The sequence below is a fragment of the Polaromonas sp. AET17H-212 genome, from assembly GCF_002379085.1.
In the GTDB taxonomy this organism is placed as follows: Bacteria; Pseudomonadota; Gammaproteobacteria; order Burkholderiales; family Burkholderiaceae_C; genus Polaromonas.
In genome coordinates this window covers 55,393-100,685 of the sequence record NZ_NBZW01000016.1, presented here as the reverse complement: position 1 = coordinate 100,685, position 45,293 = coordinate 55,393, and the positions used below count along the sequence as shown (strand labels likewise).

The window sequence follows — 45,293 nt, the reverse complement described above, 5'->3', positions numbered from 1 at the left end:
GGGCGGGTTTGGGGAGAGGAGGGCGCTTCGCCCTTGAGGTTGTTGGTCATGGTGGTTTGTATATACAGTGCCAAGCTTGGGTGTCTGACACTTTCGATGCACCGGTTTTTGATTATTTGCAGGATGGGGAAATTGTCGCTGGCCGCCTAGGATCTTTCTGTCTTTTTCTCCGCATCGTGGATTTGACAATCACAACGTCTGTGGCATGACCAGAATCGAAACGGATGGATTTCTGTCCGATGAGGCATTCGGAGAGATGCTACGGACTTTACGCTCCTATCAGTGATGCACATGTGTTTAGTAAGGTAAGGCGCTGAGAGGATGCTCCACCACATTAATGTCCGGAACAATAGCTCGAAGCCCGCTGTTTCCGGCATCATCGTTGAACCTTGAACTTGCCGCCATGACCACACTAGAACTCAAAATTCCCCCGCCTGCGGTAGCGTTGATCATTGCGCTGCTCATGTGGTTCACATCCATCCTGTTTGGCTTTATCCCGATACCGCTGGACTACCGCCTGGGCGCGGCGCTGGCTTTGCTGGTCATCGGGCAAGGCATCAGCATTTCCGGCATTGTTCTATTTCGGCGGGCCAAAACGACTCTTAATCCGTTCAAACCGGGCGCCTCATCGGCGTTGGTGACCGGCGGCATTTTCCGTTTCACGCGCAACCCCATGTACCTTGGCCTGCTGCTCACGCTCCTGGGGTGGGCAGCTTTCCTCGCGAGTCCACCGGCGCTGGTTTTTCTGTTTCTTTATGTGGTGTACATCAACCGCTTCCAGATTGAACCGGAAGAGCGCATCCTGTCGTCGCTGTTTGGCGACAATTACGAGGCCTATAAAACGCATGTTCGCCGCTGGGTATGACGCTTTCCAAATGCCACGCTGATAGCCGCTTTCGCCTGCTGCGCCGGCGGAGTGCTGAAGCAGGCGTTGGCCAGTTCTGGCTAAAGGAAATTGACCTGCCTGCACCGGTCGGTCGAATCAGGCCAAGGTGTCGGTGATAATGCAACAAAATTGCGTTAAGGTGCGTGATCGTTCTGATTGCGTACAGACTTCCAAACTCAATGCCCTCCATCCCTTCAGACAACGCCACCGACCCGATTGACGCCTTGCTGTCCGCCCACGGCCTGCGCCGCACGGCTGCTGCGCGCCGGGTGCTGGGCTGGCTGCTGGCGCATCCGGACACGAGTTATACGCATGCGCAGTTGCAGGCGGCGCTGGCGGGTGAGGGAGACGCGGCCGACAGCGCAGCCCTGGACCGCGTCACGCTCTACCGCCTGATCGACCGCCTCACGCAGGTGGGACTGCTGCTGTGCCGCGTGGATGCGAGCCGGGTGCGGCGTTACCAGGCGATGCCGGCGGGTGTGCATGCGATGCCGCACTTTGAATGCCAGAGCTGCCACCGCGACAGCCCGCTGGAAAACGCTTTGCAGGCCAGTGCCGGCGACCTGGAGCGTGCCGCGCAGACGGCGCTGGCTGCGCTCAAGGCGCTGGGTTACCAGGGCATGAGCCTGGACTTTGCCGTGCGTGGTGTGTGTGCCGACTGCGCCACGGGCAGCACCGGCGGCTATCGCCAGCGGGGTGTCGCCGCGTGATCCGCACGTGGCAACTGGCCTACCAGTACCCCGGCGGGCCGGCGCTTCGCTTTGACGACATCGATGTTGTGCAGGGCGGGGTGCTGCTGCTGCGCGGCGCATCGGGTTCCGGCAAGTCCACCTGGCTGGCGCTGGCGGCGGGGCTGCTGGCGCCGACCGCGGGCGACATCACGGTGGCCGGTCAGCCGCTGAGCGCGCTGGGCAAGGTGGCGGGTGATGCCTGGCGCGCGAAGACGATTGGCTTTCTGCCGCAGAAACTGCATTTGAGCAGCGCGCTGACGGTGCACGCCAACCTGGCGATCGCGCAGTGGGCGGCCGGGCAGGCGCAGGACGATGGACGCATCCGCGAGGCGCTGACGGCGCTGGGTGTGCAGGAGCTCGCTGCGCGCAAGCCGGCGCAGCTCTCGGGCGGGCAGGCGCAGCGGGTGGCGCTGGCGCGGGCGGTGCTGCTGCAGCCCAAAGTCATCCTGGCGGACGAACCGACGGCCAGCCTGGACGACGAGGCGGCGCGGCAGGCCGTTGAACTGTTGCAGGCGACGGCGAAGCGCCAGGGTGCGACGCTGGTGATTGCCACGCACGATGCCCGGGTTGCGGCGAATCTTGATGACAAAATAGGCTTCCAGCCCTTATTTCTCGGGCGTGGGAAGCTATGAAAACCATAGCTTTCGCCTGGCATTTTCTCTGGTCCCGGCCGCTGGCGGCGGGGCTCAATGTGCTGCTGCTCAGCCTCGGGCTGGCGTCGCTGAGCTTTGTGCTGCTGGTCAGCCACCAGATCGACAAGGCCTTCGAGCGCGACCTGGCCGGCATCGACGTGGTGGTGGGCGCCAAGGGCAGCCCCATGCAGCTGATTCTCTCGGGTGTGTTCCACATCGACGCGCCAACCGGCAACGTGCCGCTGGCGGCGGTGAAAGAACTCGAACAACACCCGCAGGTGGCCAAGCTGATTCCGCTGAGCCTGGGCGACAGCTTGCAAGGTTTTCGCATCGTCGGCACCACGCCGGACTACCTCACCCATTACCAGGCGGCGTTCGCGCAGGGAGGCGTGTGGACAGTGCCCATGCAGGCGGTGCTGGGCGCGCAGGTGGCGAAGCAAACCGGCCTGAAAGTCGGCGACCGCTTCGCCGGCAGCCATGGCCTGGGCGGCGGCGGGGGCAGCCATGGGCAGACGCCTTATGTGGTCAGCGGCGTGCTGGCGCCCGGCGGCTCGGTGTTGGACCGGCTGGTGCTGACAGTGCTGGATTCCGTCTGGCAGGTCCATGAAGATCACACGGCACTCGACGCCGACGACCGCCAGCTGCTCGAAGAAGAGCGCGAAGTGACGCTGGCGCTGATCCAGTACCGCACGCCGCTGGCGGCGGTGACCTTTCCGCGCTTTGTGAACAGCAGCACCGAGATGCAGGCTGCCGCGCCGGCGCTGGAGATCACGCGCCTGCTGCGCATGATCGGCGTGGGCACCGACGTGCTGCGCGCGCTGGCCGGTGTGCTGCTGCTGACGGCGGGCCTGAGTGTGTTCATCGCGCTGTGGAGCGCCGTGCGCGAGCGCCGCGCCGACCTGGCGCTGCTGCGTTTGCTGGGCGCGCCACCGCGCAAGGTGGCGGCGCTGCTGCTGTGCGAGGCGCTGTGGCTGGCGCTGCTGGCGACCGTGATCGGCGTGCTGGCGGGGCAGGGGCTGATGGCGTTGCTCGCCTGGCTGCTGCAGCTGGACAAATCGGTGCTGGTCGGTGCACTGTCGTGGCCGGTCGGGTTGCTGAGTGTGCCGGTGCTGGCCGTCGGTGTGGCGCTGCTGTCGGCGCTGCTGCCCGCGTACGAGGCCTACCGGGTCCCCGTGTTTGAACTTTTACAGTCGAGATGAACCCCATGATCAGGAAATACATGAAAAATATGCTTCCAGCCCTTGCCGCGCTTGCGCTGGCAGCTACGTTTTCGATAGCGCATGCGCAACACAAGGACGCAGAAACCAAGGAAGACATCCAGCGCCACCGCGCCATGGCGGCCGCGCACGAAGCGGCGGCCAAATGCCTGGAGTCGGGCAAGAAGGAAGATGTCTGCATGAAAGACCTGCAGGCTTCCTGCAAGGGGCTGGCGGTGGGAAAATACTGCGGCATGAAACACGGGCATTGACGCGCCGCCACCGCAACGTTTCTGGAGAACCCATGACTATTTCTGCTTGCACAGTTTCCAAGGCCTCGCCGCTATTGCTGTCGCTGCTGCTGGCCGCCGGAAGTACAAATGCGCAGTTGAGCTCACCCCTGCCTGCCGGCAGCGGCAAGCCCGCGACGGGCAAGGCGGCGCCTGCGCCGCTTGGCAGCATTGATCTGCCGGCCGGGCAGGGCGCGGGTGTGCACGGGGCCAACAGCCCGTTTGCGCCGCTGGCCCCGCGCGGCGATGTGGTGCCCTGGTCGGTGCTGACCGACGTGAAAACCAAGAATGAGAAAAACCGCATCCTGCCGGTGTTCAATGAGGGCCAGCTCGGCATGAACGGGAAAATACAGCGCATCCAGGGCTTCATGATGCCGCTGGAGCCGGGCAAAAAGCAGCGCCACTTCCTGTTGTCGTCGGTGCCGCTGACCTGCTCCTTCTGCCTGCCGGGTGGGCCCGAGAGCATGGTCGAGGTCAAGACCAGGACGCCGGTTGACTACAGCATGGAGGCGGTGGTGGTGGAAGGCCGCCTGCAGGTGCTGCATGACGACTCGTACGGCCTGTATTACCGCATCAACGATGCGGTGACGGTGAAGTAAACCCCATGGTCTTGCGGCGCGTGGTTTGGCGGGCGGCCTGGGGCTATCTGGCCCTGGTGCTGCTGCTTGCGCCGGTGTTGGGCCTGATGCACGGCGTGGTCCACCGGGCGGGCGACCACCCGCAGGCTGCGCACAAGCAGACGCAGGCCCATGCGGTTGAAGCCGGCGGCCTGGCGCATGGCCACGGCTGGATGGACGAGCTGTTCTCGGCCCACGTCAATGATTCCGATTGCCGCGTCTTCGACCAGCTTTGCCACAGCCAGGCGCCTCCCGCGCTGCCCCTGCTGGTGCTGCCGATGGTGCTGTCGCCGTTAGTCTTTCACTTTCTGGAGGGCGAGGTACTCGCCCGTTGGGCCGCGCTTTTTGAAGCGCGCGGTCCGCCCCTGGCTCGCTGAATCCCTTCCCTGAAGTCCCGTGTGATGCCTGCCGGCATGGACACGGTGTTTCCGTCTTCCGATTCAACGAGTCCCCATGAAAAAACCATTCCCCCGCCCTGCCATCGGCACGGCCACGCTGTCCCTGCTCGCCCTGGCCAGCGTGCCGGCCCAGGCGCAGGCCCCCGCGCCCACGCTAAAGGAAATCACCGTCACCGGCAACCCGCTGGGCGCCACCGACCTGATGGCCCCCGCCACGCAGTATTCGGGCGCCGGTCTGCTGCTGCGCTCCAAAACCACGCTGGGTGAAACGCTGGACGGCACACTTGGCGTCAGCAGCACCTACTTCGGCCCCAACGCCAGCCGGCCCGTTATCCGCGGGCTGGACGGTGACCGCATCCGCATCCTGGCCAACGGTGGCGGCTCGCTCGATGCATCCGGCCTGAGCTATGACCACGCGGTCACGGCCGACCCGATCAGCATCGAACGCATCGAGGTGCTGCGCGGCCCCGGCGCCCTGCTGTACGGCGGCAGCGCCGTCGGCGGCGTGGTCAACGTGATCGACAACCGCATTCCGCGCGAGCCGCAGTTTGACGAGCAGGGCGGGATCAGCGGCAAGGCCGACCTGAGCCTGGTCAGCGGCAATTCGGAGCGCGGCAAGGGGGTGCTGCTGGAAGGCGGCAACCAGCGCTACAGCCTGCACGTGGACGCTTTCGACCGCCACACCAGCGACGCAAAAGTGCCGCGCGATCTCAATTGCACCAAGGCCGGCGTCACCACCCGCTCGCGGCGCATCTGCAACTCGGCCAGCGAGGTCAGCGGCGGCGCCGTCGGCGGCTCGGTGTTTTTCGACAACGGCTACCTCGGCGCATCGGCCAGCAATTACCGCAGCACCTACGGCACGGTGGCCGAAGACGAGGTGACCATAGCCATGAAGTCGAATCGCTATGCGATTGAAGGTGAAGTGCGCAACCTCGGCGGGCCCTTCCCGAGCATCAAGGGCCAGTACAGCCAGACCGACTACGGCCACACCGAGTTCGAGGGCGCGACCGCCGGCACGGTGTTCAAAAGCAAGGGCAGCGATTTCCGGCTGGAAGCGCGCCATGCGAAGCTCGGCAGGCTCGACGGCGTGCTGGGATTCCAGGCCGAGTCCAATCGTTTTTCCGCCGACGGCGCCGAGGCTTTTGCGCCCTACAGCAAGACGACGCAGTCGGCGGTGTTTGCCTATGAAGAGCTGGGCACGGACTGGGGCAAGCTGAGCCTGGGCGGTCGGCGGGAGTCGGTCCAGGTCGCATCCTTTGGCAACCCGCGGGTGGCGCGTTTCACGCCGGCGAGCAAAGACTTCACGTCCGGCAGCTACGCGCTGGGTGCCTTGTGGAACGCGGCACCGGGCTGGCAACTGACCAGCAACATCGCCTACACCGAACGTGCCCCCAGGGACTATGAACTGTTTGCCGATGGCCCGCACATTGCCACGGCCGCCTATGAGGTCGGCAACGCCAGCCTGACAAAAGAACAGTCGGGCAACCTCGATCTGGGTGCGGCCTGGAAGTCGGGCGGGCACAGCTTCAAGGTCAACAGCTATGTGAGCCGCTTCAAGAACTACATCGCGCTGAACCAGACGACGGGTGTCACGCGCAATGCGGAAGATGGCACGGTCAACCCGGTGGAAGACACTGGCAACCCCGGTTTCACCGCCGCGGGTGCCGAGTTCAAGCCGCTGGCCGAATTCCGTTACGAGCAGGTGCGGGCACGTTTCACCGGCATTGAGGCCAGCGGCAACATCCGCCTGCTGGAAGGCGCCTCGCAGGTGGACCTGGCGCTGCGCGCTGACGTGGTGCGCGCCACCAACCTCAGCAACGGCCAGCCGCTGCCGCGCATCGCACCCTGGCGCGTGGGCGCTTCGCTGCTGTGGGCCAGCGGCCCCTGGGGCACCAGCCTCGGCTTCGACCACAACGCCGCCCAGAAGCGCGTACCCGCACCGCCGGTGGGCGCCACGGGCGCCTACACGCTGTGGAACGCCGCCGCGTCGTATCGCGTCAAGGCCGGCGCCGCGACGCTGCTCTGGTTTGCACGCCTGGACAACCTCACCGACAGGCTGGCCTACAGTGCGAGTTCCGTGCTGACCAGCACGGCGTTTCCAAAGGCGCCGTTGCCTGGGCGTAGTTTGAAGGTGGGATTGCAGGCGAGTTTTTAGGATGCTTCGAGCGGTAGCGGTCGAGTCGGCTGAGTCGAATGCTTTGTTGCATCACGCTGCGTCCCCAGTTCGTTTTGGACAGTAGGCGTGACTCCCCACTCCCACCCCTAACCCCTCCCTCGCCCCGCTGGGCGATGGAGGGGGACTTCATTTGGCAACGTGTGCTGCGCTCGCGTGCAAACATGACGGCTGCTTGACTCCGCCATGACGCGCTGCGCGCGTCATGGCTCCCCGCATTCGGTGTTTGGTATTTGTCTTTGTTCCTCCACCCGTCGGGCTGGGCCGAGGAGCACAGCCGAAAGTGGATCAGGGCGAGCGATTGTCTGAGCCGAAGGCGAGTTCGAGCTCGACCCCACTTTAGGCGAGCACCGGAGGTTGCCCCGAAGCGTAGCGCAGGGGACCCAGACCATCGGGTCGCCTTTTCTTTTGCTTACTTTTCTTTTGGCCGTGGCGACGCAAAAGAAAAGTGAGTTGCCCGCCGGGGCGAGACCCGGCTTGCAGGAAGACTCACACAGGCTCAGGCTTGCACAGGCTCCAACAGGCTCAGCCCGAACGGCGCATCGCCCGGTTTGCGCTGAATCAGCACAGCAGCAAGTCCTTCCCGGATAATGATCCGCAGCCACAAGGAGACGCCCGTGACGGATGCAGAACAGCCTCTTTCCTCGCTCAACGCCGACTTGAGTCCGTCCAGCAGCCTGCTGGCCAATTTGCGCCAGGAACTGATGCGGCATCCGCCGTTTGCGCAGATGCAGGCCGGCGATGTGGATTTTTTCCTGAGGCATGCCCGGCAGAACTACTTCGCACCCGAAGAAATCCTGATTGAACCCGACAGCGGACCGGTCACGGACCTGTTCTTCATCCGCCAGGGCGCGGTGATCGGCGAGCGCGGCCTGGCCGAGCTGTCGGGCGGTGCTTTCCACTACGAACCGGGCGAGTTGTTTCCCGTTAGTGCGGCGCTGGCGCAGCGCGCGGTGACCGCGAGCTACCGCGCCGTGGCCGACACCTTTGTGCTGGCCCTGCCGCTGGCTTCCATGCATGCGCTGGCCGTGCGGAGCCCGCCGTTTGCCGACTTCCTGAACCGGCGCATCCTGAAGTTCCTCGATCTCTCGCGGCGTGCCCTGCAGGTGGCTTATGCCTCGCAGGCGCTGGCCGAACAGTCGCTGGAAACACCGCTCGGCGATGTTGCGCGCCAGGCGCCGGTGACCTGTCCGCCGGACACGCCGCTGCGCGAGGCGCTGGGCCGCATGCACCAGCAGCGCATCGGCTCCATGCTGGTGACCGACGAAGGCGGGCGGCCGCTGGGCATTCTCACGCGGTATGACATCCTGGGCCGGGTCGCACTGGCGGCGCTGCCGCTGGACACGCCGATCTCGCAGGCCATGGTGCAGCCGGTGCTCGCGCTGAGCCACGAACACACGGCGCTGGACGCGGCCCTGCTGATGAGCAAACACGGCATCCGCCATGTGCCGGTCACGCGCGACGGGGTCGCCGTGGGTGTGGTGTCGGAGCGTGACCTGTTTGCCATGCAGCGCCTGAGCCTCAAGCAGGTCAGCACCTCGATCCGTTCTGCCGCCGATGTGGAGATGCTCAAGATCGTGGCGCAGGACATCCGGCGGTTTGCGCACAGCCTGCTGGGCCAGGGGGTGCATGCGCGCCAGCTCACGGCGCTGATCAGCCACCTCAACGACGTGCTCACCTTGCGCCTGCTGGAGATTCAGGCCCAGGCGCACGGTATCGACCTGGGCCGCCTGTGCTGGCTGGCGCTGGGCTCCGAAGGGCGCAGCGAGCAGACCATTGCGACCGACCAGGACAACGCGCTGATCCTGCCCGACGACACGACGCCGGCCCAGCGTGAGGCCGCGCTGCGTTTTGCCCGTGACGTCAACGTCGCGCTCGACGCCTGCGGCTACCCGCTGTGCCGCGGCGGCATCATGGCCAGCGAGCCGGCCTGTTGCCTGACCCTGCGCCAGTGGCGCGAACGTTTTGCGCACTGGATAGAACACGGGGCGCCCGAGGATTTGCTCAATGCCAGCATTTACTTCGACTTCCGGCCGCTGGCCGGTGATGCACGCCTGGCCGACAGCCTGCGCCAGGAGGTCAGCGAGTCGGCGCGGCGCGCGCCGCGTTTCATCAAGCAGCTGGCGACCAATGCGCTGATCCACAGCCCGCCGCTGAACTGGACCGGCAGCATTGCGGTGGGCGACGGCGGCATGATCGACCTCAAACTGCAGGGCGCCGCGATTTTTGTCGATGTCGCCCGCATTTATTCGCTCAGCCGCGGCGTGACGGCCACCAACACCCGGGAGCGGCTGGACGCTGTCGGTACGCTGCTGGGGCTGGCCCCGTCCGAATACCAGGGCTGGGTCAGCGGCTTCGAGTTCCTGCAGACCCTGCGCCTGCGCGTGCAGCTCGAAGGCACGGCCTCGCCGCAGCAGCCGAACCACCTGAAAGTCGATCGTCTCAACGACATCGACAGGCGCATCCTGCGCGAGTCGTTTCGCGTGGCGCGTTCGCTGCAGCAGCGCCTGCAGCTGGACTATGAGCGATGAGCTGGGCGGACTGGCTGAAAAAGCCCTTCGCCGCGCTGGCCGGCGCGGATGAGGCGCGCTGGGTGGTGCTCGATGTGGAGACCAGTGGGCTGGATCCGCAGCGCGACCAGCTGCTGGCGATCGCCGCCATTGCCGTGCAGGTGGACTGGGCGGCCAAACGCCTGAGCATCCTGCCGGGCGACAGTTTTGAGGTGGTGCTGCGCCAGTCGTCGGTTGCATCAGCCAAGGACAACATCCTGCTGCATGGCATCGGGTTGCAGCGCCAGAGCGAAGGGGTGCCGCCCGACCAGGCCCTGCGCGCCTTTGCCGACTTCGTGGGCGACTCGCCGTTGCTGGCCTTTCACGCCCCGTTCGACCAGGCCATGATTGGCCGGCATGTCGTGCAGCACCTGGGCACGGGGTTGCCGAACCGCTGGGTGGACATTGAGCAGCTGTGCGCCGTGACCCATGAGAAGGTCAAGGCGCGCGCGCTGGACGAATGGCTGGCCCATTTCGGCATTGTCTGCGCGCCCCGGCACCAGGCGGCGGCCGACACGCTGGCCGAGTGTGAGCTGTTGCTGCGCATCTGGCCGCGCATGGCCGGGCAGTGCCGGTCCTGGCGCGATGTGGAAAAACTCGCTGCCCATCAGCGCTGGATTGCCCGGGCTTGAGTCCGCGCCGAGGCGGCGCGTGGCGGCTAAGATCGTTGGGTGAATTCGCTGGTTTGCTCCCCCGAGCACGGAGTTTTATGCAATTTCTACAATCCCTTCCGGTTTCGGCGCAAGCCATTGGACTGCTGCTGCTGTCCAACGTCTTCATGACGTTTGCCTGGTACGGTCACCTGAAGAACCTGGCGACCTCGCCCTGGTACATCGCGGCGCTGGCCAGCTGGAGCATTGCGCTGTTCGAGTACTTGCTGCAGGTGCCGGGCAACCGCATCGGCTTCACGATGTACAACATCGGGCAGCTCAAGATCATGCAGGAGGTCATCACGCTGACCGTGTTTGTGCCCTTCGCGGTGTTTTACCTCAACGAGCCGCTCAAGCTCGACTACCTGTGGGCGGCGCTGTGCATGGTGGGCGCGGTGTATTTCATCTTCCGTTCGGCCTGAGCCGGGCCTTGCGATTGACCATGAGTGGCTCTTGGCCAAGCAGGGGCCGCAGGCGCAGCGGCCCCCACGGGAGGCAGGGAGCGCACCCGGTGCGCAACCGTGGGGGCGTTAAACTCCCGGAAGTCATGAATTTGTCATATATCTGACATGTACCGCTTTAGGAGTTGAAGATGCTGTTTGGCAAACTGTTGCCGCGTGAAGGCAATTTTTTCGAGTTGTTCAACCAGCATGCTGACCGCATCGTGGAGGCCGCCCACGCGTTCTCCAACCTGGTGGCCAACTACAGCGATGTGCAGAAGCGCGAGGCCTTCAACCGGGAGGTCGACAACGCCGAGCGTGCAGCCGACCGGATCACGCAGGAGGTCAACCGCATGTTGCACAAGACCTTCATCACGCCCATCGACCGTGAGCAGATCCATTCGCTGATCAACACCATGGACGATGTCTGCGACCTGATCCAGGACTCCGCCGAAACCATGGCGCTGTACGACGTGCACCACATGACCGAGGAGATCGTGCGCCTGACGGACCTCAGCGTCAAATGCTGCGAACGCCTGAAAGACGCGGTCGCGCTGATCGGCAAGCTCAGCGACGCGGCCACGGCCGAAGCCGCCCTGAAGACCTGCGAGGAAATCGACAAGCTCGAGTCCGATGCCGACCGCGTCATGCGCTCGGCCATGAGCAAGCTGTTTCGCGAAGAGCCTGACGTGCGCGAAGTCATCAAGCTCAAGGCGATTTACGAGTTGCTGGAAACCATCACGGACAAATGCGAGGACGTGGCCAACCTGATCGAGGGCATCGTCCTCGAAAATTCCTGAACATGGAGACCGTACAGACGGCCCTGTGGGTGGTGGTCATGCTGGTCATTCTGGCCGTGGCCTTCGACTTCATGAATGGTTTTCATGATGCAGCCAACTCGATCGCCACCGTGGTGTCGACCGGCGTGCTCAAGCCCGGGCAAGCGGTGCTGTTTGCCGCGGTCTTCAATTTTGTCGCCATCTTTGTCTTTCACCTCAGCGTGGCCGCCACCGTGGGCAAGGGCATCGTGCAGCCGGGGATTGTCGACACCCATGTGGTGTTCGGCGCGCTGATAGGCGCCATCAGCTGGAACCTGGTGACCTGGTACTACGGCATCCCGAGCAGTTCCTCGCATGCGCTGATTGGCGGCATCGTCGGCGCGGTGATGGCCAAGTCGGGCGCCGGGGCGCTGATAGGCGGCGGCATCCTGAAAACCGTGGCCTTCATTTTTGTCTCGCCGCTGCTGGGCTTTCTGCTCGGTTCGCTGATGATGGTGCTGGTGGCCTGGGTCTGCCGGCGCGCCACACCATCGCGCGTGGACCGCTGGTTCCGGCGCCTGCAGCTGGTCTCGGCCGGCGCCTACAGCCTGGGCCATGGCGGCAACGATGCGCAGAAAACCATCGGCATCATCTGGATGCTGCTGATCGCCACCGGCTACACCTCGGCCAGCGACAGCGCCCCGCCCACCTGGGCGATTGTCAGCTGTTACGTCGCGATTGCCGCGGGCACCATGTTCGGCGGCTGGCGCATCGTGAAAACCATGGGCCAGAAAATCACCAAGCTCAAGCCTGTGGGCGGCTTCTGTGCGGAAACCGGCGGCGCCATCACGCTGTTCCTGGCCACCGGCCTGGGCATTCCGGTGTCGACCACGCACACCATCACCGGTGCCATCGTTGGCGTGGGCTCCACCCAGCGCGCCTCGGCCGTGCGTTGGGGCGTGGCCGGCAACATTGTCTGGGCCTGGGTTTTCACGATCCCGGCCTCGGCCTTTGTGGCCGCCATCGCCTACTGGGTCAGCCTGCAGCTGTTCTGACCGCCGGACTTCGGTAGGAGCACGCGGGGCTCTCTCCTTCAAGCAGGGGCCGCGGGACTGGCTTTGCCAGACCGCAGGCGCGGCGGCCCCCTCGGGGGGGCAGGGCGCTACACGCAGTGAGCAACCGTGGGGGCTCTATCTCTGTTGGCTGATCTTGCGCGCTTCTTCGACCTGGTATTCAAAGTAGCGCTGGAAGCTGAACACGATGCTGGACATCAGCGCAATCGTGCCGAACAGCAGGGCCAGGATCACGGCCGCCATGGTGATCCAGTTGGTTTTGCCGCAAGCACTGTCCGGCGCGGCCGCCGGGTTGTGTTTGGCATTCCATTTTTCGGGTGCCATCAGGCCGTAATAAATCGCCGTCAGCGCCGTGGCTGCCAGGGTGAAACCGAGCAGCGGCACCAGCACCCACGCCAGCTGGTCGTCCTGGCCGTAGAGCCGCACGCGCTGAATGCCCCACCAGCCCAGGGCAGCGGCCAGAGGGTGCAGCCAGGCCAGCAGGTCGCGCCAGCCGTGCAGGTAAAGGCGATGGATGCCCAGCTGGCCGCCGGCAAAAGCCAGCCAGGCGGCCAGGGTCTTGTTCTTGTTTGTCATGGAGGCAGTCAGGGGCTGGAGGGTGGGGAAGATGGGGGCGCGGCATCCAGGGGTGGCGTGGTGTCGCCGGCGCCCAGTGTTTTTTGCATGATGACAATATCACGCCAGGCGCCCATTTTCCAGCCGCAGGACTCGACGACGCCCACCAGCGTGAAGCCGAGCGCGCGGTGCAGGCCGACCGAACCGGCGTTGGCCGAGTCCCCGATGATGGCCATGATCTTGCGGATGCCGGCGGCCTCGCAACGTGCCAGCAGTTCGCTCAGCAGGGCGCGGCCCAGGCCTTTGCCTTGCTGGCCGGGAGCCAGGTAAATCGAATCCTCCACCGAGTAGCGGTAGGCCGGCCGTGGCTTGAACCAGTTGCCGTAGGCAAAACCGACGACCTCGCCGCCTTCTTCGGCGACCAGATAGGGCAGGCCCTTGGACAACACGTCGGCGCGGCGCGTGGCCATGTCGGTCACGCTGGGCGGTTCGGTTTCAAAGGTGCCGGTGCCGTTGAGCACATGGTGGGCGTAAATGGCGGTGATGGCCGGCAAATCGGTGTCAAGGCTGGCTCTCAGGAGGGTCATGGCGTGCCAAATAGGGGTTGAAAGAACATTGGAGGAGCGCAGCGGGTGGGACAGCGGCAAGCCGCGGGTTATAATCTGCGGCTTTGCAGCATTTCGCTGGCCGGGTGCCATGTCGTGTGTCTCAAGCGCTGCAGGAACATTTTGGGGTGTTTTTTTTCACCTCACCACCCGAAGGATAAATCATGGTCGTCATCCGACTCTCGCGCGGCGGTTCTAAGCACCGTCCATTTTTCAATATTGTTGTGGCTGACAAACGCGTCCGCCGCGATGGCCGTTTCATCGAACGCATCGGTTTTTACAACCCGATTGCCAAAGGTGGCGAAGAAGGCCTGCGCATCGAGCAGGACCGCCTGACCCACTGGCTCGGCGTGGGCGCACAAGCGTCCCCCACCGTGCTGCGCCTGGTCAAGCAGGGCGCTGCTGCAGCTCCCAAGGCTGCCTGATTGTCGGGTTCCTGAATGTTGCCCGGCCTTGAGTCGTCTGGCCTGCCAGACGATGCGGTTGAAGTCGGGCGCATTCTTGACGCCTGGGGCGTCAAGGGCTGGGTGAAAATCCTGGCTCACAGCGCCTCCTCCGAGGCGCTTTTTTCATCCGGCCGCTGGTTTCTGCAGCCGCCGGATACCAAACACCGTCCCGGTTTTGACGCTTTCTCCGGCACCGTGGTGCTGACGGTCAGCGAATCCAAAACCCATTCCGACTCCGTGGTGGCCAAGTTCGAAGGCGTCGACGACCGCACGCCGGCCGAGGCCCTGCGCGGCGCGCGCATTTTTGTGCCGCGCAGCAGCTTCCCCAAGGCCGGCAAGGACGAGTATTACTGGGTCGACCTGCTGGGCCTGAATGTGGTCAACCGCGAAGGCGTGGCCCTGGGCAAGGTGCGCGACCTGATGGCCACCGGCCCGCATTCGGTGCTGTGTGTCGAATACACCGAAGGCGAGCAGACCCTGGAGCGCATGATTCCCTTTGTGGCCGCCTATGTGGACGCCGTCGATCTGCCGGGCAAGACCATCACGGTGGACTGGCAGCCTGATTACTAGAGCCCCCACGTTCGCTCGCTGCGCGTAGCTCTCTGCCCCCCGAGGGGGCGCTGCGCCTGCGGGCCGGCGGAGCCGGACCCGCGGCCCCTGTTTGAAAGTGCGGCGAGCCCAGCTAACGCGCTGAACTTGTTGGGGGCGGCTCGATGCAAAATAGATCTCCATGCGTTTTGACGTCATCACACTTTTCCCCGAGCTGTTTGCGCCGTTTCTGACCAGCGGCGTGACGCGCCGCGCCTATGAATCCGGTCTGGTCGAGGTGAAGTTGTGGAACCCGCGCGATTTTGCCGAAGGCAACTACCGCCGGGTGGACGACCGCTCCTTTGGCGGCGGTCCCGGCATGGTGATGCTGGCCGAGCCGCTGGCGCGTTGTCTTGAAAAAATCCGCGAGGAGCGCGCCGAGCCGGCCGGCCAGCAGGCGCCGGTGGTCCTGTTTTCGCCAATTGGCCGCCCGCTGGACCACACGGGCGTGCAGGCCTGGTCGGCCGGCTCCGGGGCGGTGCTGGTCTGCGGCCGGTACGAGGGCCTGGACCAGCGTTTTATCGATACCTATGTAGACCAGCAGGTCAGCCTGGGTGACTTTGTGCTGTCCGGCGGTGAAATTGCCGCGATGGCCTTGCTGGACGCGGTGGCGCGCCTGCAGCCTGGCGTGCTCAACGACGAGGGCAGCCACCAGTTCGACAGTTTCAACCCGGCGCTCGACGGCCTGCTCGACTGCCCGCATTACACCCGGCCCGAGACCTGGCGCGGCCAGACTGTGCCAGAGACGCTGTTGTCGGGCAACCACGGCCACATCGAGCGCTGGCGCCGCGAGCAGCGCCTGGCCCTGACCCGGCAGCACCGGCCCGAACTGCTGAACAAGGCCCGCGCAGCCGGCAGCCTGACGGCCGCCGACGAGGCATTTCTGGGCGATCTGCCGGCCCAAAAGGGCTCAAAGCCATAAATGGCTATAATCAAAGGCTTTTCGGTCCTCTGGCGGCCACTGCAACCATCTTGACCATCCTTGATGTGTCCATGGATTTGCGGTCTTTAGCGTAGCGCGTGTATGAACGAAAAAGTTAGATGGAATAAATCATGAATCTGATCCAGACCCTAGAGCAGGAAGAAATTGCCCGCCTGAACAAGACCATCCCCGTGTATGCCCCCGGCGACACCGTGATTGTCAGCGTCAACGTGGTTGAAGGTACCCGCAAGCGTATGCAGGCTTTTGAAGGCGTCGTGATTGCCAAGCGCAACCGCGGCCTGAACTCCAGCTTCATCGTGCGCAAGATCTCCAATGGTGAAGGCGTCGAGCGGACCTTCCAGGTCTACAGCCCGCTGATCGCCAAGATCGAAGTCAAACGCCGTGGTGACGTGCGTCGTGCCAAGCTGTACTACCTGCGCAGCCGCAGCGGCAAGTCGGCGCGTATCAAGGAAAAGCTGGGCGCCAAAGCTGCCTAAAAACAGCCGGCCCGCAAAAAAGCCGCTCTCCGGAGCGGCTTTTTTTACGCCCTGTTAATCTTGCGTTCTCATGACGACGCCCCGGTTCACCACGCCTTTGCCAACCTTCGATCCCCGCAGCATTCCGGTGATCGGGGTGGACACGCACCTGTCCGGCGTGCCGGCGCAGGAGCTCACGCCGCAGGCCCTGCGCCAGCGTTTCCGGCATCCACCGGTCTGGACGCCGGAGCACAGCGTCGAGAAAAGATTTTCCAACCGCGAGCCGGCGCTGGCGGCGGTGCTGCTGCCGCTGGTCATGCGTGATGAACTGACGCTGTTGCTGACGGAGCGGGCCGGCAACATGTCCACCCATTCCGGCCAGATTGCACTGCCCGGCGGCAAGACCGACGAGACCGACCACGATGCGGTGGACACGGCCCTGCGCGAGGCGCACGAAGAAATCGGCCTGACGCGCGAGCATGTGGAGGTGCTGGGCATCCTGCCCACTTATGTCACCGGCACGGCCTTCATCATCACGCCGGTCGTTGCGCTGGTGCGGCCGGGTTTTGCGCTGCAGCCCAGCCCGTCCGAGGTGGCCGATATTTTTGAAGTGCCGCTGCGTTACCTGATGGACCCGTCCAACCACCAGCGCCACGAGTTTGAATTCGACGGTGTACTGCGCCAGTGGCTGTCCATGCCCTACACGGGGGATGAGGGTGCGGACGCGAAAGAGCGTTACATCTGGGGCGCGACGGCCGGCATGCTGCGCAATCTTTACCGTTTCCTGAGCGCCTGAATAACCAGGAAGCACGCGGAGGCGTCCTCTTTTCAAGCAGGGGCCGCGGGACTGGCTTTGCCAGACCGCAGGCGCAGCGGCCCCCTCGGGGGGCAGGGAGCTACACGCAGTGAGCGACCGTGGGGGCAGTATCATTGCGCATGAGTTTTTTTGCTGTTTTGTTTGCACTCATCATCGAACAGGCGCGGCCGCTGGCGCGTGGCAACCCGATTCATGCCGGTTTGCGCCGCTGGGCGCGCTGGGCCAGCCGCAGCCTGGACGCCGGCAAGCCGCAACATGGCTGGATCGCCTGGGCCACGGCGGTGGTGGGGCCGGCCCTGCTGACCCTGGTCGTGCACTGGCTGCTGTGGAGCGTGAACGGCGTGCTGGCCTTTGCCTGGAGCGTGGCCGTGCTTTACGTGACGCTCGGCTTTCGCCAGTTCAGCCACTATTTCACCGACATACGCGATGCGCTGGACGACGGCGACGAAGCGACCGCGCGCGAGCTGCTGGCGCAGTGGCGTCAGGTCGATGCCAGCGAGCTGCCGCGCAGCGAAATCGTGCGCCATGTGATCGAGTTTTCGGTGCTGGCCGCGCACCGCCACGTGTTTGGCGTGCTGGCCTGGTTCTCGGTGCTGGCGGCGCTGGGCCTGGGACCGGCCGGTGCCGTGTTGTACCGCATGGCCGAGTTTGTCTCGCGCTACTGGGCCTACAAGTCCAAATCCACCGGCGAGGGCGCGAGCCCGGCCCTGCAGCAGGCCGCGGCGCGGGCCTGGGGCGTGATCGACTACGTGCCGGCGCGCCTGACCTCGCTGGGGTTCGCGGTCGTCGGCAGCTTCGAGGACGCGATCGACGGCTGGCGCAACTACATGCAGCGTGCGCCCGCGGGCCCGGAAAACCGCAACGACGGTGTGATCCTGGCCGCGACCTCGGGGGCCGTCAACGTGCGCCTGGGCGGCGAAGCGCTGAAAGCCACGTTTTCCCCCGACGCCACCCAGGGCTTCCAGGCCGACGGCATCGATGCGGGCGACCTGCAGGCCACCGAGAGCACGCCGGGGCGCGAGCCGGAGGTCGGGCACCTGCGCAGCATCGTGGGCCTGGTCTGGCGCTCGGTGGTGCTCTGGATGATGCTGCTGGCGCTGCTGACGCTGGCGCGCCTGCTGGGCTGACCGTTTGCCACTGACGTTGCCTGCGCATGTCTGACGCGACATCGTTCTGGAGTCCGGCGCTTCGGGGGCTGGTGCCTTACACGCCGGGCGAGCAGCCCCTGATCGAGGGGCTGGTCAAACTCAACACCAACGAAAATCCTTACCCGCCCTCGCCGCGGGTGGTTGCTGCCATCCGTGCTGCAGCGCAGGAGGGGCTGCAGCTTTACCCCGACCCGCAGGCGGCCGGGCTGCGCCAGGCGATCGCGGACTTCCACGACATCGCTGCCAGCCAGGTGTTCGCCGGCAACGGCTCGGACGAAGTGCTGGCGCATGCCTTTTTCGCCTTCTTCCGCCAGGGCAAGCCGGTGCTGATGCCGGACATCAGCTACAGCTTCTACAAGGTGTATTGCGGGCTGTACGGCATTGAGGCCGGGATCGTTCCACTGGACGCCGCCCTGCGTATCGACGTGGCGCAGTACCGGGCGCCCTGCGGCGGCGTGGTCATCGCCAACCCGAATGCGCCGACCGGCACCGGCCTGCCGCTGGCGGACATCGCGCAGTTGCTGCAGCAGCACAGCCGGTCGGTGGTGCTGGTCGATGAAGCCTATGTGGATTTTGGCGGCGAAAGCGCCATCGGCCTGGTCAGCCGTTACCCGAACCTGCTGGTGGTGCAGACCCTGTCCAAGTCGCGTTCGCTGGCGGGGCTGCGTGTGGGTTTTGCCGCCGGCCAGCGGCACCTGATCGAAGCGTTGGAAGTGGTGAAAGACAGCTTCAACTCCTACCCGCTGGACCGCCTGGCGCTGGCCGGCGCCACCGCGGCCTACCAGGACCGCGCCTATTTCGAGCAGACCCGCACGGCCGTGATGCAAAGCCGCGAGGGCTTGCGCCGCGACCTGCAGGACCTGGGCTTCGAGGTGTTGCCCTCGCAGGCGAACTTCCTGATGGTTCGCCACCCCGCACATGACGCCGCGGCCCTGGCCGCGGGCTTGCGTGAGCAGCGTATCCTGGTGCGCCATTTCAGGCTGCCGCGTATCGAGCAGTACCTGCGCATCAGCGTGGGAACGCCGGCGCAGTGCGCGGCGCTGGTGGATGCCTGCCGCGCGCTGGTGAGCGCTCAGTAACGCGGGGGCTGCGACAGCTCGGCGAACAATTCGCTATACAAACGATAGCGGTTGGCGCTTATTCCGCTTGGGCCAGAGGCCGATTTGACCTCTGAAATCACGCCGCAGCCGGGTTCGTGCAGATGCGTGCAGTTGTAGAACTTGCAGTCCTGCGCATGGACCTTGAGGTCGGGCATGTAGTTGGCCAGCTGCATCGGCTCGATGTGGTGCAGGCCGAACTCCTGGAAGCCCGGCGAATCGATCAGCGCGCTGGTTCTGGCGTCGTCGAGCCAGTACAGCGTGGTGCTGGTGGTCGTGTGTTTGCCGGAATTGAGCGCCTGCGAGATTTCCGCGGTCAGCACCTGCGCGCCCGGAATCAGCAGGTTGGTCAGGCTGCTCTTGCCGGCGCCGGAAGGGCCCAGCACCAGCGTTTTTTTGCCGCGCAGCAGTTCGCGCAACTGGGCGGTTTGCGCGTCGTTGGCGACGGGCGTGTCGGTTTTCGGCTTCACCGCCAGCGGCACCACCTGGTAACCCATGGCGCGGTAGGGCGCCAGCTTGGCCCAGGCGCGGGCAAAGGGTTCGGCCAGGTCGCTTTTGTTCAGCGCGATGATGGGCGTGATGCGTTCGGCCTCGGCCGCGATCAGCGCGCGCGTCAGCTGGCTCTCCGAAAACTCGGGTTCGGCCGCGATCAGGATCAGCACCTGGTCGAGGTTGGCCGCGAACGACTTGGTGCGCATGTCGTCCTGCCGGTAGAACAGGTTGCTGCGTTTTTCCACCTTCTCGATCGTGCCTTCGTCCTGCGAGGGCAGCCACAACACGCGGTCGCCGACGACGGCCTGGCTTTTCTTGCCGCGCGGGTGGCAGATCAGGCGCTGGCCGTCGGGCGTTTCCACCAGGCAATGCCGGCCGAAACCGGCCACCACCAGGCCGGGCAGGGTCCCGGCGGATGAAACTGTGGTCAAGTCAGCAGCGCGTCGACCTTCGACGCGCAGAAAAAGTCGCTGACCGAAATGCCGTTCACGTCGTGCGTGTTGAAGCGCACCGTGCATTTGCCATAACTCAGCGCCAGGTCCGGGTGGTGGTCCTCGGCATTGGCAATGAAAGCCACGGCGTTGGCAAACCCCATGGTCTCGTGGAAGTTCCTGAAGCTGAAGGTTTTTTCCAGCGAACCGTCGATCAGGCGCCAGCCCTGCGGCTGCTCGCCGTTGAGCTGGCTCAGCTGCGTGACGATCTCGGTGGCGCTCAGCGCGCGGCGGTTCTGGTGAATCGGATTGCTCATGCGGGTGTTCCGGTGGGTGCACCCATGCGGGACAGCCGCTCCGAGGCCGGCGGGTGCGAATAATAAAACTTCACATACACCGGGTCGGGCGTCAGTGTGCTGGCATTGTCCTGGTAGAGCTTGAGCAGGGCGCTTTGCAGATCCCGGCCATCGGTCTGCGTGATGGCGTAGGCGTCTGCTTCAAACTCATGCTTGCGCGAGAGCTGGGCAAACAGCGGCGAGATGAAAAAACTGAAGAGCGGCACCACCAGCATGAAGAGCAGCAGGGCCAGGGCGTCGTTGCTTCCGCTCATGTTCGGCCGCACGCCCAGGCCGGTGTAGAACCAGACCTGGGTGGACAACCAGCCCAGCAGCGCAAAACCGGCCAGGCTCATGGCAAACATCGCGACTATGCGTTTGATGATGTGTTTGTGCTTGAAGTGGCCGAGTTCGTGGGCCAGCACCGCGTCGACCTCGGCCGGGCTCAGCTGCTTGAGCAGGGTATCGAAAAACACCACGCGTTTGGAGGCGCCAAAACCGGTGAAGTAGGCGTTGGCATGGGCCGAACGTTTGCTGCCGTCCATCACAAACAGGCCCTTGGCGGCAAAGCCGCAGCGCTGCATCAGGGCGGTGACGCGCGCCTTCAGGCTTTCATCTTCGAGCGGCTGGAACTTGTTGAACAGCGGCGCGATGACCGTCGGGTAGAGCACCAGCACCAGCAGGTTGAAACCCATCCACACGCCCCAGGCCCAGAGCCACCACCAGGCACCGGTGCTGCCCATGATCCAGAGAATCAGCGCCACAATCGGCAGGCCGATCACGAGGCCGACCAGCAGGGACTTCACGAGGTCGCCCAGCCACAGCTTGAGCGTCATCTTGTTGAAGCCGAAGCGTTCTTCGATGCGGAAGGTGCTGTACAGCGTGAAGGGCAGGTCCAGCAGCCCGTTGACCAGGCCGAAGGCGGCGAGCAGCGCCAGTTGCGGCGCCAGGCTGCCGTAAGCGGCCAGGCCCGAGTTCACCAGGGCCTGGTTCAGCTGGTCGATGCCGCCCAGCAGCGTCCAGCCGATCAGCACGGCCGTGCCAAAAGCCAGTTCGAGCAGGCCAAAGCGCGCCTTGGTGATGGTGTAGTCGGCGGCTTTCTGGTGCGAAGCCAGCGAAATCGTGCCGGCAAAGGCGGCCGGCACCTGGTCGCGGTGCCGCGCCACGTGGCGGATCTGGCGCGAAGCGAGGTAGAACTTCGCGAGCAGCACCAGCACCAGCGCGCTTGAGAACACCAGGGTAAAGACGAGGGAATAGTCAGCCATGGGGGAAGTTTAGGCGATCAGCGAGAATCGCAAGATGGCTGAAAACGAAACCCTGCTGAAAAAATCAGATCTGAACCTGATCTGGATCGACTGCGAAATGACCGGTCTCGACCCGGAAAAGGAGCGGCTGATCGAAATCGCCGTGGTGGTCACCGGCCCGCAACTGACGCCGCGCATTGAGGGCCCGGTGCTGGTGATCAAGCAGTCCGACGAACTGCTCGGGCAGATGGACAACTGGAACAAGGGCACACACGGCCGCAGCGGCCTGATCGACAAGGTCAAGGCCAGCATCGTGACGGAAGCCGATGCCGAAAAGCAGCTGCTGGCCTTCCTGGCGCAGTACCTGCCCAAGGGCACCTCGCCGATGTGCGGCAACACCATCAGCCAGGACCGGCGTTTCCTGGTCAAGTACATGCCCAAACTCGAGGCGTTTTTTCACTACCGCAATGTCGATGTCAGCACCTTCAAGGAGCTGGCCAAACGCTGGCGGCCCGAGGTGTATAGCGCGTTCAAGAAGCATCAAAGCCACACGGCGCTGGCCGATGTGCATGAATCGATCGACGAGCTGGAGCATTACCGGACTCACTTCCTGAAGTGATTCTGGCTTGTGGCCCTTGCTGATCGGGCGCTGGCAGCTATTGAAAAGAGAGCAACAAGCGGTTGTTCGCGGCGGGCGCCAGCAGGGTTGAGGGTCTTTCGGCGACGGGGGACTGGTGTAAACCCGTAAACCATGCCATAATCAACGGCTTGACGGATGCACGGGGTGCACCGCATTTGTACATCTACCTCACACTTTTGGGCTCTACCAACAGAGCCATCGCTTCAGGCACCGGTTTTTCCGGAAGTCGCCCGAACCGAAATATTCGTTTGATGGTTGATGTTTTATTAACCACAAACGAAGCCTTCCGCAACGCGGCAGGTGGTCGTTTCTTGTTCGCCTGCTCAAACCACAAGTGGAGCAGCGCGCAAGTGATTTGTGAGAAAAAACATGACTGATTCTTTTGAAGCTCGCGGCGACTTTCTGGCCGAAGCAAACACCGATACCGATATCCACGTGATTCCGGATTTTTCTGACGCGCCTGTCGCAGCAGAAACGTCGCTGGACGCCGTCGTCGCGGAGCCGAACGGCTTCGTGAAGCTGGGCCTGGCCAAGGAACTGCTGCAAGCCGTGGCCGACATGGGTTTCACCCAGCCGACCGCCGTACAGATGGCGACCATCCCCAAAGCCATGCAGGCGCTGGACCAGGAAGCCAAAAACGACCCCAAGGCCAAATTCACCGATCTGCTGGTGTCCAGCCAGACCGGCAGCGGCAAGACCGCCGCTTTCCTGTTGCCCGTGCTGCACACCCTGCTCAAGCAGCAGGAAGAGGCCGAGCGCAACGAACGCGCCGAGTTTGAACGCCTGAGCGCCGAGGCGGTTGCCCGCGGCGAAGCCCCGCTGAAAAAGCCCAAGCGCAAGGACCCGACCAACATGCGCAACTTCAAGGCAGCCACCCCCGGCGCGCTGATTTTGTGCCCGACCCGCGAGCTGGCCCAGCAGGTCTGCGCCGACGCGATCGACCTGGTGCGCCATTGCCGCGGCCTGCGTATTGCCAACGTTGTTGGCGGCATTCCTTACCAGTTGCAGATTGCCAAGCTGCAAAACGCCGACCTCGTGGTCGCCACGCCCGGCCGTCTGCTGGACCTGCAGCGCAGCATGCAGATCAAGCTCGACCAGGTGCAATTCCTCGTGGTCGACGAAGCCGACCGCATGCTGGACCTCGGCTTTGCCGACGACCTGACCGAAGTCAACCAGCTCACCATCGAGCGCAAGCAGACCATGATGTTCAGCGCCACCTTTGCGCCGCGCATCATGCAGCTGGCCACGCGTGTGATGCGTCAGCCGCAGCGTGTCGAGATCGACTCGCCGCACGAAAAACATGCGTCCATCACGCAGTCGCTGCTGTGGGCCGACAACATGACCCACAAGCGCAAGCTGCTGGATCACTGGCTGCGCGACACCACCATCAACCAGGCCATCGTGTTTGCCTGCACGCAGGTCGAGTGTGACGGTCTGGCCAACGATCTGGTGCAAGAGGGCTTCAGCGCCGTGGCGCTGCATGGCGCCCTGGGCCAAGGCCTGCGCAACCGCCGCCTGATGGCGTTCCGTGATGGCCGCGTGCAGATCCTGGTCGCGACCGACGTCGCTGCCCGTGGTCTGGATGTTCCGACCATCACCCACGTGATCAACTACGGCCTGCCGATGAAAGCCGAAGATTATGTGCACCGCATTGGCCGTACCGGCCGTGCCGGCCGCGAAGGCCAGGCAATCACGATTGCCGAGTTCCGCGACCGCCGCAAGATCCAGGACATCGAGCACTACACCCAGCAGAACCTCAAGCCCAGCGTGATCGCCGGTCTGGAGCCACAGCAGCGTTTTGCACCGACCTCGGATCGCCCGCGCGGCAATTTCGGTGGTGACCGCAATGACCGCGGTGGTCCGCGCAGCTTCGGCGGCGGCGGTGGCGGCCGTTTCGGCAACGACCGTGCCCCTTCGGGTGGTTTCGGTGGCGGTGCTGGCGGCGGCTACGCCGGCAAGAAGCCTGCCTTCGGCGCCGACCGTGGCGGTTTTGGCGGCAACCGTGACGACCGTGGCGGTGACCGCGGCGGTTTCTCCAACAACCGCAATGAGCGTGCGCCTTTCCAGGCACCAGCTGGTGGCGGCGCCTTCAACGACCGTGACAACCGCGGCCCGCGTCGTGATGACCGCGGCTTCGGCAACAACAACAACGGCGGTTTTGCCCAGCGCGACGAGCGTGGCGGCGAGCGCAGTTTTGGTGGCCGTCCGGAAGGTTTTGCATCGGCCCCGCGCGGCGATTTCTCTGACCGCAAACCGGCGTTTGCCAAACCTGCCGGCAAGGTGTTTGTTCCGCGTGACGCCCAGAAGCGTCCGGCACGCCCTGCACGTTGATTTTTGCGCTGACAACAAAAAAGGCCCGCTCTGCGGGCCTTTTTTTATGGGCGTCCGCTTGAGGCTTCAGCTCATGCCGTTGCGGCTCGCCAGCTCGACAAACAGGCCCGAATGGTCGAGCTCGCCGAGGCCGTGGCTGATGCCGTCGGCGTAGAGTTGCTCGAACAGCTTGGTGACTGGCGCCTCGAAGCCGATTTCCTCCGCGGTGGCCAGCGCATTGCGCATGTCCTTGAGCTGGATGGCGAGGCGGGCGCGGGAGGTGAAGTCGCGCTCGACCATGCGCTGGCCGTGCACCTGCAGGATGCGGCTGTCGGCAAAACCGCCGGTGATGGCTTCCTTGACCTTGGCCATGTCGGCGCCGCCCTTGGTGGCAAACAGCAGCGCCTCGGCCACGGCGCCTATCGTGATGCCGACAATCATCTGGTTGGCCAGCTTGGTCAACTGGCCTGCGCCATGCGACCCCACATGGGTGGCGCGCCCGAAGACCTGGAGCACCGGCAGGGCACGCTCAAAATCCGCCGCCTTGCCGCCCACCATGATCACCAGCGTGCCGCTTTCGGCGCCGCCCGTGCCGCCGGAGACTGGCGCATCGAGGTGGGCCACACCGAGCGCGCCCAGGCGTGCGGCATGGTCGCGCGCCTCGCGCGGCTTGATCGAGGCCATGTCGATGAACAGGGCGCCCGGCTTCATCGCTGCAGCGACTCCGTGCGCGAACAGCACGTCTTCCACCACGGCGCCGTTTTCCAGCATGCCGACCACGATGTCGGCCCCTGAAACCGCTGCGCTCGCCTGGGCATGAACGGTCGCGCCCAGCGCCGTCAGTGAAGCGGCCTTGGTCGGCGTGCGGTTCCACACCTGCAGGGCATGGCCGGCCTCACACAGGCGCTTGGCCATGGGCAGGCCCATGCTGCCGGTGCCCAGAAAGGCGATGCGGGGGGTGACTGTGTTGCTGCTGGTGCTCATGGCATGGTCCGGGCTGTGGGGTGGCCACCATCATGCGGCACACGACAGAAAAAAGCCTGTCAGGCAGCTTTCTTCATGGCTGGCGTGAACATGGTTTCCATCTCGCTCCGCACCTTGTACGCCGGGGTGGAGGTGTCCATGGCCACGTCGGCCCAGCTCAGGCTCTGGCCCTTCTTGACGGCGCGTACGACCTTGACGTTGTGCGCCAGGCCCAGCGGCAGGCCACCCATCTTCACCGAGGTGTCGGCCGGCAGCAGCTTGCCCCAGACGGTGTAGCCGCCTTCGCCGTCGAGCATGTCGCCGGGCTTCAGATCGCGTTTGGCGGTGGCCACCACGTCGGCGTTCCAGCAGGTGGCGACGCCGGTGGGTTCGCCGCGCAACGCGACGCTGGCCACCGACACGCCGACTTCCAGGCCGATCAGGTGCCAGCGCTTGTACAGCGTGAAGTAGCGCCCGCTCGGATCGGTGTGCGCGTTGTACTCTTCAAAGCAGTTTTTGATGTAGTCGGTTTCGGCTTCGACCGTGACCCAGACGCCCATGCGGATGTCGTAGGGAATCTTGCGGCCGTTGGCTTCCAGCGAGGAGATCACCTCCACCATGCCCTTGCGCTCGAGCACGCCGCCTTCGGAAATCGGACGGGTAACAAAGGGAATGTCCTCGACGCTGGCGGGCGGATAGAGCAGGCCGTTGCTAGGCACCGTCAGGCCGGTGGCATTGGCCACGGCGGTCGATTCGATCGAAGGTTTGGAGCCGTCGAGGAAGCTGTTGAACATCTTGGGGTTGAGCCCGCCCCGTGCGGCCTGCTCAGGCGTGAGGCCGTAGTTGCCCCAGACCGTGTCGGGTGTCGATTCGGAAAAATGCGGCAGCCACTTGTGGCCGCGACCTGCCGCCACGACGGGAAAACCGCAGGTGCGCGCCCAGTCCACCAGATCGCAGATCAGGGCCGGCTGGTCGCCGAACGCCAGCGAATACACAACGCCAGCTTGCGCCGCCTTGCGCGCCAGCAACGGCCCGCAGAAGGCGTCGGCCTCGACTGTGACGTTGACCACATGTTTGCCGTGCGCAAACGCCTGCAGGCAATGCTCCACGGCGGCAACCGGGTTGCCGGTGCACTCCACGATGATGTCGATCTGCGGATGCGTGACCACCGCGTTCCAGTCGTCGGTGATCCAGGTCGCTCCTGTTTTGATAGCTTCCTGCGCAGAAGAGGCCTGGGTCAGGGCCGGATTCCACCCTACACGCGCAAGGTTGGTGCGGGCGGCGTCGGGCGACAGGTCGGCGATCGCCACGAGGTGCACACCTGGCGTTTTCGGGATCTGCGCGAGGTACATGGAGCCGAACTTGCCGGCGCCTATGAGGCCGATGCGGATGGGCTTGTTGTCTGCCGCGCGTTGCTGGAGTTTGGTATAGAGGTTCATTGAAATATCCGTTCGGGCTGAGCTTGTCGAAGCCCAGTCCGGGTGTTGAGAAGACCCTTCGACAAGCTCAGGGCGACCGGGTGAACAAGCTCAGGCGACTTTGCGCGCGGGCGAAATTTCTTCCATCGAGGTTTGCAGCGCCGTCGCCGGCACGCCGTCTTTCCACGGCAGGTCCACCGGGTAGTCCTTCAGCAGGCAGTCGTCCGGCAGGCATTCGATCGGCGTGAAGTCGCGATGCGCGATGTATTCGGGGCGCTTGTGGCGGCGGATGTGGTTGCTGACCGCGCACAGGCTCAGGTAGACACTGACCCGGTTGAAGGGCGAGAGGTTGCTGCCCGAGGCATGGACCAGGCAGGAGTGGAACAAAATCATGGAGCCGGCCGGGCCCTTGGGGCTGACGATGCCGCCTTGTTTGCCGCCGGCGCGCTGCACCAGCTGGCGGATCAGGTCGTTGTCCACCGTCCACAGCGGGTAGCTGGTGGTGGTCAGGTCGTGTTTGGCATCGACCACGCCTTTTTTGTGGCTGCCGGGGATGAACATCAGCGGGCCGTTGTGTTCGGTCACGTCGTCGAGAAAAATCGCCACGTTCATCGCGCGCTCGGTCGGCATCATGTCATCGTTGAGCCAGGTGCCGTAGTCCTGGTGCCACTGCCAGACATCGCCTTCAAAGGCCATCTTGCCGTTGATCTTGAACTGGTGCATGTAGAGTTTTTCGCCGAGCAGGTCTTCCACCGGCCCGATCATGCGCGGGTGCCGGCCGAGCTTGGCAAAAGGCTCGCTGTACATGTGCGCGGCGAAGTTGGTGCGCACGGCATCCTTGCCTTTTTCGCGCACGTTGTAGTCCTCGCGCCGGCTGTAGAGCTCGGGCACGGCGTCGTTGAGCGCCTGGGTTTCCTCCGGCGTGAACAGGCCGGGGAAAAACAGGTAACCGTCGCGGTCGAATTGGGCGAGTTGTTCAGCAGTCAGGTTCATGGGTGTCTCCGTGGGTGGTTTTCGGGGCGGTGGTTTTCAGGCGGGCAGGGCGGTGGACGGGGGCGTCGGGTGCAGGGCGCTGGACAGCAGGCTGGAGAGGTTGTGACTGGCGTCCTCACCATGCTGGCGGATCAGGTTTTCGGCGGTGGCCTCATCGCCGGCGCCTATGGCCTGGGCGATGGCTTCGTGTTCGTCCCAGATCGATTCGCGCATGGTGGACACCTGCAGCACGGCGCCCATGGCGCGGCGGATATGGTGCCAGTGCAGTTGCGCGCTCTGGGCGATCAGCGGGTTGCCGGAGGCCGCATAAATCGCGCCGTGAAATTCGGCGTCGGCGGCCATCATGGCCTTGACATCATGGCTGCGTGCGGCGGCGCGCCCCTGGCTGATCAGTGCCGGAGCGATCTGGAAACGGGCGCGGGCGGCCAGCCGGGCGGCCAGGGCATCAAGCGCGCTGCGAACCTGGTACACCTGCATGAGCCAGCCCACGTCCAGCGGCGCGACCAGCACGCCGCGGCCGGGGGCGTCGAGCACAAAGCCGTCTTTTTTCAGCAGCCGCAAGGCCTGCAGCACCGGCTGGCGCGATACCGCCAACTGCTCGGCGATGTCCTCCTGCGTGATGCGGGCGCCCGGCGCCAGCGAGCCCTCGCTGATCGCGTCGAGCAGGCTTCGGTAGACCTGGTCCACCAGATCCGGGCTGGATTCGATTTTGATGAGTTGGGGTGCCATGGAATAAACTCTGTATACAGAATACGGTAATCGACGATCAGGCTGAAGCGGGTTTACCCGAAGGCCTGGCGGGTGCGTCCGACTGTGCCAAGATGACGGGCGTTTGAGCACAATCTACCGACTCTTCAGGAGCCCCCATGACCCGACCCGATCCCGCCTGGCTGGACCGCATGTACAACAACCGCGCCCTGGTGCCCGAACACGCGGCGCATTTCAGCCGCTGGGCCCAGACGTCGGCGCAGGCGCGCAGCAGCCAGCCGAACACGCTGGACATCACTTACGGCGCCAGCCCCGGCGAGAAACTCGATGTGTTTCCTGCGGCCCGGCCCACACCGGGCGGCGCGCCGGTGGTGGTGTTTGTGCATGGCGGCTACTGGCGCTCGCTCGACAAATCGGAGCACTCGTTTGTGGCGCCGGCGTTCACGGCGGCGGGCGCCTGCGTGGTGATTCCCAACTACGACCTGTGCCCGGCGGTGACCATTCCCGAGATCACGCTGCAAATGGTGAAGGCCCTGGCCTGGGTTTACCGCAACGCAGAGCGTTTTGGCGGTGACCCGAAGCGCATCACGGTCGTGGGCCATTCGGCCGGCGGCCATCTGGCGGCCATGCTGCTGGCCTGCCTGTGGCCTGCTTACGCGAAGGATTTGCCGAAGGACCTCGTCAAAAACGCGCTGTCGATTTCAGGCCTGTACGAACTCGAATCCGTCATGCACACGCCCTTCCTGAAGGACTCGCTGCGGCTGACGCCAGCCCAGGTGGCCCAAGTCAGCCCGGCCTGGCTGCCGGTGCCAGAAAACGGCATGCTTTACACCGTGGCGGGCGCCGACGAAAGTGAGGAATTCTTGCGCCACAACGCGCTGATCGAGCAGGCTTGGGGCAAGCAGGTGGTGCCGGTGCGCGAAGCCCTGCTGGGCAGGAACCACTTCAGTGTGCTGGAGGCGCTGGTGGACACGGACCACCGACTGCACCAGCTGGCGCTGGCGTTGCTCTCGGCGACGGCCAGGCCCTAGGAGCCTGGGCGGCAGAAGGCGTCGAAGCGAAAAGCGGCCGCCCAGGCTCCTAGATTTCGACGTCGTATTCCAGTTCCACTTCGGAGGCCGGCAGGCCGCCGCGGATGGCCCAGTTCTCGCGCGGGGCTTCCCGCAGCAGCACCTTCAGGTGGTCGGCGGGAATGCCGCACAGGCCGAGGTTCTGCACGATGGCCTGGTACAGCGCCCGCTTGGTTTCGCGGGAGCGGCCGACAAAACAGTCCATCGTCACCAGGGTATAGCGGTCGCCCTTGTCGGGCGGCCCGCTGAAGCGGTGCGGCTCATGGACAAAAAGCCGGATGGATGTCGTCCAGTGCGGAACCTTCAGCGTGGCCGTCATCGCGGTCTGTATGGCTGCCATCAGGGCGGTTTCTTCTTCGGGCGAATATTTTCGGCGTATTTCAATGGCTGCGGTGGGCACGGATTTTCGTTTTCAGGATGGAGCGCTGACTGTACTCCCCGGCCGCTGCGACAGCTTAGAACTTGCCCGTAAATAATTGGGGGTCGCGTTGGGTCGCAATCGGGATGAGTTGTCCGCCAACATGCTGCAGCATGGGCTGGGTGCCCATGCAAGGGATTTGGTGGGTAAATCGCCCGATTTCGCCACAACCCGAAGGGCAAACGGATTTTCGGGCGGTCTGCGGCGTTGCAAAATCAGGCAAGGCCACCAGCCTTGCCTTGGATTTTGCGCCTTGCATCCCATCCCGAAAATCCATTTGCGCGACCCCCAATTATTTACGGGCAAGTTCTTATTACATCAGAAGATGCTCGCCGGCGTTGTCGCCGCCCAGGATGACGTAGTTGACCTTGCGGATGTCCATCAGCCGGGTGCCGCCCGAATAACTGATGGCGCTCTGCACGTCTTCCTCCATCTCGCGCAGCGTGTCGGCCAAAGAGCCCTTGACCGGCTCGAGGATGCGTTTGCCTTCAACGTGTTTGTACTCGCCCTTGTTGAAGTCCGAGGCGCTGCCGTAATACTCCTTGAAGAGCCGGCCATCAACCTCCACGGTTTTGCCCGGGCTTTCTTCCAGGCCCGCCAGCATGGAGCCGATCATGACCATGGTCGCACCGAAACGGATGGACTTGGCGATGTCGCCGTGTTCGCGGATGCCGCCGTCGGCAATGATGGGTTTGGTCGCCACACGCGCGCACCACTTGAGCGCCGACAGCTGCCAGCCGCCGGTGCCAAAGCCGGTTTTCATCTTGGTGATGCAGACCTTGCCGGGACCGATGCCGACCTTGGTGGCGTCCGCGCCCCAGTTCTCCAGGTCAATCACCGCCTCCGGCGTGGCCACGTTGCCGGCAATCACAAACGACGCGGGCAGTTTCTCTTTCAGATACGCCACCATGCGCTGCACCGTGTCGGCGTGGCCATGGGCGATGTCGATGGTGATGTAGTCGGGCGCCAGGCCTTCGGCCACCAGCTGGTCCACCGTGTCGTAGTCGGCTTTCTTGACGCCCAGCGAGATCGACGCGTAAAGGCCCCGGGCCGCCATGTTTCTGACAAACGCCAGGTTGTCGAGGTCGAAGCGGTGCATCACGTAGAAATAGCCGTTTTGCGCCATCCACACGCTGATCGCTTCGTCGATCACCGTCTTCATGTTGGCCGGCACCACCGGGATGCGGAAGCGGCGGCTGCCCAGCGTGACGCCGGCGTCGCATTCCGAGCGGCTTTCCACGCGGCATTTGCGCGGCAGCAGCAGGACATTGTCGTAGTCGAAGATTTCCATTGTTTCCAGGCTCCTGAATTGATCAACACAGAAGGCACTTGGATTGGACCGGCTTGCCCGCAAGGTCTGCGGAAACAAAAAACCGGGCGCAATTGCTTGGGCCCGGTGACTGATTCTATGCGTTTGTGCCGGTGCGCACGAGCCCTCTGTGTATATACCCGCTATACGCGAATATGGATGCCCGTCATTTCCCGGTGCAGCGGGATTGTGCTGCAGCCACCACGCGCCCCTGGGCATCCTCCACCCAGCCAATCACCTGGGCTCTGTCGGTTTTCATGCCCGCAGGAATATCCATGGAACGGGATTCCATGAAGCGCAGGCGCTCCTTGTTTGATAGCTGCTTGCGCCCGTCCCAACTGGGCTGGATGAGGTTTCTGACCAGATTCCGGGACACAGGCGAGCCTTCGGTGCCCGAAGGAAGGGCTTCCACCAGCGCGAGCCAGGCTGTCCAGGTCTGGGCCGCCCCGGGTGCGGGCGCCTTGAGTTCTATCGATGCGCCCATGTAGCCGGAAACCGGCAGGCCACGTGCAACGCGCAGGCTACCGGTTCGCCCCTGCACCTCGGTTTTGCGGTTCAGGCCGGCGGGAGGCGGTGTGATGCCCAGCGCTTCCAGTCGCTTGAGCGCGTCACGGGTGGCCACCACCGAGAGCGGCGCGTTGTCTCCCTGCCCACCGGGCAGCACCCAGTCCAGCACCAGCGTACCGCGGCCGGCACCCGGAGTGGCCGGGTCGGTCCAGCAATCGGCGCAGTCGGCGTTGATGAACCGTTCAAGCAGAATCGCCGGCCGGCTTTGGCCATCGCTGGAGCAGGACGACTGCGCACGCGCCGTGCCGGAAAAACCGAGGCCAGCCGCCAGAAGGCAGGCAGCCAGAGCGGCTCCCGCGTGGCCAAAACCTGTTGTCATAAATACCTCGAAATTCCGCATATGTTCGCAGAACTTGCAGGGCCGCGGGACTTGACGGGTTTTTCGTAGAAGCCTTGCACGCGCGGTCAGTGGCCGAAGAAGCTGAACAATACAAATTGAAAAGAGTGAAAGTTGAACCCTGGTGTGCGCAGTGTTACCCTGCGCCCAGCTCTTCCACAATTGCAAGCGCGCGCCTGACATGCCCTTGCCTCAACCAGAATCATCCATGAACGAAACCCCGATCTCCTCCTGTGATGTGCTTGTTGTGGGCGGCGGTCCCGCCGGCTCCACCATTGCGGCCCTGCTGGCTGCGCAGGGACGAGACGTGGTGCTGCTTGAAAAAGCGCATCATCCCCGGTTTCACATCGGTGAATCGCTGCTTCCGGCCAATGTTGAACTTTTTGAGCGCCTGGGAGTGCGCGACCAGGTGGACCGCATCGGCATGCCCAAATGGGGCATCGAGTTTGTGTCTCCGGAACACGCGCATTGCAGCTACATCGAATTCGCCGATGCCTGGGACAAGTCGATGCCCTCGGCCTGGCAGGTGCGGCGTTCCGAACTGGACGAGCTGCTTTTCCGCAATGCGGCGACGCGTGGAGCGAAAACACTCGAGGGCTGTACCGTACGCGATGTGAGTTTTGACGCCGAGGGCGCCACGGTCCAGGCCGAAATGGACGATGGTGCGAAACGCAGCTGGCGCGCCCGCTTTGTGGTGGACGCGTCCGGCCGCGATACGCTGCTGGCCACCAAGCTGCGCTCCAAGGCCAAAAGCAAGGAACACAACAGCACAGCGCTGTTCGGCCATTTCACCAACGTCGAGCGGCTGGAAGGCAAGCGCGAAGGCAACATCAGCATCTGCTGGTTCCCACACGGCTGGTTGTGGTTCATTCCGCTGGCCGACGGCACGACCAGCGTCGGCGCGGTGTGCTGGCCGTATTACCTGAAGTCGCGAGAGAAGCCGCTGCACGAATTTTTCATGGACACCATCGCGATGGCACCGGAACTGAAACGCCGCCTTGCCAGTGCCACGCTGGTCGATGAAGCGGTGCACGCGACCGGTAATTTTTCCTACTGCAGCACCCACGCCACCGGTGACCGCTACCTGATGCTGGGCGATGCATTCACCTTCATCGACCCGATGTTCTCGTCCGGGGTTTACCTCGCGATGCACAGCGCTTTTGACGGCGCGGAGCTGGTGGCCACTGCGCTTGACCAGCCGGCCGACCTGCCTGCGGTGCGCAAAAGCTTTGAGGCCATGATGCGCAAGGGCCCCAGCGAGTATTCGTGGTTCATCTACCGCGTGACCAACCCGACCATCCGCGAGATGTTCATGCATCCCGCCAACCCCTTGCGCGTCAAGGAAGCCCTGCTGTCGCTGCTGGCCGGAGACATCTTCGGCAAGACGCCGTTCTGGGGTCGGCTGCGGATGTTCAAGGCGATCTATTACGGCATTTCGCTGGCGAACTTCCGCCGTACCTGGGCCGGCTGGAAGCGCCACCGCATGGCGATTCGCGACGTGGGCGCGCTCAAGGGCGAGACCATCCTGAAGACGGACGGCAGCTAGGCGGGAAGCTGGTAAGGACAGCTACCCCTGCGCCGCGCCGGGGCCGGGGTTCTTTCTACAATGGGGGATGTTCCCAGAAGTCCCCAGCTCCCCTCTCCTGCAAAACCTTAACCCGGAGCAACTCGCAGCCGTGACGCTGCCCAACACGCACGCGCTGATCCTGGCCGGCGCCGGTTCCGGCAAGACCCGCGTGCTGACCACCCGCATCGCCTGGCTGCTGCAGACCGGGCAGGTGTCGCCCGGCGGCATCCTGGCCGTGACCTTCACCAACAAGGCGGCCAAGGAAATGCTGTCGCGCCTGTCGGCCATGCTGCCGGTCAACGTGCGCGGCATGTGGATAGGCACCTTCCACGGCCTGTGCAACCGCTTCCTGCGTGCGCACTACAAGCTGGCGAACCTGCCCTCGACCTTCCAGATCCTGGACACGCAGGACCAGCTCTCGGCGATCAAGCGCCTGTGCAAGCAGTTCAACATCGACGACGAACGTTTCCCGCCCAAGCAGCTGATGTGGTTCATCGCCGGCTGCAAGGAAGACGGCCTGCGCGCCAAGGACGTGGTGGTGCGTGACGAGGAGACGCGCAAGAAGGCCGAGATCTACGCGCTCTACGAAGAGCAGTGCCAGCGCGAAGGCGTGGTCGATTTCGGCGAGCTGATGCTGCGCAGCTACGAGTTGCTGCGCGACAACGCACCGGTGCGCGAGCATTACCAGCGGCGTTTCCGCCACATCCTGATCGACGAGTTCCAGGACACCAACAAGCTGCAGTACGCCTGGATCAAGATGCTGGCCGGCCAGGGCGACGACGCTGCGCCCGGTGGCATGCCGGGCGGCTCGGTGGTGGCGGTCGGCGACGACGACCAGAGCATCTACGCCTTTCGCGGCGCGCGGGTCGGCAACATGGCGGACTTCGTGCGCGAGTTCCATGTGCAGCACCAGATCAAGCTGGAGCGCAATTACCGCAGCTTCGGCAACATCCTGGACTCGGCCAACGAGCTGATCAGCCACAACAGCAAGCGCCTGGGAAAAAACCTGCGCACCGAGGCCGGCCCCGGCGAGCCGGTGCGCGTCTTCGAGGCCATGTCCGACTTTGCCGAAGCGCAGTGGTTTGTCGATGAGGTGCGCGAGCTGGTGCGCGGCGGCATGGCGCGCAAGGAAATTGCGCTGCTGTACCGCAGCAATGCGCAAAGCCGGGTCATGGAAACCGCGCTGTTCAACAACGGCATTCCCTACCGCGTCTACGGCGGCCTGCGCTTTTTCGAGCGCGCCGAGATCAAACACGCGCTGGCCTATTTGCGCCTGATCGAGAACCCGAACGACGACACCAGCTTCATGCGCGTGGTCAACTTTCCGCCGCGCGGCATCGGTGCGCGCAGCATCGAGCAGTTGCAGGACATCGCACGCAGCGCCGGCTGCTCGCTGCATGACGCGGTCAGTGCCGTGCCCGGCAAGGCCGGCGCTAACCTCGGCGCCTTTGTCGCCAAGCTCGACGTGTTGCGCGAGCAGACGCCGGGCCTGAGCCTGCGCGAGATCATCGAGCTGGTGCTGCAGCACAGCGGGCTGGAAGAACACTACAAGCTCGAGAAGGAAGGCCAGGACCGGCTGGAGAATCTGGGCGAGCTGGTCAACGCTGCCGAGTCCTTTGTCAGCATGGAAGGTTTCGGCCGCGATGCCGTGGCCTTGCCGGTCGATGAACTCGGCACGCCGCTGTCGCAGTCGCCGGCCAGCCAGGGGCTGGACCTGTCCGCGCCGCTGGCCGACGAGCCGCTACCAGAACTGCTGGCGCCCAACCAGGAAACCGGCGAGACGCTGTCGCCGCTGGCCGCCTTCCTGACGCATGCCGCGCTCGAATCCGGCGACAACCAGGCGCAGGCCGGCCAGGACGCGGTGCAACTGATGACCGTGCATTCGTCCAAGGGCCTGGAGTTCGACTGCGTGTTCATCTCCGGCCTGGAAGACGGCATCTTCCCGCATGAGAACTCCCTGAGTGACGCCGGTGGCATCGAGGAAGAGCGCCGCCTGATGTACGTGGCCATCACACGTGCGCGCCAGCGCCTGTACCTGAGCCACTCGCAGACGCGCATGCTGCACGGCCAGACGCGCTACAACCTGAAAAGCCGCTTCTTCGACGAGTTGCCGGAGGCCGCCCTCAAATGGATCACGCCAAAAAACCAGGGCTTTTCGTCGGCCTACGGTGGCGGCAGTGGCGCCTGGTCTGCTACGAATTCAGGAGCTGGTGGTTCCCGTGGTGATTGGGCCAAGGCCGCTTTTGCTTCAAAGAATCAGGGGGGGGGGCAGTTCCCCAACCCAGCGGTGCCGGTGCAGCGCGAGGCGCCGGCGCATGGGCTGAAAAACGGCATGAACGTGTTTCACAACAAGTTCGGTGAAGGCAAGGTCATGATGCTCGAAGGCAGCGGCGACGATGCCCGGGCGCAAATCAACTTCACGCGGCATGGCGTGAAGTGGCTGGCCCTGAGCGTCGCCAAGCTCACGGTGGTTTAGCTACCTTGGTTAAGATGGGACAGACGACCAACCGCCCGCGAGACAACAATGAACGAGACAGAGACCAAGCCTGAAGCAGACGGTGCCACCGTCGAGGTCAGTCACCAGGAGTTCCGAACCGGGTTGCCCATGGGCCGTTTCCGCCTGATCGTGAACCCCGAGCGAGCGCAGAAATACGTCAAGCACCGGCTGTTCGTGATCGGCATCGCGCTGCCACTTCTGGGCATAGGCGCGGCGCTGGCCCTGTCCGGCCATGTGTGGTGGGGGCTGCCGCTGGTGGCCGCCGGCGCCTTGCTGCCCCGCGTCATCAAGGCGCATGCCGCCAAAATCCTGCTGCACCTGGCGCTGCATGACGCCAGGACTTACCGCGAAGCGATCGAGTACGAAATCCTGGAAGTACGTCGCGCGGCCTGAGCAGCCTTCGGGCTCGCCCGAACACGGCGACCTCGAGAAACGTCGAACCGACGCGGTTGTCCGGCCAGCAGCTGGCGCGCCAAGGCCGGGGTCTGGTCCGGCTTGTCGCTGTCGTCCCATCATTCTGCATTGCAGAATTTATAGATCACAATGTTGAGGAATTGTGCGGCCGCCCCATGCGGCCCAGGTTAGGAAATTCCATCGTTCCATTGAGAAATTCCGGGAAATCAGTCCTGTGGACAACATGAACTGATAGGATTGCCATATTCCGCATTGCAGAACACCATGGAAAAAGTACGCACTTCAGAACCGGCCGCTCCGGCCAGGGCCATCGTCGGAAACGTGAAGGAAGACCGGCATTTTGTGACCGCGCTGGCACGCGGCCTTGACGTGCTCGGTGCCTTCCGTTCGCGTGACCGCACCCTGGGCAACCAGGAACTGGCGCGCCGCTGCGGCCTGCCCAAGTCCACGATTTCACGTCTGACCTACACGCTGACCAAACAGGGCTACCTCGAACATGCGCAGGACGGCAACGGCAACCCGGGCTACCGGCTCGGCAGCGCGGTGCTGGCGCTGGGCAGCGCCATGCTGGCCCGCATGGACATGCGCCAGCTGGCGCGGCCGATGATGCAGGAGCTGGCCGACAGTTCGCAGGCCATGGTGTCTTTGGGCATACGCGACCGCCTGAGCATGATTTATGTCGAGAACTGCCGCAGCGAATCGGCCCTCACGCTGAGCCTGGACGTCGGTTCACGCATTCCGCTGGCCAGCACGGCGATGGGGCGCGCCTACCTGGCCGGCTGCAGCGACAGCGAACGCAGTGCGCTGATGGAGCGCATCCGGGCCCAGGACGAAAAAGCCTGGCCGCAGACCCGGGACGCGCTGGAACTGGCCCTGGTGCACTACCGCGAGCACGGCTGTTGCGCCTCGTTTGGCGAGTGGCAGAAAGACGTGAATGCCATCGCCGCGGCTTTCCGTCCGGGAAGCGGGCGTTCAGTGATGGTGGTCAATTGCGGCGGACCCGGTTTCAAGCTCTCGCCGCAGTTCCTGATGACCGAGGTGCGGCCGCAGTTGGTGGCGTTGGTGCGCCGGTTGCAGAACGCCGCCGGCGATGCCTGGTGAGGCCGGCTGGCGGCAGCGTTGGGCCGACGGCCCAGCGGCCGGGGCTCAGTAGCCCATCTGGCCGCGGCCGTCCTTGATGCCTTTTCGGCCGGCGATCTGCCAGGCCGTGCGCTGGTTCACCAGGCGGGCCAGAAATTCCAGCTCTTCGTCGGTGTGGTTCAGCGCCTGGGCGGGCGACAGGTAGCGCCCGTTGCGCGGTTCGGCGTCGGCCCAGAACGACTGGTGGTATTGCGCCTGGGACACTTGCTTGTCGCTGCCCGCGCCCAGGTCCACCGTGCCATAACAGTTGCAGAAATAGTTGCGCTTGCCCTGGTCGGCAAAAATCTCGGCATACACGCCGGTGCCGCGTATGCCGGCGGTCAGGGTTGGCATGACGATGGCGCGGTTCACGCCCTTGCCCCAGACGCTGGCCACCGCGCCGGTCAGCAGGCGCAACAGGCTGACCGCATGGAGCGTGGCACCACGCTCCACCGACAGGCGCGAGTTCTGGCGCACCTGGAAGGCCGAGTTGCCGATTGCAAACACGAGGTTGGCGCCCGGTCCGGTCTGGATCACATCGCCGGTCTGTATCGTATGCTCCGGGCTCAGGCGGCTGCCGTTGAGGGTGGCGTCACCGGTGAGTTGCACGATGTTGCTGCGCTGCTGCGCCATCGCGGCCGGCAGGCCCCCCATGGCCACCCAGGCCGCGGCGGCCTTGAGCGCGTCACGCCTCTGGAACCACAGGATTTCCTTTTCTTGCCGGCCTTGCAGCAGGTGCTGTGTCATGGCGTGTCTCCGGGGCTGGGGTTGTCGTCGTTGTTGACGGGGCTGTCGGGCGGGGTGGCATCAAAACTGTCGCGGAAGGTGAAATACAGCGAGCTCGAAAACATCGCGGCCATCAGCAGGGCGGCCGGCATGACCAGCGCGGCCGCGGCCTCGGGGCTGGCCAGCAGGCCGGCCAGCAGGCTTACCGCCAGGCCGATGAGCATCAGCACCACCATCCAGGTCAGGCCGAACAGCGCGTAGGCGCCGGCGTTCCTGACACACACGACGGCACTGAAAAACAGGCTCTTGACCGGTGTCACGCCATGCCAGTGCACCAGCGCGGGGGCATGCCAGAACAGGATGGAGACCGGCAGGTAGAGCGCCATGATGGTCAGCATCACCCCCTGCATTTCGGGTGCCAGGGCGCTTTCGCGGCTGACCGGCACATCGAAAAACAGCGGCACCACGAACACGATCAGCAGGCAGGCGGCCGCATACAGAAAACCCAGCACCATCATGGCGCGGGCGCGCTGCCGGCCGGCGCGGAAGGCGCTGACAAGAATGGCGGGCATCGGAAAACGGCCCTTGGTGGCCTCCAGCGTCGCGGCCATCAAGCCCAGGGTGGCCGCCGGCACGATCGCCAGCGCCAGCACCACGCCGACAAAGGGAATCAGCGATGCCAGCGTGGCCGCCGCCATGTACATGAAAAACAGGCCGGCCAGCGCCAGCGGCTGCTTGAAGAAGGTTTGTATGCCGAGTTTGACCCATGTGATGCCAGTACGCGCGGGAACGATGTTTAGTTTCATTGCTTGGGTTGCAGGTTGAGTGGGTCGGGTCGGTCGAGGGGCAATCGGAGGAGCTAAATGTGCGGACTCGGTGAACAATTTAACGCTGGCCGGGCAATTTGCTGCAAAAAAGCGGGCCCTGCAGCGGCTTTTTCGCGCCAGCCGTCGCCAGCCTGGGCGCGGCGCAACAACAGGCTCAGGCCGACAGGCTGCACGGATGGGCCACGCGCTGGCGCAGCACCCGTTCAAAATGGCCGGGATCGTGCGCCTGCAACAGCGCGGCTTCGCGCGGCAGGTAGAAGTCCCACAGCCGCGAGATCCAGAAACGCAGGGCGCCGGCGCGCTCCATGGCCGGCAGCAGGCTGCGTTCCTGGGCGTTCAGGGGGCGCACGGCCTGGTAGGCCGCCAGGAAGGCCGCGGTGCGTGCTGCGTCGCGTTCACCGGTGGCCAGGTCCACGCACCAGTCGTTGAGGCTGACGCCGATGTCGAACAGCAGGGCGTCCCAGCCGGCAAAGTAAAAATCAAAAAAACCGGTCAGGCGCAGGCCGTTGCCTTCGCCGTCGAACATCACGTTGTCGCGAAACAGGTCGGCATGCACCGGGCCGCGCGGCAGCGCCTGCCAGGCCGAGCAGGCGGCGACATGGTTCTGGTAGGCCAGTTCGGAGCGGATCAGGCTGCTTTGTTCGGGGCTGAGGTAGGGCAGGACCACCGGCACGGTCTCATTCCACCAGGCCAGGCCGCGCAGGTTGCCCTGCTGGCGGTCGAAGTCCTGTCCCGCCAGGTGCATGCGCGCCAGCATGTCGCCCACCGCCGCGCAGTGGGCCGGTGTGGGCGCCAGTTCGCTGCGGCCGCGCAGGCGGTCCACCACGGCGGCAGGTTTGCCCTTGAGCTTGTGCAGGATGTCGCCGGGCCAGCTGCCGGCGCCGGCCGTCAGCGCGGCATGGGGTTCCGGCACGGGGATGCCGCGCTGCGCCAGATGCTGCATCAGGTACAGGTAAAACGGCAACTGCTCGAAACCCAGGCGTTCGAACAGCGTCAGGACGTAGCGGCCCTGATCGGTGTCGGCGAAATAGTTGGTGTTTTCGATGCCGCCCGAGCAGGGGTCCAGGGTCTTCAACTGCCCCAGACCGAGCGAATGCAAAAGGGGAGCGGCCTCGTCAAACGAGACTTCGGTGTAAACGGCCATGCCTGAAACGGAAACTGAACTGAAACTGAAGGGAAAACTAGAACTTGAGCACGTTCCAGACACGTTTGCCGGTGCTGCCGGCGCCCGAGGTGGGCGGGGCGGTGCCGCCGCCCTTGGTGGCGTCGGAAGGCTGGACCTCGTAGGCCGGCACATTGGTTTTGGGCTGCACGGTGATGCTTTGTGTCTCGCCACCCACGCGCACTTCGTCGATGCGCGAACCGGCGTCTTCCGTGCGGATGCGCTGGATGGCCGGCTCGGGCCGGCTGCTGATGGGGTTGGTGCCGGGCGGCAGTGCTTGCGCAGGTGCCGCTGCCGGGTCAGGCGCCGCCGTCTGGGCCAGCACGGGGGCACAGGCCAGGGCAGCCGTGGCGGCGAACAGAAGGGAGCAAAGAGGGTGGTGCATGCCTGCATTGTAGGGGGCCGGCACCCCCGTGGATAGGGGCGGCAAAACGGTGACAATCGGGGCCATGAGCACCGAAAAAAAAACACTGCTGCTGGTGGATGGCTCCAGCTACCTCTACCGCGCTTTCCATGCGATGCCCGATCTGCGCGCCGACCCCGGCAACCCGCAAAGCCCGGCCACCGGCGCCATTCGCGGCATGATCAACATGATGCAGAAGCTGCGCAAGGACGTGCGCGCCGACTATGCCGCCTGCGTGTTCGACGCCAAGGGCCCGACCTTTCGCGATGCGCTCTACCCCGAGTACAAGGCCCAGCGCTCGGCCATGCCCGACGACCTGCGCAGCCAGGTCGAGCCGATCCACGAAGTCGTGCGCCTGCTCGGCTGGAAGGTGCTGGACGTGCCCGGGGTGGAAGCCGACGACGTGATCGGCACGCTGGCCTGCATGGCGTCGCAGCAGGGCATCGAGGTCATCATCTCCAGCGGCGACAAGGACCTGAGCCAGCTGGTCGATGAAAACATCACGGTGATCGACACCATGAACGACCGCCGGCGCGACCTGGCCGGCGTCGAGTCCGAGTTCGGCGTGCCGCCGCGCCTGATGGTGGACTACCAGACCCTGGTCGGCGATGCGGTGGACAACGTGCCCGGCGTGCCCAAGGTCGGCCCCAAGACGGCCGTGAAATGGCTGCTCGAATACGGCTCGCTCGATGCGCTGGTGGCCCGTGCTGGCGAGATCAAGGGCGTGGTCGGCGACAACCTGCGCCAGTCGCTCGACTGGCTGCCCAAGGGCCGCGAGCTGCTGACCATCAAGAAAGACTGCGAACTGCAGGACTACATCGAGGGTCTGCCTGCTATGGAATCCATAGCTGTCGGCGGCCAGCAGACAGAAGCTTTGAAGGATTTTTACGAAAAATTCGGGTTCAAGAGCCTGGTCCGCAGCATAGACGCGCAGAATGCGCCGGCCGAGTTGCCGGCCGGACCCGACACCCATCGCCAGGGCCGCGCCGCGCCCGCGGCCTCGTCCGACGAGCCCGGGCTGTTTGACGAGCCGGCCTTTCTGGCCACCCCGCTGGCCGAGCGCGCCACCAACCTGCGTTACGACACCGTGCTGGACTGGGCGATGTTCGACGCCTGGCTGGCAAAAATCGAAGCCGCCGAGCTGGTGGCGCTGGACACCGAAACCACCTCGCTGGACGAAATGCAGGCGCAGATCGTTGGCCTGAGTTTCAGTGTCACCCCGGGCGAGGCCGCCTACATACCGCTGACGCACGACTACCCCGATGCGCCGGCGCAGCTGCCGCGCGACGAGGTGCTGGCGCGCCTGAAACCCTGGCTGGAGAACCCGGCCAAGGCCAAGCTCGGACAACACGTCAAGTACGACCGCCATGTGTTTGCCAACCACGGCGTCGAGGTGCGGGGCTACGTCCACGACACCATGCTGCAGAGTTACGTGCTGGAAGTGCACAAGCCGCACGGCCTGGCCAGCCTGGCCGTGCGCCATGTGGGGCGCAGCGGCATCAACTATGAAGACCTGTGCGGCAAGGGCGCGCACCAGATCAAGTTCAACCAGGTCGACATCGCCAAGGCTGCCGAATATTCGTGTGAAGACTCGGACCAGACCCTGGACGTGCACCGCGTGCTCTGGCCGCGGCTGCAGGCCGACGACAAGCTGCGCTTCATCTACGAACTGGAAATGCGCAGCAGCGAAGCCCTGTACCGCATCGAGCGCAATGGCGTGCTGATCGACGCCCCGACGCTGGCCAAACAGAGCGGCGAGCTCGGCACGCGCATCCTGCAGCTCGAAGCCGAGGCCTACGAGATTGCCGGCCAGCCTTTCAACCTGGGCAGCCCCAAGCAACTGGGCGAGATCTTCTTTGACAAGCTGGGCATGCCGGTGATCAAGAAGACCGCCACCGGTGCGCGCAGCACCGACGAGGAGGTGCTGGAAAAACTCGCCGAGGATTACCCGCTGCCGGCCAAGCTGCTGGAGCACCGCTCGCTCTCCAAGCTCAAGGGTACTTACACCGACAAGCTGGCCCAGCTCGCGCACCCGAGGACGGGGCGGGTGCACACGCATTACGCGCAGGCGGTGGCCGTGACCGGGCGCCTGTCGAGCAACGAGCCCAACCTGCAGAACATTCCCGTGAAAACCGCCGAGGGCCGGCGCGTGCGCGAGGCCTTTGTGGCGCCGCCCGGTTGCCTGATCGCCAGCGCCGACTACTCGCAGATCGAGCTGCGCATCATGGCCCACCTGAGCGGCGACGAAGCGCTGCTGCGCGCTTTCACCGACGGCCTGGACGTGCACCGCGCGACTGCTGCCGAGGTGTTCGGCGTCGCGGTGGACCAGGTCAGCAGCGAGCAGCGCCGCTACGCCAAGGTCATCAACTTCGGCCTGATCTACGGCATGAGCAGCTTCGGCCTGGCGCGCAACCTGGGCATAGAAACCAAGGCCGCGGCCGCCTACATCGACAAGTATTTCCAGCGTTACCCGGGCGTGAAGAACTACATGGAGCAGACTGTGGTGTTTGCCCAGAAGAACCATTTCGTCGAAACCGTGTTTGGCCGGCGGCTCTACCTGCCCGAGATCAATGGCGGCAACGGCCCGCGCAAGAAGGCGGCGGAGCGGCAGGCCATCAACGCGCCCATGCAGGGCACGGCGGCCGACCTGATCAAGCTCAGCATGGTCAAGGTGCAGGACGTGCTCGATGCCGAACAACGCGCTACCAAAATGATCATGCAGGTGCACGACGAGCTGGTGTTCGAGGTGCCCGAGGCCGAGGTCGAATGGGTGCGCCACGAAATTCCGCGCCTGATGGCCGGGGTGGCGGACCTCAAGGTGCCGCTGCTGGCCGAGATCGGCATCGGGCCGAACTGGGAAAAGGCGCACTGAAGCCGCAGGGACAGGCGGCATGACAGCCATCAAGACCTACGGCATGTCCGAGCGTGCCGACCACCTCGATTTCGACATCCGCTCCCAGCTGGTGCGCCCGCCGCTGGTCAGGCCGCACCGGCATGAGTATTTCCAGATCCAGATCAGCCTGCAGGGCGACACCGAACAGAACGTGGCCGGCACCGTGCGGCCATTCCGGCGCGGCTACCTGAGTTTCATCCTGCCCTACCGCGTGCATGTGATCCCGCACCCCGAGGGTTCGCGTTACGTCATCATCAACATGGCGCAGCAGTTCTTGCGGCCCGGTCTGGATGTGGACCCGCTGGACCTGGAGGACGTGCCCTTGAGCCGTGCGCCCGAGCTGGCGCCTTTCCTGTTTCAGGAGTACGCCGACTTCTATTTCACGGAAGAAGAGTTTCCCGAGATCGAGAGACTGCTGGACAAGCTCGCCCTGGAAAATGCCAACCGGCGTTTCGGTTCGGTCGAGATGATCCGCGGCCTGATGCTGCAGCTGATCGCGCTGGTCTGCCGCAAGTTCGAAGCCGACCTGCTGCGGTTTTCGGCCAGCCAGGCGCAGTTAGGCAGCCGGCGTGCCGGCCTGCAGCGGGCGGTGCGGTTCATCCGCGAGCACCTGGCCGGCGAGATCGCACTGGCCGATGTGGCGGCCGCGGCTTTCCTGTCGCCCAACTACCTGGCGCACCTGCTCAAAAAGGAAACCGGCAAGACCTTCACCGAGCTGGTGACCGAGCGGCGCCTGGAGTTTGCGCAGGAACTGCTGACCCACAGCAACCAGCGTATCGCCAGCATCGCGCATGCCTCGGGCTTTGTCGACGAGGCCTATTTCGCGCGGCGCTTCCGGCAGCGGTTTGGCCAGACGCCGCGGGCCTTTCGCGACGGCGTGCGCGCCAGGATCTCCGGCGCGGCCTGATCTCCTGCGCGTGTTGCATTGAATCGTCCGGTAAATGCGTAATTGCGTCTGTACGCCAGTCCCGGGCGCGGCCTAAGCTTGCGGTCGAGACAGACTCTGACCACACCCAAGGAGACAAACATGAAAAAAATCACTGACATCAGCAAACGCGGCCTTCTGCAATCCGGCGTCCTGATGACTGCAGGCGCGGTGGTCGGCTGCGCCACCCCGGGCACGGCGGCCAACACCCCGGCCACGCCGTTCACCGTGCCTGGCACCTATGTGCCGATTGCCGGCAGCAGCGAGATGTTTCCGGTGCGCCGCATTTACTGCATAGGCCGCAACTACGCGGCCCACGCGATCGAGATGGGCTCGGATCCGACCCGCGAGCCGCCTTTCTTCTTCCAGAAACCGACGGATGCGATTCAGGCGGTGGCGCCCGGCACCGTGGCTGACCATCCCTATCCCAGCCTGACCAAAAACTACCACTACGAGGTCGAACTGGTGGCGGCCCTGT

48 protein-coding genes (1 of these 48 running past the window's edge) are annotated in these 45,293 nt (G+C 64.5%); 32 read left to right on the top strand and 16 right to left on the bottom strand.

The window, feature by feature from the left end:
- The 14 genes from B7G53_RS23020 to B7G53_RS13735 form a co-directional block, all read left to right on the top strand.
- A partial coding sequence (locus tag B7G53_RS23020) for a hypothetical protein (RefSeq protein WP_217992612.1) occupies nt 1-209 on the top strand: 209 nt, incomplete at its 5' end.
- A 194-nt stretch (nt 210-403) separates the two neighbouring features.
- Nucleotides 404-865, top strand: a complete 462-nt coding sequence (locus tag B7G53_RS13795) for a methyltransferase family protein (RefSeq protein ID WP_096668600.1) — start codon at nt 404-406, stop codon at nt 863-865.
- A 200-nt stretch (nt 866-1,065) separates the two neighbouring features.
- Nucleotides 1,066-1,596, top strand: a complete 531-nt coding sequence (locus B7G53_RS13790) for a Fur family transcriptional regulator (protein WP_096668598.1) — start codon at nt 1,066-1,068, stop codon at nt 1,594-1,596.
- Complete coding sequence (locus B7G53_RS13785) at nt 1,593-2,249, top strand: ABC transporter ATP-binding protein (RefSeq protein ID WP_096668596.1); 657 nt, start codon at nt 1,593-1,595, stop codon at nt 2,247-2,249. Before B7G53_RS13790 ends, B7G53_RS13785 begins: the two co-directional genes overlap by 4 nt.
- Nucleotides 2,246-3,448 carry an ABC transporter permease gene (locus B7G53_RS13780; protein WP_096668594.1) on the top strand — a complete coding sequence of 401 codons (1,203 nt, stop codon included), beginning with the start codon at nt 2,246-2,248 and terminating at the stop codon, nt 3,446-3,448. The genes B7G53_RS13785 and B7G53_RS13780 overlap by 4 nt, the downstream gene beginning before the upstream one ends.
- Nucleotides 3,449-3,468: 20 nt before the next feature.
- On the top strand, nt 3,469-3,717 hold the full coding sequence (locus B7G53_RS13775) for a hypothetical protein (protein WP_096668619.1): 249 nt from the start codon (nt 3,469-3,471) through the stop codon (nt 3,715-3,717).
- Nucleotides 3,718-3,749: 32 nt separating this feature from the next.
- The gene (locus tag B7G53_RS13770) at nt 3,750-4,334 is read left to right on the top strand and encodes a DUF3299 domain-containing protein (RefSeq protein WP_096668592.1); all 585 of its coding nucleotides are present in this window, start codon (nt 3,750-3,752) and stop codon (nt 4,332-4,334) included.
- Nucleotides 4,335-4,339: 5 nt separating this feature from the next.
- Nucleotides 4,340-4,729, top strand: coding sequence for a hypothetical protein (locus tag B7G53_RS13765; RefSeq protein WP_096668590.1), 390 nt, complete (start codon nt 4,340-4,342; stop codon nt 4,727-4,729).
- A 76-nt stretch (nt 4,730-4,805) separates the two neighbouring features.
- Nucleotides 4,806-6,905, top strand: coding sequence for a TonB-dependent receptor (locus B7G53_RS13760; protein WP_096668588.1), 2,100 nt, complete (start codon nt 4,806-4,808; stop codon nt 6,903-6,905).
- A 635-nt stretch (nt 6,906-7,540) separates the two neighbouring features.
- Nucleotides 7,541-9,454 carry a DUF294 nucleotidyltransferase-like domain-containing protein gene (locus B7G53_RS13755; protein WP_255250014.1) on the top strand — a complete coding sequence of 638 codons (1,914 nt, stop codon included), beginning with the start codon at nt 7,541-7,543 and terminating at the stop codon, nt 9,452-9,454.
- The gene (locus B7G53_RS13750; protein WP_096668584.1) at nt 9,451-10,104 is read left to right on the top strand and encodes a 3'-5' exonuclease; all 654 of its coding nucleotides are present in this window, start codon (nt 9,451-9,453) and stop codon (nt 10,102-10,104) included. The genes B7G53_RS13755 and B7G53_RS13750 overlap by 4 nt, the downstream gene beginning before the upstream one ends.
- A 77-nt stretch (nt 10,105-10,181) precedes the next feature.
- Nucleotides 10,182-10,544 (top strand): DMT family protein, encoded by a 363-nt coding sequence (locus tag B7G53_RS13745; RefSeq protein ID WP_096668582.1) that lies wholly within the window; start codon nt 10,182-10,184, stop codon nt 10,542-10,544.
- Between the two features lie 170 nt (nt 10,545-10,714).
- Nucleotides 10,715-11,362 carry a DUF47 domain-containing protein gene (locus B7G53_RS13740; RefSeq protein WP_096668617.1) on the top strand — a complete coding sequence of 216 codons (648 nt, stop codon included), beginning with the start codon at nt 10,715-10,717 and terminating at the stop codon, nt 11,360-11,362.
- 2 nt (nt 11,363-11,364) lie between these two features.
- The gene (locus B7G53_RS13735; protein ID WP_096668579.1) at nt 11,365-12,375 is read left to right on the top strand and encodes an inorganic phosphate transporter; all 1,011 of its coding nucleotides are present in this window, start codon (nt 11,365-11,367) and stop codon (nt 12,373-12,375) included.
- Nucleotides 12,376-12,510: 135 nt separating this feature from the next.
- Here the strand turns inward: B7G53_RS13735 and B7G53_RS13725 are convergent, their stop codons facing one another.
- Nucleotides 12,511-12,969, bottom strand: coding sequence for a hypothetical protein (locus B7G53_RS13725; RefSeq protein WP_096668577.1), 459 nt, complete (start codon nt 12,967-12,969; stop codon nt 12,511-12,513).
- A gap of 8 nt (nt 12,970-12,977) precedes the next feature.
- Nucleotides 12,978-13,535 (bottom strand): GNAT family N-acetyltransferase, encoded by a 558-nt coding sequence (locus B7G53_RS13720; protein ID WP_096668575.1) that lies wholly within the window; start codon nt 13,533-13,535, stop codon nt 12,978-12,980.
- Nucleotides 13,536-13,717: 182 nt separating this feature from the next.
- Between B7G53_RS13720 and rpsP the strand changes: the two genes are divergently transcribed.
- The 7 genes from rpsP (at nt 13,718) to hisC (ending at nt 19,029) form a co-directional block, all read left to right on the top strand.
- Nucleotides 13,718-13,978: a 30S ribosomal protein S16 gene (gene rpsP, locus B7G53_RS13715; protein ID WP_096668573.1), complete on the top strand. Its 261-nt coding sequence runs from the start codon at nt 13,718-13,720 to the stop codon at nt 13,976-13,978.
- 15 nt (nt 13,979-13,993) lie between these two features.
- On the top strand, nt 13,994-14,569 hold the full coding sequence (rimM, locus tag B7G53_RS13710) for a ribosome maturation factor RimM (protein ID WP_096668571.1): 576 nt from the start codon (nt 13,994-13,996) through the stop codon (nt 14,567-14,569).
- Nucleotides 14,570-14,729: 160 nt separating this feature from the next.
- Nucleotides 14,730-15,509, top strand: coding sequence for a tRNA (guanosine(37)-N1)-methyltransferase TrmD (trmD, locus tag B7G53_RS13705; RefSeq protein ID WP_096668569.1), 780 nt, complete (start codon nt 14,730-14,732; stop codon nt 15,507-15,509).
- Between the two features lie 131 nt (nt 15,510-15,640).
- A complete protein-coding gene (gene rplS / locus B7G53_RS13700; protein WP_096668567.1) occupies nt 15,641-16,006 on the top strand; it encodes a 50S ribosomal protein L19 in 366 nt (121 codons plus the stop codon).
- A 70-nt stretch (nt 16,007-16,076) separates the two neighbouring features.
- On the top strand, nt 16,077-16,781 hold the full coding sequence (locus B7G53_RS13695; RefSeq protein ID WP_096668565.1) for a CoA pyrophosphatase: 705 nt from the start codon (nt 16,077-16,079) through the stop codon (nt 16,779-16,781).
- Nucleotides 16,782-16,921: 140 nt separating this feature from the next.
- Nucleotides 16,922-17,929: a CobD/CbiB family protein gene (locus B7G53_RS13690; RefSeq protein ID WP_096668563.1), complete on the top strand. Its 1,008-nt coding sequence runs from the start codon at nt 16,922-16,924 to the stop codon at nt 17,927-17,929.
- A 26-nt stretch (nt 17,930-17,955) separates the two neighbouring features.
- A complete protein-coding gene (gene hisC, locus B7G53_RS13685) occupies nt 17,956-19,029 on the top strand; it encodes a histidinol-phosphate transaminase (RefSeq protein ID WP_096668561.1) in 1,074 nt (357 codons plus the stop codon).
- Here the strand turns inward: hisC and rsgA are convergent.
- Genes rsgA through B7G53_RS13670 form a run of 3 tightly spaced genes read right to left on the bottom strand, consistent with a single transcriptional unit; the run spans nt 19,023 to nt 21,570 of the window.
- Entirely contained in the window at nt 19,023-20,000 is a 978-nt protein-coding gene (gene rsgA, locus B7G53_RS13680; RefSeq protein WP_441338984.1) for a ribosome small subunit-dependent GTPase A, read from the bottom strand. The two genes, hisC and rsgA, sit on opposite strands and share 7 nt — an antisense overlap.
- Nucleotides 19,967-20,287 (bottom strand): 4a-hydroxytetrahydrobiopterin dehydratase, encoded by a 321-nt coding sequence (locus tag B7G53_RS13675; RefSeq protein ID WP_096668557.1) that lies wholly within the window; start codon nt 20,285-20,287, stop codon nt 19,967-19,969. Before B7G53_RS13675 ends, rsgA begins: the two co-directional genes overlap by 34 nt.
- Nucleotides 20,284-21,570 (bottom strand): M48 family metallopeptidase, encoded by a 1,287-nt coding sequence (locus B7G53_RS13670; RefSeq protein WP_096668555.1) that lies wholly within the window; start codon nt 21,568-21,570, stop codon nt 20,284-20,286. Before B7G53_RS13670 ends, B7G53_RS13675 begins: the two co-directional genes overlap by 4 nt.
- Nucleotides 21,571-21,604: 34 nt before the next feature.
- Between B7G53_RS13670 and orn the strand changes: the two genes are divergently transcribed.
- From orn to B7G53_RS13660, 3 genes are all read left to right on the top strand, one after another.
- On the top strand, nt 21,605-22,168 hold the full coding sequence (gene orn, locus B7G53_RS13665; protein ID WP_096668553.1) for an oligoribonuclease: 564 nt from the start codon (nt 21,605-21,607) through the stop codon (nt 22,166-22,168).
- A gap of 197 nt (nt 22,169-22,365) precedes the next feature.
- Entirely contained in the window at nt 22,366-22,566 is a 201-nt protein-coding gene (locus B7G53_RS22515) for a hypothetical protein (RefSeq protein WP_141396334.1), read from the top strand.
- On the top strand, nt 22,559-24,520 hold the full coding sequence (locus B7G53_RS13660; RefSeq protein ID WP_096668551.1) for a DEAD/DEAH box helicase: 1,962 nt from the start codon (nt 22,559-22,561) through the stop codon (nt 24,518-24,520). Before B7G53_RS22515 ends, B7G53_RS13660 begins: the two co-directional genes overlap by 8 nt.
- Before the next feature lie 66 nt (nt 24,521-24,586).
- Here B7G53_RS13660 and B7G53_RS13655 read toward each other — a convergent pair whose 3' ends face one another.
- The 4 genes from B7G53_RS13655 to B7G53_RS13640 form a co-directional block, all read right to left on the bottom strand.
- Nucleotides 24,587-25,483 (bottom strand): NAD(P)-dependent oxidoreductase, encoded by an 897-nt coding sequence (locus B7G53_RS13655; protein ID WP_096668549.1) that lies wholly within the window; start codon nt 25,481-25,483, stop codon nt 24,587-24,589.
- 59 nt (nt 25,484-25,542) lie between these two features.
- Nucleotides 25,543-26,901 carry an NAD(P)H-dependent oxidoreductase gene (locus B7G53_RS13650; protein ID WP_096668547.1) on the bottom strand — a complete coding sequence of 453 codons (1,359 nt, stop codon included), beginning with the start codon at nt 26,899-26,901 and terminating at the stop codon, nt 25,543-25,545.
- Between the two features lie 90 nt (nt 26,902-26,991).
- Nucleotides 26,992-27,873, bottom strand: a complete 882-nt coding sequence (locus B7G53_RS13645) for a phytanoyl-CoA dioxygenase family protein (RefSeq protein ID WP_096668545.1) — start codon at nt 27,871-27,873, stop codon at nt 26,992-26,994.
- A gap of 36 nt (nt 27,874-27,909) precedes the next feature.
- Nucleotides 27,910-28,602 carry a GntR family transcriptional regulator gene (locus tag B7G53_RS13640; protein WP_096668543.1) on the bottom strand — a complete coding sequence of 231 codons (693 nt, stop codon included), beginning with the start codon at nt 28,600-28,602 and terminating at the stop codon, nt 27,910-27,912.
- A 137-nt stretch (nt 28,603-28,739) separates the two neighbouring features.
- Between B7G53_RS13640 and B7G53_RS13635 the strand changes: the two genes are divergently transcribed.
- On the top strand, nt 28,740-29,612 hold the full coding sequence (locus B7G53_RS13635; RefSeq protein ID WP_096668541.1) for an alpha/beta hydrolase: 873 nt from the start codon (nt 28,740-28,742) through the stop codon (nt 29,610-29,612).
- Between the two features lie 49 nt (nt 29,613-29,661).
- On the opposite strand, the gene B7G53_RS13630 is transcribed toward B7G53_RS13635, so the two are convergent.
- The 3 genes from B7G53_RS13630 to B7G53_RS13620 form a co-directional block, all read right to left on the bottom strand.
- On the bottom strand, nt 29,662-29,991 hold the full coding sequence (locus tag B7G53_RS13630; protein WP_255250012.1) for a tautomerase family protein: 330 nt from the start codon (nt 29,989-29,991) through the stop codon (nt 29,662-29,664).
- A 391-nt stretch (nt 29,992-30,382) separates the two neighbouring features.
- Nucleotides 30,383-31,360: a GMP reductase gene (locus B7G53_RS13625; protein ID WP_096668537.1), complete on the bottom strand. Its 978-nt coding sequence runs from the start codon at nt 31,358-31,360 to the stop codon at nt 30,383-30,385.
- A gap of 184 nt (nt 31,361-31,544) precedes the next feature.
- Nucleotides 31,545-32,264, bottom strand: a complete 720-nt coding sequence (locus B7G53_RS13620) for a hypothetical protein (protein ID WP_255250011.1) — start codon at nt 32,262-32,264, stop codon at nt 31,545-31,547.
- A gap of 199 nt (nt 32,265-32,463) precedes the next feature.
- On the opposite strand from B7G53_RS13620, the gene B7G53_RS13615 reads away from it, so the two are divergent.
- From B7G53_RS13615 to B7G53_RS13600, 4 genes are all read left to right on the top strand, one after another.
- Nucleotides 32,464-33,828, top strand: a complete 1,365-nt coding sequence (locus B7G53_RS13615; RefSeq protein ID WP_096668535.1) for an NAD(P)/FAD-dependent oxidoreductase — start codon at nt 32,464-32,466, stop codon at nt 33,826-33,828.
- A 67-nt stretch (nt 33,829-33,895) separates the two neighbouring features.
- Complete coding sequence (locus B7G53_RS13610; protein ID WP_096668533.1) at nt 33,896-36,325, top strand: UvrD-helicase domain-containing protein; 2,430 nt, start codon at nt 33,896-33,898, stop codon at nt 36,323-36,325.
- Between the two features lie 48 nt (nt 36,326-36,373).
- The gene (locus B7G53_RS13605; RefSeq protein WP_096668531.1) at nt 36,374-36,739 is read left to right on the top strand and encodes a hypothetical protein; all 366 of its coding nucleotides are present in this window, start codon (nt 36,374-36,376) and stop codon (nt 36,737-36,739) included.
- A gap of 285 nt (nt 36,740-37,024) precedes the next feature.
- Nucleotides 37,025-37,861, top strand: a complete 837-nt coding sequence (locus B7G53_RS13600) for an IclR family transcriptional regulator (protein ID WP_096668613.1) — start codon at nt 37,025-37,027, stop codon at nt 37,859-37,861.
- Nucleotides 37,862-37,906: 45 nt separating this feature from the next.
- On the opposite strand, the gene B7G53_RS13595 is transcribed toward B7G53_RS13600, so the two are convergent.
- From B7G53_RS13595 to B7G53_RS13580, 4 genes are all read right to left on the bottom strand, one after another.
- Complete coding sequence (locus B7G53_RS13595) at nt 37,907-38,626, bottom strand: iron dicitrate transport regulator FecR (RefSeq protein ID WP_096668530.1); 720 nt, start codon at nt 38,624-38,626, stop codon at nt 37,907-37,909.
- A complete protein-coding gene (locus B7G53_RS13590; RefSeq protein ID WP_096668528.1) occupies nt 38,623-39,411 on the bottom strand; it encodes a BPSS1780 family membrane protein in 789 nt (262 codons plus the stop codon). The genes B7G53_RS13595 and B7G53_RS13590 overlap by 4 nt, the downstream gene beginning before the upstream one ends.
- Nucleotides 39,412-39,586: 175 nt before the next feature.
- Nucleotides 39,587-40,576 carry a homoserine kinase gene (locus tag B7G53_RS13585; RefSeq protein WP_096668526.1) on the bottom strand — a complete coding sequence of 330 codons (990 nt, stop codon included), beginning with the start codon at nt 40,574-40,576 and terminating at the stop codon, nt 39,587-39,589.
- Between the two features lie 37 nt (nt 40,577-40,613).
- Complete coding sequence (locus B7G53_RS13580) at nt 40,614-40,979, bottom strand: hypothetical protein (protein WP_096668524.1); 366 nt, start codon at nt 40,977-40,979, stop codon at nt 40,614-40,616.
- A 64-nt stretch (nt 40,980-41,043) separates the two neighbouring features.
- Between B7G53_RS13580 and polA the strand changes: the two genes are divergently transcribed.
- The 3 genes from polA to B7G53_RS13565 form a co-directional block, all read left to right on the top strand.
- Nucleotides 41,044-43,869 carry a DNA polymerase I gene (gene polA, locus B7G53_RS13575; RefSeq protein ID WP_096668522.1) on the top strand — a complete coding sequence of 942 codons (2,826 nt, stop codon included), beginning with the start codon at nt 41,044-41,046 and terminating at the stop codon, nt 43,867-43,869.
- Nucleotides 43,870-43,888: 19 nt separating this feature from the next.
- Nucleotides 43,889-44,797: a helix-turn-helix transcriptional regulator gene (locus tag B7G53_RS13570; protein WP_096668520.1), complete on the top strand. Its 909-nt coding sequence runs from the start codon at nt 43,889-43,891 to the stop codon at nt 44,795-44,797.
- 120 nt (nt 44,798-44,917) lie between these two features.
- On the top strand, nt 44,918-45,293 hold the beginning of the coding sequence (locus B7G53_RS13565) for a fumarylacetoacetate hydrolase family protein (RefSeq protein WP_096668518.1). Its footprint extends 428 nt past the window's final position; the window shows 376 of its 804 coding nt (coding positions 1-376); its start codon is at nt 44,918-44,920; its stop codon lies off the right edge, out of view.

What these genes read in the sequence shown, in the direction of transcription:
- B7G53_RS13595 (WP_096668530.1), bottom strand. Translation starts at nt 38,626, where the DNA reads ATGACACAGCACCTGCTGCAAGGCCGGCAAGAAAAGGAAATCCTGTGG.
- B7G53_RS13600 (WP_096668613.1), top strand. Translation starts at nt 37,025, where the DNA reads ATGGAAAAAGTACGCACTTCAGAACCGGCCGCTCCGGCCAGGGCCATC.
- B7G53_RS13570 (WP_096668520.1), top strand. Translation starts at nt 43,889, where the DNA reads ATGACAGCCATCAAGACCTACGGCATGTCCGAGCGTGCCGACCACCTC.
- trmD (WP_096668569.1), top strand. Translation starts at nt 14,730, where the DNA reads ATGCGTTTTGACGTCATCACACTTTTCCCCGAGCTGTTTGCGCCGTTT.
- rpsP (WP_096668573.1), top strand. Translation starts at nt 13,718, where the DNA reads ATGGTCGTCATCCGACTCTCGCGCGGCGGTTCTAAGCACCGTCCATTT.
- B7G53_RS13635 (WP_096668541.1), top strand. Translation starts at nt 28,740, where the DNA reads ATGACCCGACCCGATCCCGCCTGGCTGGACCGCATGTACAACAACCGC.
- B7G53_RS13660 (WP_096668551.1), top strand. Translation starts at nt 22,559, where the DNA reads ATGACTGATTCTTTTGAAGCTCGCGGCGACTTTCTGGCCGAAGCAAAC.
- hisC (WP_096668561.1), top strand. Translation starts at nt 17,956, where the DNA reads ATGTCTGACGCGACATCGTTCTGGAGTCCGGCGCTTCGGGGGCTGGTG.
- B7G53_RS13630 (WP_255250012.1), bottom strand. Translation starts at nt 29,991, where the DNA reads ATGGCAGCCATACAGACCGCGATGACGGCCACGCTGAAGGTTCCGCAC.
- B7G53_RS13795 (WP_096668600.1), top strand. Translation starts at nt 404, where the DNA reads ATGACCACACTAGAACTCAAAATTCCCCCGCCTGCGGTAGCGTTGATC.
- B7G53_RS13590 (WP_096668528.1), bottom strand. Translation starts at nt 39,411, where the DNA reads ATGAAACTAAACATCGTTCCCGCGCGTACTGGCATCACATGGGTCAAA.
- B7G53_RS13745 (WP_096668582.1), top strand. Translation starts at nt 10,182, where the DNA reads ATGCAATTTCTACAATCCCTTCCGGTTTCGGCGCAAGCCATTGGACTG.
- B7G53_RS13720 (WP_096668575.1), bottom strand. Translation starts at nt 13,535, where the DNA reads ATGACCCTCCTGAGAGCCAGCCTTGACACCGATTTGCCGGCCATCACC.
- B7G53_RS13765 (WP_096668590.1), top strand. Translation starts at nt 4,340, where the DNA reads ATGGTCTTGCGGCGCGTGGTTTGGCGGGCGGCCTGGGGCTATCTGGCC.
- rplS (WP_096668567.1), top strand. Translation starts at nt 15,641, where the DNA reads ATGAATCTGATCCAGACCCTAGAGCAGGAAGAAATTGCCCGCCTGAAC.
- B7G53_RS13775 (WP_096668619.1), top strand. Translation starts at nt 3,469, where the DNA reads ATGAAAAATATGCTTCCAGCCCTTGCCGCGCTTGCGCTGGCAGCTACG.
- B7G53_RS13670 (WP_096668555.1), bottom strand. Translation starts at nt 21,570, where the DNA reads ATGGCTGACTATTCCCTCGTCTTTACCCTGGTGTTCTCAAGCGCGCTG.
- B7G53_RS13585 (WP_096668526.1), bottom strand. Translation starts at nt 40,576, where the DNA reads ATGGCCGTTTACACCGAAGTCTCGTTTGACGAGGCCGCTCCCCTTTTG.
- B7G53_RS13695 (WP_096668565.1), top strand. Translation starts at nt 16,077, where the DNA reads ATGACGACGCCCCGGTTCACCACGCCTTTGCCAACCTTCGATCCCCGC.
- B7G53_RS13675 (WP_096668557.1), bottom strand. Translation starts at nt 20,287, where the DNA reads ATGAGCAATCCGATTCACCAGAACCGCCGCGCGCTGAGCGCCACCGAG.
- B7G53_RS13605 (WP_096668531.1), top strand. Translation starts at nt 36,374, where the DNA reads ATGAACGAGACAGAGACCAAGCCTGAAGCAGACGGTGCCACCGTCGAG.
- B7G53_RS13740 (WP_096668617.1), top strand. Translation starts at nt 10,715, where the DNA reads ATGCTGTTTGGCAAACTGTTGCCGCGTGAAGGCAATTTTTTCGAGTTG.
- B7G53_RS13780 (WP_096668594.1), top strand. Translation starts at nt 2,246, where the DNA reads ATGAAAACCATAGCTTTCGCCTGGCATTTTCTCTGGTCCCGGCCGCTG.
- B7G53_RS13735 (WP_096668579.1), top strand. Translation starts at nt 11,365, where the DNA reads ATGGAGACCGTACAGACGGCCCTGTGGGTGGTGGTCATGCTGGTCATT.
- B7G53_RS13615 (WP_096668535.1), top strand. Translation starts at nt 32,464, where the DNA reads ATGCCCTTGCCTCAACCAGAATCATCCATGAACGAAACCCCGATCTCC.
- B7G53_RS13610 (WP_096668533.1), top strand. Translation starts at nt 33,896, where the DNA reads ATGTTCCCAGAAGTCCCCAGCTCCCCTCTCCTGCAAAACCTTAACCCG.
- B7G53_RS13655 (WP_096668549.1), bottom strand. Translation starts at nt 25,483, where the DNA reads ATGAGCACCAGCAGCAACACAGTCACCCCCCGCATCGCCTTTCTGGGC.
- B7G53_RS13760 (WP_096668588.1), top strand. Translation starts at nt 4,806, where the DNA reads ATGAAAAAACCATTCCCCCGCCCTGCCATCGGCACGGCCACGCTGTCC.
- polA (WP_096668522.1), top strand. Translation starts at nt 41,044, where the DNA reads ATGAGCACCGAAAAAAAAACACTGCTGCTGGTGGATGGCTCCAGCTAC.
- orn (WP_096668553.1), top strand. Translation starts at nt 21,605, where the DNA reads ATGGCTGAAAACGAAACCCTGCTGAAAAAATCAGATCTGAACCTGATC.
- B7G53_RS13790 (WP_096668598.1), top strand. Translation starts at nt 1,066, where the DNA reads ATGCCCTCCATCCCTTCAGACAACGCCACCGACCCGATTGACGCCTTG.
- B7G53_RS13625 (WP_096668537.1), bottom strand. Translation starts at nt 31,360, where the DNA reads ATGGAAATCTTCGACTACGACAATGTCCTGCTGCTGCCGCGCAAATGC.
- B7G53_RS13770 (WP_096668592.1), top strand. Translation starts at nt 3,750, where the DNA reads ATGACTATTTCTGCTTGCACAGTTTCCAAGGCCTCGCCGCTATTGCTG.
- B7G53_RS13725 (WP_096668577.1), bottom strand. Translation starts at nt 12,969, where the DNA reads ATGACAAACAAGAACAAGACCCTGGCCGCCTGGCTGGCTTTTGCCGGC.
- B7G53_RS13650 (WP_096668547.1), bottom strand. Translation starts at nt 26,901, where the DNA reads ATGAACCTCTATACCAAACTCCAGCAACGCGCGGCAGACAACAAGCCC.
- rimM (WP_096668571.1), top strand. Translation starts at nt 13,994, where the DNA reads ATGTTGCCCGGCCTTGAGTCGTCTGGCCTGCCAGACGATGCGGTTGAA.
- B7G53_RS13580 (WP_096668524.1), bottom strand. Translation starts at nt 40,979, where the DNA reads ATGCACCACCCTCTTTGCTCCCTTCTGTTCGCCGCCACGGCTGCCCTG.
- B7G53_RS13640 (WP_096668543.1), bottom strand. Translation starts at nt 28,602, where the DNA reads ATGGCACCCCAACTCATCAAAATCGAATCCAGCCCGGATCTGGTGGAC.
- B7G53_RS13750 (WP_096668584.1), top strand. Translation starts at nt 9,451, where the DNA reads ATGAGCTGGGCGGACTGGCTGAAAAAGCCCTTCGCCGCGCTGGCCGGC.
- B7G53_RS13645 (WP_096668545.1), bottom strand. Translation starts at nt 27,873, where the DNA reads ATGAACCTGACTGCTGAACAACTCGCCCAATTCGACCGCGACGGTTAC.
- B7G53_RS13620 (WP_255250011.1), bottom strand. Translation starts at nt 32,264, where the DNA reads ATGACAACAGGTTTTGGCCACGCGGGAGCCGCTCTGGCTGCCTGCCTT.
- B7G53_RS13690 (WP_096668563.1), top strand. Translation starts at nt 16,922, where the DNA reads ATGAGTTTTTTTGCTGTTTTGTTTGCACTCATCATCGAACAGGCGCGG.